The 55,882-nt window shown below is 71.3% G+C and carries 51 protein-coding genes and 5 pseudogenes (1 of these 56 cut by a window edge); 38 read left to right on the forward strand and 18 right to left on the reverse strand.

Going from position 1 to position 55,882, the window contains the following annotated elements; all coding sequences use genetic code 11:
- Positions 1–88 precede the first annotated feature (88 nt).
- Together ABFX55_RS49635 and ABFX55_RS02005 are read left to right on the forward strand one after the other, a co-directional pair.
- Positions 89–322: pseudogene (locus ABFX55_RS49635) on the forward strand (LacI family transcriptional regulator); the annotation flags it as partial.
- Positions 323–410: 88 nt separating this feature from the next.
- Positions 411–905 (forward strand): substrate-binding domain-containing protein, encoded by a 495-nt coding sequence (locus ABFX55_RS02005; protein ID WP_346118277.1) that lies wholly within the window; start codon positions 411–413, stop codon positions 903–905.
- Positions 906–1,276: 371 nt separating this feature from the next.
- On the opposite strand, the gene ABFX55_RS02010 is transcribed toward ABFX55_RS02005, so the two are convergent.
- Positions 1,277–1,693 (reverse strand): cupin domain-containing protein, encoded by a 417-nt coding sequence (locus tag ABFX55_RS02010; protein WP_346117013.1) that lies wholly within the window; start codon positions 1,691–1,693, stop codon positions 1,277–1,279.
- A 52-nt stretch (positions 1,694–1,745) separates the two neighbouring features.
- On the opposite strand from ABFX55_RS02010, the gene ABFX55_RS02015 reads away from it, so the two are divergent.
- Positions 1,746–2,705 carry a helix-turn-helix domain-containing protein gene (locus ABFX55_RS02015; RefSeq protein ID WP_346117015.1) on the forward strand — a complete coding sequence of 320 codons (960 nt, stop codon included), beginning with the start codon at positions 1,746–1,748 and terminating at the stop codon, positions 2,703–2,705.
- A 136-nt stretch (positions 2,706–2,841) separates the two neighbouring features.
- Here the strand turns inward: ABFX55_RS02015 and ABFX55_RS02020 are convergent, their stop codons facing one another.
- Positions 2,842–3,264 (reverse strand): DUF6223 family protein, encoded by a 423-nt coding sequence (locus ABFX55_RS02020; protein ID WP_346117017.1) that lies wholly within the window; start codon positions 3,262–3,264, stop codon positions 2,842–2,844.
- Positions 3,265–3,479: 215 nt separating this feature from the next.
- Between ABFX55_RS02020 and ABFX55_RS02025 the strand changes: the two genes are divergently transcribed.
- The 10 genes from ABFX55_RS02025 (at position 3,480) to ABFX55_RS02070 (ending at position 16,170) form a co-directional block, all read left to right on the forward strand.
- Positions 3,480–4,607 (forward strand): sensor histidine kinase, encoded by a 1,128-nt coding sequence (locus ABFX55_RS02025; protein ID WP_346117019.1) that lies wholly within the window; start codon positions 3,480–3,482, stop codon positions 4,605–4,607.
- Complete coding sequence (locus ABFX55_RS02030) at positions 4,604–5,266, forward strand: response regulator (RefSeq protein WP_346117021.1); 663 nt, start codon at positions 4,604–4,606, stop codon at positions 5,264–5,266. The genes ABFX55_RS02025 and ABFX55_RS02030 overlap by 4 nt, the downstream gene beginning before the upstream one ends.
- Before the next feature lie 176 nt (positions 5,267–5,442).
- Positions 5,443–7,872: a M9 family metallopeptidase gene (locus ABFX55_RS02035; RefSeq protein ID WP_346117023.1), complete on the forward strand. Its 2,430-nt coding sequence runs from the start codon at positions 5,443–5,445 to the stop codon at positions 7,870–7,872.
- A 110-nt stretch (positions 7,873–7,982) separates the two neighbouring features.
- Positions 7,983–9,110 carry an aminotransferase class V-fold PLP-dependent enzyme gene (locus ABFX55_RS02040; protein WP_346117025.1) on the forward strand — a complete coding sequence of 376 codons (1,128 nt, stop codon included), beginning with the start codon at positions 7,983–7,985 and terminating at the stop codon, positions 9,108–9,110.
- Between the two features lie 18 nt (positions 9,111–9,128).
- Positions 9,129–10,433 carry an ABC transporter substrate-binding protein gene (locus ABFX55_RS02045; protein ID WP_346117027.1) on the forward strand — a complete coding sequence of 435 codons (1,305 nt, stop codon included), beginning with the start codon at positions 9,129–9,131 and terminating at the stop codon, positions 10,431–10,433.
- Entirely contained in the window at positions 10,430–11,332 is a 903-nt protein-coding gene (locus ABFX55_RS02050; RefSeq protein WP_346117029.1) for a carbohydrate ABC transporter permease, read from the forward strand. Before ABFX55_RS02045 ends, ABFX55_RS02050 begins: the two co-directional genes overlap by 4 nt.
- Positions 11,329–12,138: a carbohydrate ABC transporter permease gene (locus ABFX55_RS02055; RefSeq protein ID WP_346117031.1), complete on the forward strand. Its 810-nt coding sequence runs from the start codon at positions 11,329–11,331 to the stop codon at positions 12,136–12,138. The genes ABFX55_RS02050 and ABFX55_RS02055 overlap by 4 nt, the downstream gene beginning before the upstream one ends.
- Before the next feature lie 2 nt (positions 12,139–12,140).
- Entirely contained in the window at positions 12,141–13,847 is a 1,707-nt protein-coding gene (locus ABFX55_RS02060; protein WP_346117033.1) for a glycoside hydrolase family 36 protein, read from the forward strand.
- Entirely contained in the window at positions 13,848–14,876 is a 1,029-nt protein-coding gene (locus ABFX55_RS02065; RefSeq protein WP_346117035.1) for a LacI family DNA-binding transcriptional regulator, read from the forward strand.
- Between the two features lie 13 nt (positions 14,877–14,889).
- Positions 14,890–16,170: a hypothetical protein gene (locus tag ABFX55_RS02070; RefSeq protein ID WP_346117037.1), complete on the forward strand. Its 1,281-nt coding sequence runs from the start codon at positions 14,890–14,892 to the stop codon at positions 16,168–16,170.
- A gap of 102 nt (positions 16,171–16,272) precedes the next feature.
- On the opposite strand, the gene ABFX55_RS02075 is transcribed toward ABFX55_RS02070, so the two are convergent.
- Positions 16,273–16,728, reverse strand: coding sequence for an Lrp/AsnC family transcriptional regulator (locus ABFX55_RS02075; protein WP_183644619.1), 456 nt, complete (start codon positions 16,726–16,728; stop codon positions 16,273–16,275).
- 105 nt (positions 16,729–16,833) lie between these two features.
- Between ABFX55_RS02075 and ABFX55_RS02080 the strand changes: the two genes are divergently transcribed.
- The 5 genes from ABFX55_RS02080 to ABFX55_RS02100 all read left to right on the forward strand — a co-directional run bounded on the left by ABFX55_RS02080 (position 16,834) and on the right by ABFX55_RS02100 (position 21,819).
- A complete protein-coding gene (locus tag ABFX55_RS02080; protein WP_346117039.1) occupies positions 16,834–17,676 on the forward strand; it encodes an LLM class flavin-dependent oxidoreductase in 843 nt (280 codons plus the stop codon).
- The gene (locus ABFX55_RS02085; protein WP_346117041.1) at positions 17,673–18,098 is read left to right on the forward strand and encodes a nucleoside deaminase; all 426 of its coding nucleotides are present in this window, start codon (positions 17,673–17,675) and stop codon (positions 18,096–18,098) included. Before ABFX55_RS02080 ends, ABFX55_RS02085 begins: the two co-directional genes overlap by 4 nt.
- 159 nt (positions 18,099–18,257) lie before the next feature.
- Entirely contained in the window at positions 18,258–18,758 is a 501-nt protein-coding gene (locus tag ABFX55_RS02090) for a (2Fe-2S)-binding protein (RefSeq protein ID WP_346117043.1), read from the forward strand.
- The gene (locus ABFX55_RS02095) at positions 18,755–19,735 is read left to right on the forward strand and encodes an FAD binding domain-containing protein (protein ID WP_346117045.1); all 981 of its coding nucleotides are present in this window, start codon (positions 18,755–18,757) and stop codon (positions 19,733–19,735) included. Before ABFX55_RS02090 ends, ABFX55_RS02095 begins: the two co-directional genes overlap by 4 nt.
- Positions 19,732–21,819, forward strand: coding sequence for a xanthine dehydrogenase family protein molybdopterin-binding subunit (locus ABFX55_RS02100; protein ID WP_346117047.1), 2,088 nt, complete (start codon positions 19,732–19,734; stop codon positions 21,817–21,819). The genes ABFX55_RS02095 and ABFX55_RS02100 overlap by 4 nt, the downstream gene beginning before the upstream one ends.
- A 60-nt stretch (positions 21,820–21,879) precedes the next feature.
- Here ABFX55_RS02100 and ABFX55_RS02105 read toward each other — a convergent pair whose 3' ends face one another.
- Together ABFX55_RS02105 and ABFX55_RS02110 are read right to left on the reverse strand one after the other, a co-directional pair.
- Positions 21,880–22,899, reverse strand: coding sequence for a fatty acid desaturase family protein (locus ABFX55_RS02105; RefSeq protein ID WP_346117049.1), 1,020 nt, complete (start codon positions 22,897–22,899; stop codon positions 21,880–21,882).
- Positions 22,900–23,028: 129 nt separating this feature from the next.
- Positions 23,029–23,946, reverse strand: coding sequence for a branched-chain amino acid transaminase (locus tag ABFX55_RS02110; protein WP_346117051.1), 918 nt, complete (start codon positions 23,944–23,946; stop codon positions 23,029–23,031).
- 124 nt (positions 23,947–24,070) lie between these two features.
- Here ABFX55_RS02110 and ABFX55_RS02115 point away from each other — a divergent pair, with 124 nt between their 5' ends.
- The 6 genes from ABFX55_RS02115 (at position 24,071) to ABFX55_RS02140 (ending at position 28,947) form a co-directional block, all read left to right on the forward strand.
- The gene (locus tag ABFX55_RS02115) at positions 24,071–24,655 is read left to right on the forward strand and encodes a CGNR zinc finger domain-containing protein (RefSeq protein WP_346117053.1); all 585 of its coding nucleotides are present in this window, start codon (positions 24,071–24,073) and stop codon (positions 24,653–24,655) included.
- Positions 24,652–25,098, forward strand: a complete 447-nt coding sequence (locus tag ABFX55_RS02120) for a phosphatase domain-containing protein (RefSeq protein WP_346117055.1) — start codon at positions 24,652–24,654, stop codon at positions 25,096–25,098. Before ABFX55_RS02115 ends, ABFX55_RS02120 begins: the two co-directional genes overlap by 4 nt.
- Positions 25,099–25,170: 72 nt before the next feature.
- Positions 25,171–26,481: an aminotransferase-like domain-containing protein gene (locus ABFX55_RS02125; protein WP_346117057.1), complete on the forward strand. Its 1,311-nt coding sequence runs from the start codon at positions 25,171–25,173 to the stop codon at positions 26,479–26,481.
- Positions 26,482–26,580: 99 nt separating this feature from the next.
- The gene (locus ABFX55_RS02130) at positions 26,581–28,035 is read left to right on the forward strand and encodes a serine hydrolase domain-containing protein (RefSeq protein WP_346117059.1); all 1,455 of its coding nucleotides are present in this window, start codon (positions 26,581–26,583) and stop codon (positions 28,033–28,035) included.
- Between the two features lie 49 nt (positions 28,036–28,084).
- The gene (locus ABFX55_RS02135; protein WP_346117061.1) at positions 28,085–28,447 is read left to right on the forward strand and encodes a metalloregulator ArsR/SmtB family transcription factor; all 363 of its coding nucleotides are present in this window, start codon (positions 28,085–28,087) and stop codon (positions 28,445–28,447) included.
- Positions 28,444–28,947 carry an SRPBCC family protein gene (locus tag ABFX55_RS02140; protein WP_346117063.1) on the forward strand — a complete coding sequence of 168 codons (504 nt, stop codon included), beginning with the start codon at positions 28,444–28,446 and terminating at the stop codon, positions 28,945–28,947. The genes ABFX55_RS02135 and ABFX55_RS02140 overlap by 4 nt, the downstream gene beginning before the upstream one ends.
- 221 nt (positions 28,948–29,168) lie before the next feature.
- On the opposite strand, the pseudogene ABFX55_RS49640 reads toward ABFX55_RS02140, so the two are convergent.
- The 4 genes and pseudogenes from ABFX55_RS49640 to ABFX55_RS02150 all read right to left on the reverse strand — a co-directional run.
- Positions 29,169–29,358: pseudogene (locus ABFX55_RS49640) on the reverse strand (DUF4111 domain-containing protein); the annotation flags it as partial.
- Between the two features lie 115 nt (positions 29,359–29,473).
- A pseudogene (locus ABFX55_RS49645) lies at positions 29,474–29,650 on the reverse strand (nucleotidyltransferase domain-containing protein); the annotation flags it as partial.
- 75 nt (positions 29,651–29,725) lie between these two features.
- A complete protein-coding gene (locus ABFX55_RS02145; RefSeq protein WP_346117065.1) occupies positions 29,726–30,304 on the reverse strand; it encodes a TetR/AcrR family transcriptional regulator in 579 nt (192 codons plus the stop codon).
- Positions 30,301–31,095: an SDR family NAD(P)-dependent oxidoreductase gene (locus ABFX55_RS02150; protein WP_346117067.1), complete on the reverse strand. Its 795-nt coding sequence runs from the start codon at positions 31,093–31,095 to the stop codon at positions 30,301–30,303. Before ABFX55_RS02150 ends, ABFX55_RS02145 begins: the two co-directional genes overlap by 4 nt.
- Before the next feature lie 115 nt (positions 31,096–31,210).
- On the opposite strand from ABFX55_RS02150, the gene ABFX55_RS02155 reads away from it, so the two are divergent.
- The 7 genes and pseudogenes from ABFX55_RS02155 to plsX all read left to right on the forward strand — a co-directional run bounded on the left by ABFX55_RS02155 (position 31,211) and on the right by plsX (position 39,052).
- Complete coding sequence (locus ABFX55_RS02155) at positions 31,211–31,759, forward strand: TetR/AcrR family transcriptional regulator (RefSeq protein ID WP_346117069.1); 549 nt, start codon at positions 31,211–31,213, stop codon at positions 31,757–31,759.
- A 25-nt stretch (positions 31,760–31,784) separates the two neighbouring features.
- Positions 31,785–33,947, forward strand: coding sequence for an MMPL family transporter (locus tag ABFX55_RS02160; protein WP_346117071.1), 2,163 nt, complete (start codon positions 31,785–31,787; stop codon positions 33,945–33,947).
- Between the two features lie 304 nt (positions 33,948–34,251).
- Positions 34,252–34,575: pseudogene (locus tag ABFX55_RS02165) on the forward strand (DUF2382 domain-containing protein); the annotation flags it as partial.
- Positions 34,576–34,756: 181 nt separating this feature from the next.
- Positions 34,757–35,803 (forward strand): polyprenyl synthetase family protein, encoded by a 1,047-nt coding sequence (locus ABFX55_RS02170; RefSeq protein ID WP_346117073.1) that lies wholly within the window; start codon positions 34,757–34,759, stop codon positions 35,801–35,803.
- A complete protein-coding gene (locus ABFX55_RS02175; protein WP_346117074.1) occupies positions 35,803–37,215 on the forward strand; it encodes a phytoene desaturase family protein in 1,413 nt (470 codons plus the stop codon). The genes ABFX55_RS02170 and ABFX55_RS02175 overlap by 1 nt, the downstream gene beginning before the upstream one ends.
- Positions 37,212–38,114: a phytoene/squalene synthase family protein gene (locus ABFX55_RS02180; protein ID WP_346117076.1), complete on the forward strand. Its 903-nt coding sequence runs from the start codon at positions 37,212–37,214 to the stop codon at positions 38,112–38,114. The genes ABFX55_RS02175 and ABFX55_RS02180 overlap by 4 nt, the downstream gene beginning before the upstream one ends.
- Positions 38,111–39,052, forward strand: a complete 942-nt coding sequence (gene plsX, locus ABFX55_RS02185) for a phosphate acyltransferase PlsX (protein ID WP_346117078.1) — start codon at positions 38,111–38,113, stop codon at positions 39,050–39,052. Before ABFX55_RS02180 ends, plsX begins: the two co-directional genes overlap by 4 nt.
- A 5-nt stretch (positions 39,053–39,057) precedes the next feature.
- On the opposite strand, the gene ABFX55_RS02190 is transcribed toward plsX, so the two are convergent.
- Entirely contained in the window at positions 39,058–39,690 is a 633-nt protein-coding gene (locus ABFX55_RS02190; protein WP_346117079.1) for a spheroidene monooxygenase, read from the reverse strand.
- Between the two features lie 49 nt (positions 39,691–39,739).
- On the opposite strand from ABFX55_RS02190, the gene ABFX55_RS02195 reads away from it, so the two are divergent.
- Positions 39,740–40,315, forward strand: a complete 576-nt coding sequence (locus ABFX55_RS02195; RefSeq protein WP_346117081.1) for a glycerol-3-phosphate acyltransferase — start codon at positions 39,740–39,742, stop codon at positions 40,313–40,315.
- Here ABFX55_RS02195 and ABFX55_RS02200 read toward each other — a convergent pair.
- The 3 genes from ABFX55_RS02200 to ABFX55_RS02210 are packed head-to-tail and all read right to left on the reverse strand — an operon-like array spanning position 40,266 to position 43,560.
- Positions 40,266–41,390: a glycosyltransferase family 2 protein gene (locus ABFX55_RS02200; RefSeq protein WP_346117083.1), complete on the reverse strand. Its 1,125-nt coding sequence runs from the start codon at positions 41,388–41,390 to the stop codon at positions 40,266–40,268. The two genes, ABFX55_RS02195 and ABFX55_RS02200, sit on opposite strands and share 50 nt — an antisense overlap.
- A complete protein-coding gene (locus ABFX55_RS02205; RefSeq protein WP_346117085.1) occupies positions 41,387–42,832 on the reverse strand; it encodes a phytoene desaturase family protein in 1,446 nt (481 codons plus the stop codon). Before ABFX55_RS02205 ends, ABFX55_RS02200 begins: the two co-directional genes overlap by 4 nt.
- Positions 42,820–43,560: a carotenoid biosynthesis protein gene (locus ABFX55_RS02210; protein WP_346117087.1), complete on the reverse strand. Its 741-nt coding sequence runs from the start codon at positions 43,558–43,560 to the stop codon at positions 42,820–42,822. The genes ABFX55_RS02205 and ABFX55_RS02210 overlap by 13 nt, the downstream gene beginning before the upstream one ends.
- Before the next feature lie 221 nt (positions 43,561–43,781).
- On the opposite strand from ABFX55_RS02210, the gene ABFX55_RS02215 reads away from it, so the two are divergent.
- The 4 genes from ABFX55_RS02215 (at position 43,782) to ABFX55_RS02230 (ending at position 47,986) form a co-directional block, all read left to right on the forward strand.
- Entirely contained in the window at positions 43,782–44,333 is a 552-nt protein-coding gene (locus tag ABFX55_RS02215; protein WP_346117088.1) for a hypothetical protein, read from the forward strand.
- Positions 44,330–46,018 carry a cytochrome bc1 complex cytochrome b subunit gene (gene qcrB, locus ABFX55_RS02220; RefSeq protein ID WP_346117090.1) on the forward strand — a complete coding sequence of 563 codons (1,689 nt, stop codon included), beginning with the start codon at positions 44,330–44,332 and terminating at the stop codon, positions 46,016–46,018. The genes ABFX55_RS02215 and qcrB overlap by 4 nt, the downstream gene beginning before the upstream one ends.
- 50 nt (positions 46,019–46,068) lie before the next feature.
- Positions 46,069–46,881, forward strand: coding sequence for an SDR family oxidoreductase (locus ABFX55_RS02225; protein ID WP_346117092.1), 813 nt, complete (start codon positions 46,069–46,071; stop codon positions 46,879–46,881).
- A gap of 130 nt (positions 46,882–47,011) precedes the next feature.
- Positions 47,012–47,986: an NAD(P)-dependent oxidoreductase gene (locus tag ABFX55_RS02230; RefSeq protein WP_346117094.1), complete on the forward strand. Its 975-nt coding sequence runs from the start codon at positions 47,012–47,014 to the stop codon at positions 47,984–47,986.
- 219 nt (positions 47,987–48,205) lie between these two features.
- On the opposite strand, the gene ABFX55_RS02235 is transcribed toward ABFX55_RS02230, so the two are convergent.
- Together ABFX55_RS02235 and ABFX55_RS02240 are read right to left on the reverse strand one after the other, a co-directional pair.
- Entirely contained in the window at positions 48,206–49,321 is a 1,116-nt protein-coding gene (locus tag ABFX55_RS02235) for a sensor histidine kinase (protein WP_346117096.1), read from the reverse strand.
- Positions 49,318–49,980 (reverse strand): response regulator transcription factor, encoded by a 663-nt coding sequence (locus ABFX55_RS02240; RefSeq protein ID WP_346117098.1) that lies wholly within the window; start codon positions 49,978–49,980, stop codon positions 49,318–49,320. The genes ABFX55_RS02235 and ABFX55_RS02240 overlap by 4 nt, the downstream gene beginning before the upstream one ends.
- A gap of 1,110 nt (positions 49,981–51,090) precedes the next feature.
- Between ABFX55_RS02240 and ABFX55_RS02245 the strand changes: the two are divergent.
- A pseudogene (locus ABFX55_RS02245) lies at positions 51,091–51,243 on the forward strand (transposase); the annotation flags it as partial.
- 126 nt (positions 51,244–51,369) lie between these two features.
- Here ABFX55_RS02245 and ABFX55_RS02250 read toward each other — a convergent pair.
- The 3 genes from ABFX55_RS02250 to ABFX55_RS02260 all read right to left on the reverse strand — a co-directional run bounded on the left by ABFX55_RS02250 (position 51,370) and on the right by ABFX55_RS02260 (position 54,951).
- A complete protein-coding gene (locus tag ABFX55_RS02250) occupies positions 51,370–51,663 on the reverse strand; it encodes a hypothetical protein (protein WP_346118311.1) in 294 nt (97 codons plus the stop codon).
- Between the two features lie 749 nt (positions 51,664–52,412).
- Positions 52,413–53,717, reverse strand: coding sequence for an MFS transporter (locus ABFX55_RS02255; RefSeq protein ID WP_346117100.1), 1,305 nt, complete (start codon positions 53,715–53,717; stop codon positions 52,413–52,415).
- The gene (locus tag ABFX55_RS02260) at positions 53,704–54,951 is read right to left on the reverse strand and encodes an aminotransferase class V-fold PLP-dependent enzyme (RefSeq protein ID WP_346117102.1); all 1,248 of its coding nucleotides are present in this window, start codon (positions 54,949–54,951) and stop codon (positions 53,704–53,706) included. Before ABFX55_RS02260 ends, ABFX55_RS02255 begins: the two co-directional genes overlap by 14 nt.
- Between ABFX55_RS02260 and ABFX55_RS02265 the strand changes: the two genes are divergently transcribed.
- Positions 54,950–55,882, forward strand: the 5' portion of a protein-coding gene (locus ABFX55_RS02265) for an aminotransferase-like domain-containing protein (RefSeq protein WP_346117103.1). 480 nt of this gene lie beyond the right edge of the window; 933 of the gene's 1,413 nt are visible here — the first part of the coding sequence; it begins with the start codon at positions 54,950–54,952; its stop codon lies beyond the right edge, outside the window. The two genes, ABFX55_RS02260 and ABFX55_RS02265, sit on opposite strands and share 2 nt — an antisense overlap.

A 55,882-nucleotide genomic window follows, 5' to 3' on the forward strand; every position in this document is an offset into this window, starting at 1 on the left:
CCCGAAGGCCGCGCAGACGAGGTATCTGACGAACGTCGGCAACGACGCGGCGCGGCGGCTGCGCGTCGGCCACAGCCTCGCGCTCGGGCTGCTCGTCTCCAGCGCGGGCAACCCCGTCTACGCGGAGATCGCGGCGGGCGCGGAGGCGGAGGCCGCCGCGCACGGCCGCTTCATCCTGGTCGCCAACAGCGACGAGAGCCCCGAGCGCGAGCGCGCCTACATCAACTTCTTCGAGTCCCAGCAGGTGAGCGGCGTCGTGGCCGCTCCGGTGGGCGACGTTCCCGCGGAGTTGCTCGGGCTGAGCAGGCGGGGGACACCGTTCGTCCTGGTCGGCATCGCCCCGGGCCCGCCACAGCTATCCGGCCATCTCGGGCGACAACGAGCGGGGCGGCTACCTCGCCGCCTCCCACCTGCTCGCCCAGGGCAGGCGGCGCCTGCTGTTCGTGGGCGGCACGCACCCCCACATCGACCTGCGCCTGGCAGGGGCCAGGCGAGCGGTCGCCGAGTCCATGGCACCGGCCTCGCTCGAGGTCGTCCGCGTGCAGGTCCAGACCGCGAAGGTCGGCGAGACGGTCGCGCGGACGCTGCTCGAGCGCCCGAGGTCCGGCCTCCCCGACGGAATCCTGGCGGGCAACGACCTGCTCGCGCTCGGGCTCCTGCACGGCCTCATCGTGGCGGGGGTCCGGGTGCCGGAGGATCTCTCGCTCGTCGGCTACGACGACATAGAGTTCGCCGACTTCGCGATCGTGCCGCTCACGTCCATCCGGCACCCCTCCGCGGCGCTCGGCGCCAGCGCGGTCCGGATCCTGCTCGGCATCGAAGGCGAAGAGGACACGCGGGGTCGTTTCGACCCGCAGCTCGTGGTTCGAGCGACCTCGCTCCCCGTGGGGGACGGGCACGCGTAGCAACGCCCCGGGCCGGGCGCCCGTGGCCGCCGAGCCGTCCTGGGGACGGCCGCGCGCGCATCGCGGGCCGCCGGGTCGCCTGGCGGCCACGCATACCGACGACGCTCCGGGTCGAACTGCGGGACACCGAGATCAAGGCCTTCGTCGGCGGGGAGGCGACGCCGCGGGTCACCGTCACCTACCCGAAGCCGATCACTGGACCAGGATCGGTGCAGTCGGTCACGGGCCGGGCCGCCGTCGACTTCGACGACCTCCGCGTGGGCGTCCCGCTCGGCTGATTGCTGCCGCGCTTCCCCGCGACAGTGGCTCGGCTCGCGGACCGGGCCGCCGTCGCGGGGGATGCCTTCGCCGGTCGCCCTTCGGAGAGGTCCTCACCTGGCAGGGGCGGATCCGGTGAGGGCATGGCCGGTGGTGGCGTCGACGTGGGAGGGCACGGCCTCGTGGCGATCGCCCACGCTCAGGGTGCCGGTCGGCTCGAACATCAGGATCGAGGCCCCCGCGGGCGAGGACGGCTTGTGCTCGATCCCGCGCGGGACGACGAAGACGGCGCCCTTGGGCAGGGTGACGGTCCGTTCCGTTCTCGAGTCGTCGTCGCGCAGCGCGATGGCCAGCTCGCCGTCCAGCACCAGGAAGAACTCGTCGGTGTCGTCGTGGGCGTGCCAGAGGTGCTCGCCCTCGACCTTGGCGATCCTGACGTCGTAGTCGTTCACCCGTGCGACGATCCGCGGGCTCCAGAGTGCGGTGAAGGAGGCCAGCGCGGCCTGCAGGTCGATCGGTTGGTTGCTCATGCCGACACTCTGGCGGTTGGCCTGGCGGGGCAGTGAGTGCTAGGAATCGCACATGCCGCAAGAATCCTCGCATCGGGTCGTGATGATCGTCGACGACGGCTCGAACCCCTTCGAGCTGGGGGTGGCCACCGAGCTGTTCGGCCTGCGCCGTCCCGAGCTGGGCAGGCCGTGGTACGACTTCACGCTCTGCGCCCCCGGCGAGGTCGTCATGCACGAGGGGATGTTCAGGATGTCGGGCATCGCGGGCCTGGAGGCGGTGGAGCACGCGGACACCGTCATCGCGCCCAACAGGCCCGATCCGGAGACGCCGCCCGCCCCTGCGGTGCTGGAGGCCATCAGACGCGCCGCCGGCCGCGGCGCCCGCCTGGTCAGCTTCTGCACCGGCGCGTTCACCCTGGCCGCGGCGGGCGTGCTCGACGGCCGCAGGGCGACCACCCACTGGCGCTGGGCGGAGCTGTTCCGCATCAGCTTCCCGTCCGTACGGCTCCAGCCCGACGTGCTGTTCGTGGACGACGGAGACGTGCTGACCGCCGCGGGCAGCGCCGCGGCTCTCGACCTCGGCCTGCATCTCATCCGCCGCGACCACGGCGCCGAGGTCGCGAACGCGGTGAGCCGCCGCCTGGTGTTCGCCGTGCACCGCGACGGCGGTCAGCGCCAGTTCGTCGAACGGCCCGTGCCCGAGATCAGGAACACCTCGATGGCGCCGGTGCTGGCCTGGGCCCAGGAGCGCCTGGACCGCCCGTTGACCGTCGCCGACCTGGCCGCCCGCGCCGCCGTCAGCCCCGCGACCCTGCACCGGCGCTTCCAGACGGAGGTCGGCACCACCCCGCTCGCCTGGCTCACGAGCGAGCGCGTCGCGCTGGCCTGCAGGCTCATCGAACGCGGCGAGCCCAGGCTGGACGTGGTCGCCAGGGCCACCGGACTCGGCACCACCGCCAACCTGCGGACGCAGCTGCGCCGCCGGACCGGCCTCAGCCCCTCGGCCTACCGCGAGCGGTTCGCGCTGCCCTGATGCTCAGACGACCCGCCCTCTCCAGGTCGGCTGCCACCCGGTGACCTCGACCCGAGCGGTGGGGGAGCCCGGCTGCCCTGCCGGGGCGCCGCCGAGCCGTTCGAGACCGCCCCCTTGTGGTCAGCCCGCATCCGGGTCAGCCGGTGCGGCGGGCGCGGGTCAGAGCCAGCCCGCCGAGAGCCATGGCGATCACCCCTACCGCCAGGGCCAGGTAGCCCCCGACTATTCCGTAGCCGGTGCCGGGACCACCCTCGGCTGCGGCGACGACCAGCCCGCCGACGACCGCGCCGGCCAGCCCCGCCACCAGCGCCATCATGGCCCCGCCTCGCCCGGTGCCGGTGCCGATACGGCTGGCGGGGCGGGCCAGAGCCAGCCCGCCGATGACCGCGCCGGCCAGCCCCAGCAGCGCGGCCACCAGGGACCAGAGGCGCCCGGAGGTCATGGTGTAAGCGCCGGCGGGGTCCGCCTGGACCAAGACGTGCGCGGCCGCCGGTGCGGCGAGCCCGAAACCACCGATCAGGGCGGCTCCGGCCACGACGAGCAAGAATCGAACTGGCATGAGGTGCTTCCTCTCCTACGACTGGGCGTCGTCTGATCATGTCCGCAGGACCGCCCGCCGGTCGTCCAGCGGACGCAGGCGATGTGCGCTGACGCCGATGCCGCAGCCGGCTACCGCGGACGCCGCAGGAGCCGCGAAAGTACCGCGTGTGCGGTAGCCGGCCGATCATCCGCGCGCAGGAGTCACCCGCGCGGACGTCCCGCTACAGTGCGCGCATGCGCATAGGACGGTCCGGTGTCAGGGTCTGGGTCACAGACTGGACGATCGCCATCTGCGTGGCGGCGGCGCTGCTGGTCACCGGGCTGTCCGGGCAGCACTCCGCCACGACCCTCGACCTGTTCGGCTACGCGCTGCTGGCGGCTGGCGGCCTGGCGCTGGTCGCGCGCCGCCGGGCCCCGGTTCTCGTCCTGGCCGTCACCGGGCTGTGCGCGGTGGGTCATCACGCGGCCGGTTTCGACGTGCCTGCCGTCGCCTACCTGTTCGCGGTGTACGCCGCCGTGCGGGCGGGACACCGCATGATCACGGTGGCGGCGAGCGTGACCGTGCTGGCCCTCCTCCCTCTCGCGGCCCTGGCCTCGGGCCTGCACGACACGGGTGAGGCGTTCGCGCAGGCCCGAGGCGCGCTGGAGCTGGCCTGGCTGGTCGCGGCCGGTGCCGCGGGTGAAGCGGTGCGGCAGGCCGAGCGGCGGGCGGAGGAAGCCGAGCGCACCAGGGAGGAGATCGCGCAGCACCGCGCCGACGAGGAGCGGCTGCACATCGCGCGGGAGCTGCACGATTCGCTCACCCACCAGATCTCGATCATCAAGGTGCAGGCCGAAGTCGCCGTCCACGTGGCCCGCAGGCGTGGTGAACAGGTGCCTGAGTCCCTGCTGGCGATCCAGGAGGCCGGACGTGAGGCGGCGCGGGAACTGCGCGCGACCCTGCAGGCGCTGCGCGATGACGACACGACCCCGCCGCGTGGGCTCGACGACGTCCCTGAGCTGGTGGAACGGGCCCGCAGCATCGGTTTGGACGCGACGCTGACGATCGAAGGGCAACGACATGACGTGCCGGCCGCGGTGAGCAGGACCGTCTACCGGATCGTGCAGGAGTCGCTCACCAACATCGCCCGGCATGCGGCCGCCGCTTCCGCGTCGGTCCGGATCGACTGCCGTCCGGACGGCCTCGCGATACGCATCGATGACGACGGCAGGGCCACACCGGACGCCGCCCCTGTGCCCGGCGTCGGGCTGCTCGGGATGCGCGAACGAGTCACGGCACTCGGCGGTCGACTGAGCGCCGAGCCGCGCAGCGAGGGCGGTTTCACCGTCCAGGCCGAACTGCCTGTGGGCCGGACGTCATGATCCGTGTCCTGCTGGTGGACGACCAGCCACTCATCCGCAGCGGATTTCGCGCGCTCCTCGACCTGGAAGACGACATCGAGGTGGTGGCCGAGGCCGGCGACGGTGTGGAGGGGTGGGCTCTGGCGAGGGAGCATCTGCCCGACGTCGCTCTCATCGACATCCAGATGCCGGTCGCCGACGGCATCGAGGCGACCCGGCGCATCGCCGCCGACCCGGCCCTGGCCGGGGTGCACGTCGTCATCCTGACCAACTACGGCTTCGACGAATACGTCTTCCACGCGCTGCGCGCCGGCGCGGCCGGATTCCTCGTCAAGGACATCGTGCCCGAAGACCTCCTTCACGCCGTGCGCGTCGCCGCGCGCGGTGACGCGCTGCTCGCCCCGTCGATCACCCGCAAGCTCATCAACAGGTACATCAACCAGCCGCTCATCACCGGCGCCGGCACGGGGCTGAAAGACCTGACCAGCCGCGAACGCGAGGCCGTCGCCCTGGTCGCGCACGGCCTGTCCAACGACCAGATCGCGGACCGCATGGTGATCAGCCCGATGACCGCGAAAACCCACATCAACCGAGCCATGGCCAAGCTCCACGCCCGCGACCGCGCTCAGCTCGTCGTCCTCGCCTACGAATCCGGCCTGGTGGCCCCGGGCACATCCTGATACCTCCTCCTCGACACCCCCGTGACGGCATGAGGGCAGTGCACTATGAACGTTCATAAAATTCGGTCTTGATTCCACCTGAACGGTGTGACATGTTACGCATCACGTAGCCCATCGCGGCCGGCCGGATGTTCGGGGGCCTGGCCCTACCGCGCTCCATCCCCCCAGGAGTGGCGATGAGAATCGCGCAATCCATGCTGAAGGCGGCCGTGGTCGCCCTGACGCTCGGCCTGGGAGCGGGCGGCCTCGCCCCCGCCTCCCACGCCGACTCCCTCGAGTTATCCGCGGCGGCCCCGCCCTCCGCGGTCGCCGCGCACGCCGAAGCCTCCGGGGCCGCCCGGCGCGCCGAAGACTCCGCAGCCGCCGCGCACGCCGAAGCCCCTGCGGTCGCCGGGCGCGCCGAAGGCCCCGCGCTCGCCGGGCGCGCGGAGGCCGCCGCGACGACACCAGGGGTGGCGTCCCCGGCGGGCGCCGAGCCGCCGCCCGCCGGGGACGCCTCGGCCGCCACCCCTCACCGGCAGGCCGAGCCGCTGCCCGCCACCGAGCTGCCGCCGCTCGCCGAGCCCCGCAAGGAGAGCAGGCGCGACTACGACGACCCCGCCGCGCAGCCGACCCGCCCGCGTCCCTCCGCCCGCTCCGCCAAGGCGGCGGCCTGCGACGTCACCGTCTTCACCACCAGGACGGGCGACGCGCTCGTGGCCGCGATCAAGGCGGCGCAGGTCTCGTGCGTCAACACGCTGTTCGCGCTGACCGGCGACGACGCCCGTGGCGCCTTCCGCGAAGCGCAGATGATCACCGTGGCGAACGCCCTCCGGAGCGCAGCCCCCTCCTATCCCGGCGACAACTCCACCTCTGTGGAACAGCTCCTGCTCTACCTGCGCGCCGGCTACTACGTGCAGTGGTACAACCGGGACGCGGTCGGGCCGTACACCGAGAGCCTGCAGGTGGCGGTGCGGGCGGGGCTCGACGCGTTCTTCGCCGCGCCCGCCTCCAGGACGGTCTCCGACGCCAACGGAGAGGTGCTCACCGAGGCGGTCATCCTGACCGCGAGCTCCGGAGAGAACGCCCGCTACATCCCGGTCATGAAGCGCCTGCTCGACTCCTACGACAGCGCCCACAACGCCTCGTGGTGGATGCGCAACGCCGTCTACGAGGCCTTCAACACGATCTTCCGCGGCCACTGGAGGCCCGACTTCGTCGCCGCCGTCGCCGCCGACCACGGCCTGCTCCACTCCCTGAAGGCCTTCGCCGAGAACCATCTTGATCTGCTCGGCACCGACTCCGCGTTCATGACCGTCAACGCCGGGCGGGAGCTGGCCAGGTTCCTGAGCCACGCCGAACTGGTCCCAACCGTCAAACCCATGGTGAAGGCCATGTTGGAGGAGTTCTCGATCACCGGCAGGACCGCTCCGCTCTGGATCGGCATCGCGGACGTGACCTTCGACAGCGTCCCCGCCGACTGCGCGTACTACGACGTGTGCGACCTGCCGGTCAGGCTGAAGGCCGTAGCCCTGCCGTTGACCCATACCTGTGGCCCGGCCCTGCGCATCCTGGCCCAGGACATGACCGCGGCGCAGTTCGCGACCACCTGCGCGAGCCTGGCGAACCAGGACGCCTTCTTCCACGGCCTGGTCGCCTCCGGCGGCAGGCCCGTCGCCGAGGACGGCAACGCCACGCTGGAGGTGGTCGTCTTCGACTCCAGCGCCGACTACCGGACCTACGCGGGCCCGATCTACGGCATCGACACCAACAACGGCGGCATGTACCTGGAAGGCGACCCCGCCGCGGCGGGCAACCAGGCGCGCTTCATCGCCTACGAGGCGACGTGGGAGCGGCCCGACTTCGCGGTGTGGAATCTCAACCACGAGTACACGCACTACCTCGACGGCCGCTTCGACCTGTACGGAAACTTCGGCTCCCCGACCACGCCCGTCGTGTGGTGGAGCGAGGGCCTGGCCGAGTACGTCTCGTGGTCCTACCGCGGCCTGCCCAACACCACCGCCCACACGGAGGCCGCCAAGCACAGCCACACGCTGCGCGAACTCTTCGACACCGCCTACGGCCAGGGCCAGAACCGCATCTACGTCTGGGGCTATCTCGCCGTCCGGTACATGTTCGAGCGTCAGCGTGCCGAGGTCGCCACGCTGCTCGGCCACTACAGGACGGGAGACTGGAGCGCCGCGGGCGGCCTGCTGCGCTCACTCGACCACGAGGCCGACTGGCGGACCTGGCTGACCGCGTGCGCGGCGGGCGCCTGCGCCGAGCCGCCCGCCCTTCCCGACTGCCCCGGCGATGACCCGCGCCTCATGGGCGAGGACTGCAGGCGCACCGGGATCGGGCACACCAACCGGAACCATGCCTACTTCTACCTGTGGATCCCGCCGGGCGTGACCAGGCTCAAGGTCACCTCCTCCGGCGGCACGGGCAACGCCGACCTGTACGTCAGGAGGGCGGGATGGGCGACCGTCACCTCCCATGACACCCGGTCCACGGGTCCTGGCACCGCGGAGAGCCTGGTGGCCGATGTCCAGCCGAACAGCTGGAACTACGTCAGCCTGTACGGCGTGACCGACTTCGGCGGCGTCACGCTGACCACCGAATACTGATCCGCACGAACGGGCGCGCCCGGGGTCTTCCCGGCGCGCCCGGTCTGCCCTATATTGAACGTTCATATCCCCCCTCTCTGGTCTGGAGTCCCATGCAGCGCCCTGTTGATATGAACGTTCAACTCGTGCGCTACCTGCAGCGATTCGATGACCTCCCCGGCTATCTGGACTTCGCCAGGGTGGGCCCCATCTCGCACGACGTGGCCAAGACGCTCGTCGAGGCGACGCGGCTGAGCATGGGCGAGCAGGCGGTGGACGTGCTGGCGGCGCGGGCCGAGGAGGTCCGCGCGGGCGCGGCCCTGTTCCTGCGGGCCGCGCGGCACGAGGTCACCTTCGCCACCTCCACCAGCCACGCCCTGTTCGCGGCCGCCGCCGCCCTCGGCCGCGGCGCCACGGACGAGGGGGTGGTGCTGGTGCGGCGCGGCGAGTTCCCCTCGAACGTCTACCCGTGGCTGCGGTTCCAGGATCGCGGAGGCCCAAGGGTGCGGTGGATCGACGCTCCTCGGGTGACCCCCGAGGTCGTGGCCGCGCACCTGACCCCCGACGTCAGGGCGCTCACGGTGAGCGCGGTGGACGCGCTGACCGGCCACAGGGCGCCACTGGGCGCGCTCAAGGAGCTCCTCGGACCGGACCGGGTCCTGATCGTGGACGCGATCCAGGGCCTCGGCGCGGTCCCGCTGGAGGTCGAGGCGGCCGACGTGCTCGCCTCCGGTGGCCAGAAGTGGCTCAGGGCGGGGTGGGGCGCGGCCCTCCTCGTGGTCCGCGACCGTGTCGCCCACCACCTCTCGCCGGGCCTCGGCGGCTGGTCAGGCGTCCACGACCCGCTGGCATCGGAGGGTCACCCCCGCGAGCCACTGCCGGGGGCGGCCGCGCACACCTTGACCAACCCCGACTACCCGGCCGTCTCCGCACTCGGCGCCGCCCTCGATCTCGTCGGCGCCGTGGGTGTCCAGGCCATCGCCACCAGAGTCGCCGACACCCTCGGCGCCCTCCTCGACACCGCCAGAGCCGCCGGCGCGGAGATCCCGCACGACGGTCTTCCTCCCGGCGAGCGCGGCGGCATCGCCTGCCTCCGCCTCCCAGGAAACGACCCGGAGGACGTCCACGCCGCCCTCACAAGAGCGGGGCTCACCACCACGCTGCGCGGCCGCTGGATCCGGCTGTCCCCCCACGCCACCACCCCGAGCCAGGCCGTGGATCGCCTGGCCGAGGGACTGCGTACCGCACGCAGGCCCTGACCCCCCGAAAGGAACGAAATGATCGACCGTCGCGCGGCCCTCGCCGTCCTCCTCACCGGTGCGCTCACCGCAGCCTGCGGTGCCGCCGAGGAACCCGGGCAGGCAGGCCCCGTCAAGATCACTGTCTGGTCGTGGAAGCCCGCCTCCGACGGCCTGGCCGCCGTCGCGAAGGACTTCGAGAAGGCCAACCCGAACATCAAGGTCACCGTCCAGGCCGTCGGCAACCCCGCCATCTGGGACAAGATCACCATCGGCATGGCCGCGGGTGGCAAGGGCCTGGGCGACGTGCTGCACATCGGCATCGACTACCTGCCCGGCTACATGGACAAGTTCCCCGGCGGCCTGGCCGACCTGCGCAAGCTGGGCGCCGACTCGCACAAGGACGCCTTCGCCAAGGGCCTGTGGCCGACCGTGACGGGCAAGGACGGCGGCGTCTACGCGATGCCGTGGGAGGTCAACCCGGTCGGCTTCTTCTACCGCAAGGACCTGTTCGACAAGGCGGGCGTCGACATGGAGAAGATCACCACCTGGGACGAGGCGATCGAGGCCGGCAAGAAGCTCAAGGAGAAGACCGGCGCCTTCCTCGTCGGCCTGAACAAGCCCGCGGCGGGCAGCGTCGACATGGACCTCTACCAGTCGCTGCTCCAGCAGCAGGGCGCGTTCTACTTCAACGGGCAGGGCGAGGTGACGCTGAGCTCGGCGCCCGCCGTCCAGGCCATGACGCTGCTCAAGAAGATGAACGACGCGGGCATCGTCGCCGACACCTCCGGCGAGGGCACGGCCAAGCAGCTCATCAGCAGCGGCAAGCTGGCCGTGCTGCCGTGGGCGGCGTGGGCGGTCAGCTACATCCCCGACATGCGCCCGGAGCAGAAGGGCCTGTGGCGCGTGATGCAGCCGCCCGCCGTGACGCCCGGCGGCAAGCGCACCGCGATCGTCAACTCCACGCACCTGGCGGTGTCGGGCACCAGCCCGCACCAGAAGGAGGCGTACAAGTTCGTCGAGTACGCGCTGACCAAGCCCGAAGTGATCAACAAGGTCTTCAAGGAGGGCGGCGTCTTCCCCGCGTTGACCGCGGCCTACGCCGACCCGAGGTTCACCGAGCCCCAGCCGTACTTCGGCGACCAGCCCGCCCTCAAGACGTTCGTCGACGCGCTCACCGAGGGCGCCGACGCGACCTACTACTCGGGCGACTACGCGAGGGCGCTGAAGATCGCCAGTGACGCGCAGACGAAGGTGCTGCTCAAGGGCGCCGACCCGGCCGCCGCGCTGACCGAGGCCGCCACGCTGCTGGCCCAGCAGACGAACAGGAAGCTCGCCGGATGACGCTCACGCTGTCCAGGCCGCGGGAGCGGGCGCGGACCAGGCGGTCGTACGTGACCAGGCGGAACATCCCCTACCTGCTGATCATGCCCGCGCTGCTCGGCTTCCTGGTCTTCAAGGCCTATCCGATCCTCGCCGCGATGTACATCAGCCTGACCACCGGCGCGGGCGGGGCCCGCAGCTTCGTCGGGCTCGACAACTACGTCCGGCTGGTGAACGACCCGCTGTTCTGGACCTCCCTCTGGAACACCGGACTGATCCTGGTCGTCCAGGTGCCGATCATGCTGCTGTTCGCGCTGCTGCTGGCGCTCGGGCTCAACTCCCCCCTCGTACGGCTGCGCGGCCTGTGGCGGCTCGGGGTGTTCATGCCGAGCCTGACGGGTCTGGTCGCCTACGGCGTGATGTTCTCGGTGATCCTGCGCAAGGACGCTGGCCTGCTCAACTGGCTGCTCGGCTTCTTCGGCGTGACGCCGATCGACTGGCTGGGCAGCCCGTTCTGGGCCCGCATCTCCATCGTCATCGCGCTGACCTGGCACTACACCGGCTACAACGCGGTCATCTACCTGGCCGGCCTCCAGAGCATCCCCAAGGAGCTGTACGAGGCGGCGATGGTGGACGGCGCGGGCGCGGCCCGCAGGTTCTGGTCGATCACGGTGCCCCAGCTGCGGCCGATCCTGGCGCTGACGGTGGTGCTGTCGACGATCGGGACGCTGCAGCTGTTCGACGAGCCGTTCGTGCTGACCGGCGGCGGCCCTGACAACTCCACGCTGACGATCTCGCTCTACCTGTACCAGAACGGCTTCCGCTACTTCGACTTCGGTTACGCGGCGGCGATCGCCTACGCCCTGACGTTGATCGTGGCCGTGTTCGGCATCGCACAGATGAGGTTGCAGAAGAAATGAAGGGCTGGACGCTCACTTTCACGCTGGCCGTGGTGTTCGGGCTGTGTGTCGGCCCGTTCTACTGGCTGGCCATGGCCGCCACGCACAGCACGGCCGACATCTTCTCCTGGCCGCCGAAGTTCTACCCCGGCGACCAGCTTGCCGCGAACACGGCCCAGCTGGAGGAGTCGATCGGTCTCATGCGGGTGCTGGGCAACACGCTGTACGTCGCGGTCGTGCAGACCGCGGGGGCGATCGTGGTGTCGCTGCTGGCGGGCTACGCCTTCGCCAAGTTCTCCTTCAAGGGCCGCAACCTGTTCTTCGTGCTGCTGCTGTCGACGCTCGTCATCCCCGGCGGCGTGACCATCATCCCGATCTTCGAGATGATGAACGACCTCGGGCTGATCGACAGCTATCCGGCGCTGATCCTGCCGAGCCTGTCGGTGCCGTTCGGCATCTTCCTGATGCGGCAGTCGCTGCTGGCCATACCCGACGAGCTGCTGGACGCGGCGCGGGTGGACGGCGCGGGTGAGCTGCGGGTGCTGTGGCGGGTGGTGGTCCCGGTGATGCGGCCCGTGCTGGCGGCGCTGGCGGTCTTTCTCTTCCTCGGCGCGTGGAACGACTTCCTGTGGCCGCTGATCGCGCTGCGCACGCCCGAGATGTACACCCTGCCCGTCGCGCTGGCCACCCTGCAGGGGCTGGCCAGGACCGACTTCGGCCAGGTCATGGTGGGCACGGCGATCTCCTCGCTGCCCATGATGATCCTCTTCCTCGTTCTCCAGCGACAGTTCATCTCCGGCCTGCTGGCCGGTGCCACGAAGGGATAGACATGCAGATCTGGGAGCCGCACGCGCTCGGCGAGACGACCGTGGTCCACGCGGGCGGGGTCGAGGTGGCGGTCGCGGGGACCACCGGCGTCACGGTGACGCCGGTCGCCGAGGGCGTCTGGCTGATCGACGCCCCCGAGGCGACGGGGGTGCAGTGGAAGGTGCCGTGCGTGAACACCGCCGCCTTCTGGACGCCGGGCAGCGGCACCCGCTGGGTGCCGCCGATCTGGAACGCGCCGATGTCGGCCAGGCTGACCATGGGCGCGCCGGTGGTGAGCCTGGTCGGTACGGCGGGCGCCAACGTGTGCACGGCGGCGCTGGCGGAGTCGGTGGCGCCGGTGAGCTTCACCGGTGGGCTGATCGAGGAGACCGGCGAGTTCGTCTTCACCCTGCAGGGCGACGGGCTGCGCGTCAGGATCGACCTGTCGGACCGGCTGTACTCCGCGGCCCTGGCCGGCGTGGCGGAGTGGTGGCAGCAGGGCCGCCACCTGCCGCCGACGCCGCGTCAGGCCAGGCTGCCGGTCTACTCCACCTGGTACAGCATGCACCAGGAGGTCACCGAGGAGGCGGTGGAGCTGCAGGCGAGGCTGTCGAAGGGGCTCGGCTGCGAGACGATCATCGTGGACGACGGCTGGCAGACCGCCGACCGGGCCCGCGGCTACGCCTTCTGCGGCGACTGGGAACCCAACAAGGAGGCGTTCCCCGACATCGCGAGCCACGTGCGCAGGGTCCAGAGCAACGGCATGGCCTACCTGCTGTGGTACGCGCTGCCGTTCGTCGGCAAGCACAACGCGGCCTTCGAGCGCTTCGAGGGCAGGTTCCTGCGCTACCTCGACCACATGGACGCGGCGGTGCTCGACCCGCGCCACCCCGAGGTGCGCGAGTTCCTCGTCGGCAGGCTCGCCCAGGCGGTCGAGCTCTGGGGCATGGACGGCCTGAAGATCGACTTCGTGGACCGGTTCGCCACGCCCGGCGGCGACCCCGCGCCCGCCGACGGCGCCGACTGCGCGGAGGTCGACGAGGGGGTGCGGCGGCTGCTGCACGACCTCGACGCACGGCTGCGCCGTACCAGGCCGGAGGTGCTGATCGAGCACCGCCAGCCGTACACGAGCCCCGGGCTGTGGCCGTACGCGAACATGGTGCGGGCGACCGACTGCCCGCTCAGCCCGCAGGAGAACCGGCAGCGCACGATCGACCTGCGGCTGACCGCCGGCCCGGTCGCCGTGCACTCGGACATGATCCTCTGGCACCCGGACGAGCCCGCCGAGCAGGTGGCGGTGCACCTGATCAACGCGCTGTTCTCGGTGCCGCAGCTGTCGGTCGACCTGGCGGCGCAGCGGCCCGACCAGCTCGCCGCCGTCGGGTTCTGGCTGGGGATCTTCCGCCGCCACCTCGACGCGCTGCAGCTGGGCGTGCTGGAGCCGGCGCAGCCTGAACACGGCTACCCGCTCGTGCGGGCCTACGATGGGGAGACCACGATCATCGCCCGTTACGCTCCCCTCGCCGTGGACGTTCCGGGCACGGGCGAGGTGCTCGTCGCCAACGCCGACCCCGACCCCCGCGTGGTCCTCTACGGCGAGGGCGAGGCGCGAGCCGAGGTCTTCGACTGCGGAGGGTCGCTCGTCAGGGCCGACAGGTTGCGGTTCGACGCGGGAGCGTGCCTGGTCGAGGTGCCCATGGGCGGCCTGCTCAAGCTGAGGAGAGACTAGGTGACGACACGTCGGCCACGCGAGCGCGGGGTCACCATCGAGGACGTCGCGCGCGCGGCCGGCGTGTCACGTCAGACGATCTCCAACGCGCTCAACGCCCCGCACCGGCTGAGGGCCGAGACGCTGGAGCGGGTGACGGCGCTGATCGAGGAGCTCGGCTACCGGCCCGACCAGTCGGCGCGCGCCCTGAAGTCCGGTACCAGGCGGATCATCGCCTACCCGACGCCGGTGGACGATCCGGCCAACCCCAACCCGCTGATGGGCGGTTTCCTCGAGGCGGTCGTGTCCGCGGCGGGCGAGGCCGGCTACCGGATCCTGCTGGTGAGGCCGCGCCCTGGGCAGAGCCAGGAGCAGGCGCTCGACGAGCTGATCGCCGGGCGCACGGTGGACGGCTTCCTGCTGTCCGACATACTGCGTGACGACCCCCGTGTGGCCCATCTGGCCGCGGAGGGCTTCCCCTTCGCCGCCTTCGGCCGCACCGAGCCTGGGCACCCGCAGTCGTGGGTGGACATCGACAGCGTCCAGGCGGTGATCGAGCTGGTAGGCCTGCTGGCGGCCAGAGGGCACCGCAAGGTGGCCTTCCTCGGCTCCTCCTCCGGGCAGCCGTGGATGGACGACCGGCGCGACGGGTTCCTCGCGGGTGTGCGCCGCCATGGCATGGCGGGGCAGGAGTTCTCCGTGCCGGGCGACGACCCCGGCGAGATCGTCGCGGCCACCCGTGAGCTGCTCGCGGGCCGCGCCCGCCCGACCGCGATCGTGGCCGGGGGCGACTGGCTCGCCCTCGGCGTCTACGCCGCCGCCAGGGCCGAGGGCGTGGAGATCGGCGCCGACCTGGCCCTGGTCGCCTTCGACGACCTGCCCGTCACCGCGTTCCTGCAACCCGCCCTGACCACCGTACGGCTGCCGCTCCGCCGTATCGCCGAGGCGCTGGTCAGCAGGCTGCTGCAGATCGTCGAGGACGGCGTCACCCCCCAGGCCGGCCTCCTGCTCCCAGGCGAGCTGGTGGTCCGCCCGAGTCTCGGCCCCTGATCGGAAGGTTCTCATGCGTATCGACTCCTCCAACGAGGAGCTGGTGGCGATGTTCGAGTGGGCGTGCGACAGGGCGCTGCGCTGGGCGCACCCCGCAGGGTCGCGCGGCCCTCTCGACGTCGACGAGCGGCAGCCGTCCGGCACGGGCGAGGGCGTCTACCTGCCCTCGTACTGGGCGGGGTACGCGCACCGCAGCGGCTTCTACCTGCGCGACTTCGTCCACCAGCTCCCCGGCGCCCACCTGCTCGGCCTCGACGAGGCCAACCTGGCGATGCTGCGCTGCTTCGCCGCCTCCGCCACCGAGGAACACGGTCACCGCCCCGTGTGGGCGTTCAACTTCGACGGCTCCTACCTGGCGATCGACTACCGCGGTCCCGGCGCGTTCGTCAGGGAGGCGCCCGCGGTGTACGAGCTGGTGGAGGCCGGCGCCGTCGCCTACCGGTGGACCGGCGACCGCGCCTACGTCGACGACCCCGTGCTGTGGGACTACTACCGGCGGGCCGTCGAGCTGCCCCCGACCGCCATGGGGGCGGGCATCTTCGACGGCACCGCCACCTACAACGAGCAGGACGGCGAGCCTCTGGCGGTGGCCGGTGACGGCGTCGCCGCGCGGTACGCCGCCTTCCTGGCGATGGCCGAGCTGTCCAGGGCTCGCGGCCTGGACGGCGACGACTACGAGCGGCGAGCTCTCGACCTGCGCCGCCACTACGCGTCCGAGTGGAAGGGCGTGCGCGGCTTCACCCGGGACGGCACGCCCGTCACGGGCTGGGGCATGGAGAGCAGCTGGTTCCCCGCGCTGAAGCGGCTCACCGCCGACGACGACCTGCTGGACCACATCGACGCCCAGACCGGCGGTCCCGGCAGGCCGCACAACGTGGAGGCGTGGACGTACCTGCCCGACACGTTCTTCCGGCACGGCAGACCGGAGGCGGCCTGGCGGTGGATGAGGGAGATCTACGCCTCCCGCGAAGGCGAGCACGTGGCGGGCGGGCGCAACGGCGACTATCCGGAGGTGTCGTTCACGCTGGTCAGCCAGGTGGTCGAGGGCCTGCTGGGGGTGCGGCCGCACGGCGGCGCGATCGCCACGGAGCCCTCACTGCCCGCCGGCGTCGACTGGCTGGCCGTCTCAGGCATCCCGGTCGGCGGCGGCAGCGTGGCGGTCCGCCACGAGGGCGATACGACCACGCTCACCAACCTGTCGGAGCACCTCACCTACACCTGGACGGCCTGCGGGCTCACCCGGCGCGTGCCGCCCGGCGCCACGCTCACGGCGCGTCGGACAGGAACCGCCTGAGCCTGGGGCTGAAGGCGGTGAGCCCAGGGGCGTAGCCCGGTTGCCAGGGGCCGGGCGCACCGAGCCCGGCCCCGGTTCGCCGTCGCGGAACGCGTGACCTGGTCATGCGGGGGTGACCCGCTGGGGGCCTCGGTAGGGCAGGGTCTGGTTGTAGACGATGCTGGTGGTGGTGCTGCCGAACTGCGCCAGCTCGTCCACGAGCCGCTCCAGATGTCTCATGGTGGTGGCGGCGATCTTGAGCGTGTAGCAGTCCTCGCCGGTGACGCGCAGGCACTCCAGGATCTCTGAGCGCTCTTCGAGCAGCCGGTGCAGCGGCTCGTGACGGCTGCCGGGGTACTTCAGCCGCACCACCGCCAGGACGGCGAAGCCCGCCTTCGTCAGGTCCACCTCGGCCCGGTAACCGGTGATGACGCCTTCGGCCTCCAGCCGTCTGACCCGCTCCGTCGCGGCCGAGGAGCTGAGGTTGACCCGCCGGCCCAGTTCGGTGAGCGGAAGGCGGCCGTCGCGCTGGAGCTCGGCCAGGATCGACCAGTCGGTGCTATCGAGACTCTCGGCCATCGCGCCAGATTACCGGCAGATTCCCGGCAAGAGCCGCCTTGTGCCGGTATGTCGCACTTCCGGCGTCCCGGACGTCGGCAATAGCCTGGTCAGGTGCTTCTGGGAGTGAACGTACCTAACTTCGGGCCAGGGACCGACCCCGCCGTCCTGCGCCGATGGGCGCAGAACGTGGAGGGGCTCGGCTACGACCTGCTGCTGCTGTCCGACCATCTCGTGGTGACGCCCGACGTGGCCGAGCAGTACCCCGCGCCCTTCTACGAGCCCTTCACCACGCTGTCCTGGCTGGCCGGTGTGGTGCCCAGGATCCGGCTCGGCACCACCGTGCTGATCATGCCGTACCGTCATCCGCTGCTGGTCGCCCGCATGGCGGCCAACCTCAACCAGCTCAGTGGCGGGCGGCTGGTCCTGGGCGTCGGCATCGGGTGGGCGCGGCAGGAGTTCGAGGCGCTCGGCGTCGACTTCCACCGGCGCGGCGCGCTGACCGACGAGTACGTGCGGACCCTCCGTACGGCATGGGCCGACGAGGAGGACTACGGCCCCGGCCGGATCCCGATCTGGATCGGCGGCAACAGCGACCAGGGCATGCGCAGGGCGATACGCCTCGCTGAGCCATGGCACCCCCTGCGCAACACCCTCGGCTGGCTGCGCGAGGCGGCGCCGCGGCTGCGGGACCTCGCCGACGAGCAGGGACGGCCCAGCCCCGGCATGGTCCCGCGCATCGCTTTGAGGCTCACCGAGAAGCCGGTCACCGGAGCGGACAGGCTCGCCGGAGAGGGCACGATCGACCAGATCCTCGGCGACCTCGACGAACTGAGCCGCCTCGGCGCCGACACCGTCGTGCTCGACCCCTTCAACGGCGACCCCCGTGAGACCTGCCACCCCGAGACGGCCTGGCAGGCCCTCGCCGCGCTCGCCGCCCACCGACCCCGATCCACGGAGCAGCCATGACGAACGCCGACGAACTCTTCCTGCGCAGGGCCATCGAGCTCGCGGCCGAGGCGCGCGAGGGCGGCAACCCGCCGTTCGGCTCGCTCCTGGTCGGAGCGGACGGCGAGGTGCTCGTCGAGGAGCGCAACAGCAGCCTCTCCGACGCCGACATCACCGCGCATCCGGAGCTGAAACTGGCTCGATGGGCAGGCCGCGAGCTGGATGCCGAGAGCGCCGCGCGCACCACGATGTACACCAGCTGCCAGCCCTGCGGCATGTGCGCGGGCGCCATCGAGCGGTCGGGGCTGGGCAGGGTGGTCTTCGCCCTGTCGACCGAGCAACTCGGCACCCTCAAGCCGCCCGCCGCCGTCGCGGGCGCGCGGCTCGAGGGGCCCGCCCTGTTCGAGGAGGCCCGCCTGCCGGTCGAGGGCTACTACGTCTGAGCCCGCCGCCCTCCACGAGATCGCCTCGCGGAGGGCGTTGTCTCACCCGCGGGCCATGAATGGGTCCGCTCCGTGGAAATCGTCGGCGAGTCAGGATGCGCGCCGAGGACGGGCGGGTAGGAAGCGCCCGTGATTGTTTCAGGGCCCGACGTTCCAGTCATGACGGACATGCTGCTGTCGATCAACGGCGACGAGTACCCGGTGGTCGTGGACACCCGCGAGACGTTGCTGGACACGCTCAGGGAACGCCTCGATCTGACCGGCGCGAAGAAAGGCTGCGACCACGGTCAGTGCGGCGCGTGCACGGTGCTGGTGGACGGCAGGCGCGTCAAGTCGTGCCTGACGCTCACGGTGACCCTGGACGATCGGGAGATCACCACGGTCGAGGGGCTGGCCGACGGGGACACGCCGCACCCGCTCCAGGCCGCTTTCATCGCGCACGACGCCTTCCAGTGCGGCTACTGCACGCCCGGGCAGCTGTGCTCGGCGGTCGGCATGCTGGCCGAGGCCGCCGCGGGCTGGCCGAGCGTGGTCACGGAGGACGTGCGCGCCGAGCCCGTCCTCGACGAGGAGGAGATCCGCGAGCGGATGAGCGGGAACCTGTGCCGCTGCGGCGCCTACGTCAACATCGTCGCCGCGATAGGGGAGGTGGCACGGTGAAACCCTTCGACTACCAGCGGGCGGCCGACGCGCGGTCGGCGGTCGCCGCGCTGAGCAGGCAGCCCGAGGCCGTGTACCTCGGCGGTGGCACGAACCTGGTGGATCTGATGCGGCTGGGCGTGGCCACGCCCGCCGTGCTGGTGGACGTCACCCGAGCCACGTCCGACGCCATCGAGGAGAGCTCGGGCGGCGGCCTGATGATCGGCGCGGCGGCGCGCAACAGCGACCTCGCCGCCCATCCCGTGGTGCGCCGCCGCTACCCGATGCTCGCGCAGGCGGTGCTGGCGGGCGCCTCCGGCCAGATCCGCAACATGGCCACCGTCGGCGGCAACCTCCTGCAGCGCACCCGCTGCTCCTACTTCCAGGACATCGCCAAGCCGTGCAACAAGCACCGGCCTGGCTCGGGCTGCCCCGCCCGCGAGGGCGACCACCGCAACCTGGCGATCATCGGGCACTCCAGCAGCTGCGTGGCCACCCATCCTTCGGACATGGCCGTCGCCCTGGCCGCGCTCGGGGCCAGTGTGCACGTCGAGGGCGTCGAAGGGACGCGTACCGTGCCGATGCCAGGGCTTCACCGGCTGCCGGGCGACGAGCCCGAGCGCGACACCGTGCTGGAACAAGGTGACCTGATCACCGCGGTCGAGCTGCCCGCGTTGCCGTACGCCGCCCGCTCGCGCTACCGGAAGGTGCGCGACCGGGCGTCGTTCGCGTTCGCCGTGGTGTCGGTCGCGGTGGCGCTCGACCTGGCCGACGGGGTCGTCCGCGACTGCCGCATCGCGCTGGGCGGGGTCGCCCACGTGCCGTGGCGGGCCACGCTGGCCGAGTCGGCGCTGCGCGGCGCGCCCGCCACCGCCGAGGAGTTCACCAGAGCGGCCGACCTCGAGCTGGCCGGCGCCCGCCCGCTGCCGGACAACGCCTTCAAGGTGCCGCTCGCCCGCAACGTCCTCGTCCGCGTCCTCAGCGAGCTGGCGTCATGACCACCACGACCAGGCCGTACGTCGGCACGGCGCTCGACAGGGTCGAGGGCATGGAGAAGGTGACGGGCCGCGCCCGCTACGCCTACGAGTACTCTCCCGACGAGCTGGCCTACGCGGTGCCCGTGCAGGCGTCCATAGCCCGCGGCGAGGTGCGCTCGATAGACGTCCAGGCGGCGCTCACCATCCCCGGTGTGATCGCGATCATCTGGCACCGCAACGCGCCCAGGCTGGCGCCCGCCGACAACGCCGAGCTGTCCGTGCTGCAGTCCGCGCGGGTCGCCTACCGGGGTCAGTACATCGCCGTCGCGGTGGCCGAGACCCTGGAGGCGGCGGGGGAGGCGGCCAGGTCGCTGTCGGTCGACTACGCGGACGAACCGCACGACACCGAGCTGCGCGCCGACCATCCGGGGCTGTACCGGCCGGAGAAGGTCAACGCCGGCTACCCCACCGACAGCGAGCACGGCGATCCCGACGCGGCCATGGAGGCGGCGCCGATCCGGGTCGACGCGACCTACAGCACGCCCGCCGAGCACAACAACCCGATGGAACCGCACGCCACCGTCGCCAGGTGGGACGCCGACGGGCTGACCTTGTACGACTCCACCCAGGGGGCGTCGGCGGTACGCGCCACGCTGGCGGCGCTGTTCACCATGCCGCCGGCGAACGTCAGGGTCATCGCCTCCCACGTGGGAGGCGGGTTCGGGTCCAAGGGGCTGCCCCTTGCCCCCGTGGTGCTCGCGGCGCTGGCCGCCAAGCACGTCACCCGCCCGGTCAAGCTCGCCGTACCCCGCCAGCAGATGTTCGCGGTGACCGGCTACCGCACCCCGACGATCCAGCGCGTACGGCTCGGCGCCGACGCGGACGGCCGGCTGACCGCGATCGTGCACGAGGCGATCGAGCAGTGCTCCACCATCCGCGAGTTCGTCGAGCAGACCACCACGCCCACCAGGATCATGTACGCCGCGCCCAACCGGAGGACCACCCACAGGGTGGTCAAGCTCGACGTCCCCACCCCGAGCTGGATGCGGGCGCCGGGAGAGGCCCCCGGCATGTTCGCGCTGGAGTCGGCCATGGACGAGCTGGCGATCGCCTGCGGGATCGACCCCGTCGAGCTGCGCGTCCGCAACGAGCCCGACGCCGATCCGGAGAGCGGCGAGCCGTTCAGCTCCAGGAACCTGGTGGCCTGCCTGCGCGAGGGGGCGCGGAGGTTCGGCTGGGCGGACCGCGATCCCACGCCGGGCGCCAGGCTCGTGGGGCGGACCCTGATCGGGACCGGGGTGGCCGCCTCCACCTACCCGGCCTATCGCAGCCCCTCCCAGGCGAGCGCCCGGTTGGAGCCCGACGGCCGCTACACCGTCAGGATCGCCGCCACGGACATCGGCACGGGCGCCCGCACGGTGCTCACCCAGATCGCCGCCGACGCCCTGCGCACCTCACCCGACAGGGTCACGGTGGAGATCGGCGACAGCGCGCTGCCCCCCGCCACTCTCGCGGGCGGGTCGATGGGCACCGCCTCCTGGGGCACGGCCGTCGTACGGGCCTGTGAGGCGCTGCGGGAACAGGTCTCCAGGAGCGGCGATCTGCCCTCGGCCGGTCTGGAGGCCGCCGCCGACACCAAGGAGGAGGTCGGCGCGCAGGAGCGCTTCTCCCGGCACGCGTTCGGCGCCCAGTTCGCCGAGGTCGGTGTCGACGTCGACACGGGGGAGGCCAGGGTCCTGCGGCTGCTCGGCGTGTTCGCCGCGGGAAGGATCGTCAACCCGAAGACCGCGCGCTCACAGTTCATCGGCGGCATGACGATGGGCCTGTCGACGGCGTTGTTCGAGGAGAGCCTCATGGACAGGGAGTTCGGCGACTATCTCAACCGCGACCTCGCCCAGTACCACGTGGCGGCGTGCGCGGACGTGCGCGACATCGAGGCGGTCTGGGTCGAGGAGGACGATCCGCACCTCAACCCGATGGGCACCAAGGGCATCGGCGAGATCGGCATCGTCGGCACCGCGGCGGCCATCGCCAACGCGGTGCATCACGCCACCGGCATCCGCATCCGCGACCTGCCCATCCGTCTCGACAAGCTGCTGCGCTGAGCGCCCTCCTCCCCAGGGACTGGGCGGAGGGGGCGTCAGCGTCCATCGGTGATCGCGTGCTCAGGCGCGGAGGGGCGCGCCCACCGCGTGCAGGTGCCTGAGCATCTGCCGGTACGACTCGATCAGTCCCGTCTCGTAGTAGGGCACGTCGATCTCGGCGCAGTGCTCCCGGACGATGGACTGGGCGTGGCGCAGGTGCGGCGTCGGCATGTTCGGGAACAGGTGGTGCTCGATCTGGTAGTTGAGCCCGCCCATGGCGGCGTCGACGAACCAGCCGCCGCGCACCCCGCGCGTGGTCAGGACCTGCTTGCGCAGGAAGTCCAGCTTCTCGCCCGGCTTCAGCGTGGGCATGCCCTTGTGTCCAGGCGCGAACACCGAGCCCATGTACAGGCCCCAGAGGCCCTGGTGGACGGCGAAGAAGACCAGCGCCTTGCCGGGCGACAGCACCAGGAACAGCGCGGCGAGGTAGCCGGCGACGTGGACGCTCAGCAGCGTCCCCTCCACCAGGCGGTGCTTCGTCCTCGGGTCGCGCAGCGACCGGAAGCCCGAGAGGTGCAGGTTGAGGCCTTCGAGCAGGAGCAGCGGGTAGAACAGCGCCGCCTGCCGCCGGCCGATGAATCTCGGCAGGCCCCTGCTCGCCCTGGCCTGGTCGGTCGACCAGATCAGGACGTCGGGGGCGACGTCGGGATCGAGCTCCTCGTGGTTGGGGTTGGCGTGGTGGCGGGTGTGCTTGTCCATCCACCACCCGTAGCCCATGCCCACGAGCAGGTTGCCGGCGAACCATCCTGCGACCCTGCTCGGCCGCTCGGTGCGGAAGATCTGACGGTGCGCGATGTCGTGCCCCATGAGCGCCACCTGGGCGAACACGACCGCGAAGAACGCCGCGACCAGCAGCTGCCACCAGGAGTCGCCCAGCGCGAGGAAGGCGGCGAGCCCACCGGCGTACAGGCCGCCGACCACGGCCGTTCTGGCCACGTAGTAACCGGGCCTGCGCCGCATCAGTCCAGCTGCCGTGACGCGCTGGAGGAGCCTGGCGTAGTCGCTGCCGGTGGCCGGCCGCACGGTCTGGTCAATCGTCATGGAAGGAGTCTGTTGGAGCCGCCCTCCACCGGAAATCCAGCTGGCACCCACGACGGCTGGGGGGTGGACCCTACTGCGCGGACGGCGGACGGCACGCTAGGGTCGCCGCACCCGCAGGGCCGCCACGTCTCATCGGGTCGCGCGGGAGGCCGCCGCCACAGGGGTCAGCCAGTGGCGGTAGCGCTCGTCCCTGCCGTGGACGGCGGCCTCGTAGGCGGCTGTGAGCTTGGCGGTCACCGGCCCCGCCGCGCCGAGTTCGCGGTTGTCGACCGACTGCACGGGCACGATGCCCGCCGCCGTCCCGCACACGAACATCTCGTCGGCGGTGTACAGATCGGTACGCAGCAGATCGCGTCGCCGCACCGGCACCCCGAGGTCGGCGGCCAGCTGCTCCACCGTGTCCTGCGTGATGCCCTCCAGCGCGCCCGCGCTGGAGGGCGGGGTGGACAGCGTCCCGTCGCTGACCACGAAGACGTTGGCGCCCGTGCACTCACTGACGTAGCCCGCCGCGTTGAGCAGCACCGCCTCGTCGTAGCCCGCGTCGAGAGCCTCGGCCTTGGCGATCACCGAGTTGAGGTACGGACCGGTGGCCTTGGCGGCGGTCGGCACGACGGCAGGGTCGTTCCGCCGCCATGAGCTGGTCATCAGCCGCAGCCCCTCCTCGCCCAGCAGCGCACCCCACTCCCAGGCGGCGACGGTGACCACGGTCGGGCAGGTGCGGGCGGCGATGCCGAGCTCGCCGTAGCCGCGGTGCACCAGGTGCCGGATGTAGCAGGAGGTCAGGCCGTTGGCCGCGACGGTCTCCAGAGTGGCGGCGCGCAGCTGGGCAGGCGAGTAGGGGATCGCCAATCCGATGATCTTGGCGCTTCTGAAGAGCCGCTCGAGATGCTCGTCGAGGCGGAAGACCGCGGAGCCCTCGGGCGTGCCGTACGCCCTGGTGCCTTCGAGCACGGCGGTGCCGTAGTGCAGCGCGTGCGAGAGCACGTGCACCCGCGCCTCGCTCCACGGCACGTGCTCGCCGTCCATCCAGATGGTCTCCGCCTGCATCGATGCCTCCAAGTGGCTTTGTGTCCATGAATAGTGGAGCCACTTTAGCGATAAGTGGCTCCACGCGGCGTGCCATAGTAAGGGTTATAGTTGCGTTTAATCGGTTACGGACTGAGGGGGAGGCGTGCGGATTTCCGTCAGCGACTACACGGTGGGGGCAGCGGTGGCCGGCGACCTGGTCAACACCTCGCCCACCGTGCGCTCCACCATGGGCGAGGCCCTGCCCGACCCGGAAGCGCTCGCGGGCTTCCTGGCCGACCGCGGTCTCCGGCTCGACGCGCTCGCGGAGCGGCCGCCGACCGGCGACGACCTCCGCCAGGTGCATCTGTTTCGCAGGGAGGTCCGGGGCGTCCTGGAGACCGCCACGGAGGAGCACGCCGTCGCGGGAGGGACCGTGCTGGCCATGCGCGCGGGTCTCAGCCCTGTCCTGCAGCGTGAGCCCGACGGCCGGTGGCAGTGGTACGTCCCGACCGCGCGGGGCGCGTCGCTCGCCGACGAGCTGGCGGCGCTCGTCGGCATCGGACTGCTCGGCGTCGTCAGGGCGCTCGGTCACGAGCGCTTCCGCCCCTGCGACGCTCCCGGGTGCCGCGGCGTGTTCGTCGACACCAGCAGGCCCGGCCGCCGCCGCTACTGCGGCGACCTGTGCGGCAACCGCCTCAACGTCGCCAACCACCGCGCCAGGCGGCGGCTGGGGAGCGTGGCGCCATGAGCGGGCCTTCGCTCGTGGGCGCCATCCGGCTGCCGGACGGCCTCTGGGTTCGCGGTCGTGGCCTGCGCCGTCCGCTGCCCGAGGGTCCCGCGCCCGACTTCGGCCTCTACCTCGGATCCGAGCGGCTCCGCCGTCGCCACGAAGGGGATCTGCGCTGGCCGCGCGAGTGGATCGAGTGGCCGGACTTCCTGCTGCCGCGCGGCCATGACGTGGCGGTCCTGCGTATCCGCGCGCTGCACGAGCGGGCCAGGGCGGGCGCGGCGGTCGAGGTCGCCTGCGGTGGCGGTGTCGGAAGGACGGGCACCGTCATCGCCTGCCTGGCCGTCCTTTCAGGGGTCGATCCGGCCGACGCCGTCGCCTGGACCCGCGAGCACCATCACCACCGGGCCGTCGAGACGCCATGGCAACGTCGCTGGATCGCGAGGTTCGCGGCCGAGCGCTGAGCCGCGCTGCGAGCGCCGCGGCGCTGGCCAAGAGCGCGGCGGCGTGGACGGCTGCTGCGGGATAATGACCAGGTGGCAAGCCAAGATCTGGATCGACTGGCCGTCCTCGTCCGCGACCGGCTCAGGCAACGCCGGGGCAGGCAGAGCCCCAGCCGCAGGCTCGCGGGAGCGCTGACCGATCTGGCCGAGACCGGCGCGCTGACCCCGGGCGCCAGACTGCCGTCGGAGCGCGAGCTCGCCCAGGCCGTCGGGCTCAGCCGCGGCACGGTCGCCGCCGCCCTCAACCAGCTGTGCGAGGAGGGCCGCTGCGAGCGCCGTCACGGCAGCGGCACCTACCTGCTCGACATGCCCTCCGTCTCCGGCATCCTCCATGCCGGTCCTGTCATGGCCGATCTGTCCACCTCCGTCGTGCCCGACCCTTCGCACCTGGTCCTCCCGACGCTGGACCCTGCCGACCTCATGCGCACCTCCAGCGGCCACGGCTACGACGCCAAGGGCGATCCCCGGCTGCGGGCGCTGCTGGGCGGCGACGTCCTGATCACCGGCGGCGCCCAGCAGGGCATCGACCTGGCCGCCAGGGTCCTGCTGCGCCCCGGCGACAGGGTCCTGGTCGAGGACCCGACCTACGTGGGCGCGCTCACGGCGTTCAGGCGGGCGGGAGCGCTCGCCGTACCGGTCGACCTGGCCGACCCCGACGCGGTGACCGCCGCGATCGCCCGCCACCGGCCCGCGTTCGTCTACGTCGTCAGCGTGAACAACCCCACAGGCGCCGTGGCGGAGCTGTCACACGTCGCCGAACTGGCCAGGGCCGCCGAGGTGGCGATCGTCGAGGACAGGACCCTCGCCGACCTGGTCTTCGACGGCACCGCCCCGGTGCCTCTGGCGGGCGGGCATCCGTACGGCACGGTCACGGTCGGGTCGCTGTCGAAGGTGCTGTGGGGCGGACTGCGGCTGGGCTGGCTCGCGGCGGCCGAGCCGCTGCTCGCCCGGCTGGCCGAGGTCAAGGAGGGCAGCGACCTGGCCACCAGCGCCGTCTCCCAGCGACTGGCCGTCGAACTGCTCGAAAGCAACCCCGTCGCCGCCTGGCGCGCGGAGCTGGCCCGCCGCCGCGACCACTTCACCGCGGCCCTGGCTGACCGCCTCCCGGAGTGGAGCTGGAAGCAGCCTGCCGGAGGACTATCCCTGTGGGCCCACCTCCCCGGCGCCGACACCGACCGCTTCGCGACACTCACCCGCAGGTACGGCGTGGCCGTCGCCCCCGGCTCCCTCTTCTCCCCGGACGGCCGCCACCGCGACCGCCTGCGTCTCAGCTTCGCCCTTCCCCCCGAACTGCTCGACCAGGCCGTCACCGGCCTGGCGGGCGCGTGGGCCGAGCGCGACTGACCACCCCACACCCGCAGCTTGCGTACACGCTACCTATCTGCGTACAGTGTTCGCATAGTGAGGACGCCGTACGCGATGTGGGAAGGGCTGGGAGACATCATGACGAAGCTGAACGGGGACACCGCGGGCAACCGGAAGGCCGCAGGGGACTGGAGATCACTGGACGCCCAGGAGCGCGGCTTCTCCGGCGAGCGCTGGCAGGCCAGGCTCGACGAGTTGCGCGCCGCCCACCACGTGCCGGGGGCGACGCTGGCCGTGCTGGTCGACGGCGAGATCCACGAGCTGGCCAGCGGGATGCTGAGCACCGAGACCGGGGTGGAGGCGACGACCGACTCGGTGTTCCTGTCCGGGTCGATCGCCAAGGTCTACACCGCCACGCTCATCATGCGGCTGGCCGACTCAGGCAAGCTCGATCTCGACGCGCCGGTCGTGAGCGTGCTGCCCGAGTTCGCCACCCCCGACGCCGGGGCCACCGCCTCGATCACGGTGCGGCAGCTGCTCAGCCACACCGGTGGGGTGACCAACGACTTCACCTTCGACTCGGGCCGCGGCGACGACTGCCTGGCCGCCTACGTCGAGGCCGCCAAGGGGGTGGCGCTCGACTGCCCGCCTGGCACGGCGGTCTCCTACGGCAGCCTCGGCTACGTCGTGCTGGGGCGCATCGTCGAGGTGCTGACCGGTGCCACCTGGGACCAGGCGCTGAAGGACCTGCTGTTCACGCCGCTCGGCCTCGAGCGCTCGATGACGTTGCCCGAGGAGGCGCTGCGCCACCGGGTGGCGATGAGCCACCTGGGCGAGCCCGGCCGGCGCCCCGGCCCCGCCCCCGCCTGGGACCTGATGCCGCGCTCGGCGGGGCCGTACGGCAGGGTCATCGTCTCGGCGGGCGACGTCGCCCGCTTCGCCCGGATGCACCTGGACGGCGGGCTGGCCCCCGACGGCACCCGCCTCATGTCGGCCGAAGCCGTCGCGGCCATGCAGCGGCGCGAGGTCGAGGTCCCCGACAAGTGGACCGTCAGCGCCGACGCCTGGGGACTGGGCTGGACGCTCTACGACTGGAACGGCATCGCCGGCTACGGCCACGACGGCGCGGCCATCGGCCAGTACGGCTACCTGAGGGTCGTCCCGCACGCGGGCGTGGCCGTCGTCCTGCTGACCAACGGCGGCGGCGCCCGCCAGCTGTACGCCGACCTGTTCAGAGAGCTGCTGGAGGAGTTGGCGGGGGTGCGCATGCCGGAGGCCTTCGGGCCCGCGGCCGAGCCGCCCGTGGTGGACATGTCCCAGCTGGTAGGCACCTACAGGCGCGAGGGCGTCATCATCACCGTCACCCAGGGGGAGGACGGCGGCGCCCGCATGCTGTACGAATTCGTCGACGGGATGAAGGACCTCTCGCCGCCGCTGGACATGGAGCTGACCCCGGTGTCGGAGACGGTGTTCGCCGCCTCGGGCGCCGGCCCCTCCTTCAGCGAGGACTACATGCCCGTGGTCTTCTCCACCCTGACCGACGGCTCCCAGGTCTGCTACGTCGGCATGCGGGCCACGCCCAAGGTCGGCTGAGCATCCGAACCTCTACCAGAAGCGTAACTTGTAGGTTACGCTTTCGGGTGTGGACGAGGTGGCAGGCGCGATCGCCGATCCCGTACGACGGGCCATCCTGACGATGCTGCGCGACTCGCGGCTCTCCGCAGGGGAGATCGCCGACCGCTTCCAGATCAGCAGGCCCGCCGTGAGCCGCCACCTGCGCGTCCTCAGGGAGAGCGGGCTGGTGCGCGACGAGCTCGTCGGCAGAAGGCGGTTTTACGTGCTCGCCCCCGAGCGGTTCGCCGAACTCGTCGAATGGCTCACCCCCTTCCTTCAGCCCTCCGGCCTGGAACACCGTCTCGACGCGCTGGAGACAGAGGTCTACCGCACCCGCCGCGAACGCCGCACGCGCGGACCGGCGGCCCGAGCACAGGAGAACACCGCATGAGTCCCAGACCCACAGGCCGCCTCTCCCGCACCGGCGAGGGAAGCGATCTGGTCCTCACCCGCACCTTCCGCGCCCCCGCCGAGGACGTGTGGGCCAGCCTCACCGAGCCCGAACGCACCGCCCGCTGGTTCGGGCCGTGGGAGGGCGACGCGGGGCCCGGCCGGACGATCAAGGTGCAGATGGTGTTCGAGGAGCAGGCTCCGTGGATGGACCTGCTCGTCGAGGAGTGCGACCCGCCACGGCGGCTGGCCGTGTCGACGACCGAGGAGTGGGGGACGTGGCGGGTCGAGCTGCTGCTGTCCGAGACCGACGGTTCGACGGAGCTGCGCTTCGTGCACCATCTCGACAGCGAGGACGGCCTCGGCGAGGTGGGGCCAGGGTGGGAGTACTACCTCGACCTGCTCGTGGCCGCCCGCGACGGCTCGCCCACGCCGGACTTCGACGACTACTACCCGGCGATGAAGCCCTACTTCGTCGATCTGGCCGCCGGGACGGCTTAGGGCTCGCGACGAAGGTCGGTCCACGGCTCCACGGGTGCCCGGTCCCGGCCGGGAGCCGAGGTGACCCCGCCCGCGAACGGGTGGACGGCCCGGCCGAACGCCGGGGCGTCGCTCCGCCGGGTCCGCTGGTCCGCCGGGCGCGGTCAGGCGCTCGATCGCGCCCGCGACGTGGTCGGCGTGTGGTCGCAGGCGCGGCAGGAGGTCGTCCCAGCGCGCGTCCTCGGCTCCGAGGTAGACGGCTCGCGCGCGGGCGAGCACGGGCCGATGCTCGGCGGGCAGCCGGGCGAGCGCCCAGTCCGCCGCCGCGTCCTTCGACCTGATGACCCCGGTCGCGACGGTCGTCCAGATGCGGGCGAGTGTGAGAAGGACGTTGCGCGTGTCCGACTCGAGCTCCTCCAGGAGCACGGGCATCCCCGCGACGATCCCGCGGACGAGGTCCTCGGGCGGGACGCGGTCGAGCCCTCTCACCGGAGATCTCGAGCAGCTGGCCGACGAGCGCCCGGCGCTCGCCCGGCGTCGGGGGCCTTCGCACCACGACGAGCACGTCGACATCGCTCCTCGGCCGCAGACCGCCGAGCACGGCCGACCCGTGCAGGTAGGCCCCGACGACATCCGCGCCGAACACCTCCCGAACCAGGCGCGCGATGTCCTCGGCCTGCGTCACCGGCCCCCACCCCGCGCCACCCCACCGCAGCTTGATCACGAATGCGCCTCAGCGCGTACCAGGCGCGATCCCGACTCATCTCTCCGAGTAGGAGACCCCCGACCGGCTGACGGGTCACCCGCGCAGCGACTGCCAGATCCGCTCCGGCAGCACCCGTGCGGACTCGGCCAGGTCGATCTCCGGAGCGCCTGCCAGCCATCGTCTGGTCACCTCGGCGACCGGCCCGATCAGGAGCATCTCCACCTGCGCCATCGGCAGGCTCGCGACCGTGCCCTCGTCCATGTGCGGCCGGATCCAGGCGGTCAGCCGCTCCATGCGCGGCGCCTTGTCCGCCGCGATCCGCTCGGCGTGCGGGCCGAGGTCGATGGCGTACGGCGCCGCGTGGATGAAGCGGGCCTTGTCCGTGTGGTCGGCGGTGAAACCGAGATAGGCGACCACCGCCCGCCGTACACCGTCACGCGCGCTCGGGGCGTCCTCGACGGCGGCGAGAAGGGCGTCGAGGAGGTCGCCCATGCACCGGCTGTAGAGCGTCGCCGCCAGTCCCTCGAGGCTGCCGAAGTGGTGGTACAGGCTGCCCATGCTGACGCCGCTGCGTGTGGTCATGGCCCGCAGGGTGAAATCGCCGGGGTGGACCTCGAGGGCGGTGTCGAGCAGCCGCCTCATGGTCTCCTCGCTGCGTTTGTGCCTGGTCACCTGGCCGACGTTAGCGCCTCGGCCTCCTTCCATACGCGCCCGGCCAACTCGCCGTCCAGCGCGGGTCCCTGCAGGGGGACCTCCTCGGTCAGGTGGAAGTACCTGCCCGTGCCCGTCTCGTCGTGGACCAGCCCCACGATGGGGCCCGCGCCCTCCTCGGGCGCGGCCCACTTGCGCTTGACTAGCTTGAGCAGCCACCCGACGGGCCCGCTGCGATCGCCGAGGCCGGTGCGGATCACGCCGGGGTGCACGGCGTCGATCGTGATGCCCGAGGCCCGCCATCGCTCGGCGAACAGCGGCACGGTCAGCAGGTTGCACAGCTTGGTATCCGCATATGTCCGCATCTGGTGGAAGTTTGCGCCCACGGCGGTCCTGCCCACCTCGGCCCTGCCCTTGACGTAGAGCCCGGCGCTGACCTGCACGACGCGGCCGAGCCTGTCCTCGAGCAGATGGTTGAGCAGGAACGGAGCCAGATGGTTGACGGCGAAGGACTCCTCCAGACCGTCCTCGGTCAGGGTGCGGCGGCCTGGCCACAGCCCCGCGTTGTGCACCAGCACGTCCACGCGAGGGCATCTGTCGCGCAGCTCGCCGGCCAGCCGCCTGACGGCCGCGATCGTGCTGAGGTCGCCGGTCACGAGCTCCACGTCGCCCCTGATGCCCGCCGCCGCCCGGGCACCACCCTCGGGATCCCTCGCGACCAGCAGCACCTTGAACCCCTCGCCGGCCAGCCGCTCGCACACCGCGTACCCGATGCCCCTGTTGCCGCCGGTCACTACCGCTGTGGATGCCATAGTAGAGCATGTTTCTAGAGAATTGATCTAATAACAAGCCCAGGCGCCTGGCCGGCTCGCGCTCAAGTCCTGTCCGATCGGTCAGACTGACCGATCGGACAGCTATTGTGGGGGTATGGCACGTCCTCCCTCCGCGCTACGTGGCCACATCCTTGACTCCGCCCTGCAGCTGTTCGCCACGCAGGGCTACAAGGGCGCGTCGCTGCACGACATCGCCCAGGTGGCGGGCTGCTCGAAGGCGTCCTTGCTGTACCACTTCGTCAGCAAGGAGGCGATCCTCGCCGAACTACTGACCCCCGCGGGCGAAGGGCTGGCCGCGCTCGACGCCCGGCTGTCGGGTCTGGAAGGCGAGGAGGCGGCCGAAGCGGCCGTCACCGGCTTCGTCGATCTGGCCATGCGCTTCCGGCGCGAGGTCAAAGTGCTGTTCCAGGACATCCCCGTGCTGGCCGGCCACCCGGCGCTGGGCGCCGTGCCCGCCATCGTGGCTCGCCTGATGGCCGCGATGGTGGAGGGTTCGACCGAACCGAAGGCCCTGGTCACCGCGTACATGGTCGTCGGCGCCGTCGCCGTCACCTGCGCGGCGGACGTGCCGGTGGAGGACGACGACCTGCGTGCCGAGCTGATCCAAGGCGCTCTGCGCACGCTCGGCCGCCAACCCCGCTGAACTTCTAAGAAAGACGTCCACTTTCATGGCTTCTGTGCTTTACCGGCTCGGCCGGTTCTCCTTCCGCCGCCGGGGGCGCGTGCTCGCCGTCTGGCTGCTCGCGCTCGCCCTGCTGGGTGCGGCGGCGGCCGTCTTCATGGGCCCCACCAGCGACAACTTCACGATGCCCGGCACGGAGTCCCAGCGGGCGCTCGACTCCCTGCGCGAGAAGTTCCCGCAGGCGGGTGGTGCGACGGGCACCATCGTCGTGGCCGCGCCCGAGGGCGGGAAGCTCGACAAGGCCGCGGTCGCGGCCGTCGTGGGGGAGGCGGGCCGGGTTCCGGGCGTGATCGCCGCCATCGACCCCTTCATAGCAGGCTCGGTCACGCCGGACGGCCGCTACGCGCTGGTCCAGGTCCAGTTCGCCACCGCCGCCGACGAGGTCACCGCCGCCCAGCGCACGGCGTACGAGCAGGTCGGCGCCTCCGCGCGGGGCCTTCGGGTGGAGCACGGCGGTGAGGTCATGAGGGCCGAGGTGGAGATCGGCTCCACCGAGGCGCTCGGCGTCCTGGTCGCCGCCGTGGTGCTCGTCGTCACCTTCGGCTCCCTGGTCGCCGCAGGCATGACGCTGCTCAACGCGCTGATCGGCGTCGCGGCTGGAATGGCGGGGCTGTTCGCCCTCAGCGGCGTGCTGGAGCTGACCGGCACCGCGCCCATCCTCGCGTTGATGCTCGGACTGGCCGTCGGCATCGACTACTCGCTGTTCATCACCTCCCGCTACCGCCAGTACCTCACGGAAGGCATGGCGCAGGAGGAGGCCGCGGGGCGCGCGACAGGCACCGCGGGCTCGGCCGTCGTCTTCGCCGGCGCCACCGTCGTCATCGCCCTGGCCGGCCTCTTCGTGGTCGGCGTTCCCTTCCTGACCGTGATGGGCCTGGCCGCGGCCGGCACCGTCGCGCTGGCCGTGCTGGTCGCCCTCACCCTGCTCCCCGCCATGCTGGGCTTCGCGGGCTCCCGCGTCCTGCCCCGCAGGCAGCGCGACGGGCAGGCGCACAGCCGGGGTCACGAGGGATTCGGCTTCCGCTGGGGCAGGGTCGTCACCCGTCTGCGCGTCCCGATCCTGCTGGCCGGTGTCGTGGGGCTCGGCGCGCTGACCCTGCCCGCCCAGGACATGCGCCTGGCACTGCCCGACGCGGGCACCGCCGCCCCTGGCTCGGCGGCCCGCGAGGCCTACGACCTGATCAGCGAGTGCTTCGGGCCGGGCTTCAACGGACGGCTGATCGCCGTCGTCACCGGCGACACCGCCGCGGCCACCGGCGCGGCCGCCACGCAGGCCGCGCAGCTGATCGACGCCACGGACGGGGTGCTGCACGTCTCCCGGCCGCAGCCGAACCCGCAGGGCACCACCGTGCTGATGACCGTCATCCCCGAGGCCGGTCCCGCCGACGCCGCCACCGAGCAGGCCGTCCACGCCATCAGGGAGCGCGTGGCGGGCATCGGGGGCGCCGACATCGCCCTGACCGGCGCCACCGCCATCGGCATCGACGTGTCGGCGAAACTCGCCGAGGCGATGCCCGTCTACCTGGTGCTCGTCGCCGGGCTGTCGATCCTGCTGCTCATGCTGGTCTTCCGCTCCCTGCTAGTGCCGATCAAGGCGGCGCTGGGCTTCCTGCTCACCGTCGGCGCCACGTTCGGCATCACGGTGACCATCTTCCAGCAGGGCCATCTGGCCGGCCTGTTCGGCGTCGACGTGCCGGGACCGCTGGTGAGCTTCCTGCCGATCCTGCTCATCGGCATCCTGTTCGGCCTCGCCATGGACTACGAGGTCTTTCTCGTCTCCCGCATGCGCGAGGACTTCGTCCACGGCGACAGCCCGCAGCAGGCCACCGTCAACGGCCTGGGCCACAACGCCCGCGTCGTCACCGCCGCCGCGCTGATCATGACGGCGGTCTTCGGAGGGTTCGTGTTCATGGACGACCCGATCATCAAGTCCATCGGCTTCGCGCTGGCCGTCGGCGTGCTCGTCGACGCGTTCGTCGTCCGGCTGACCCTGGTGCCGGCCGTGATGTCCTTCCTCGGCCGCGCGGCCTGGTGGCTGCCCCGCCCCGTCGACCGCATCCTGCCCGATCTCGACATCGAGGGAGAGAGCCTGACCAGGAACCTGAGCGCCGACCGGCTCGACGACGCCAGGGACCCCCTCAAGGTCTGAGCATCGGCCGTGCGCCGGTGCGACCTCGCCGGGGTGGCCGCGAAACGGAGCGGCGCGTCGAAGCGTGAGGGGACGTAAACAACCGGCACAGAGTCCGCCTGTCCGGGCGCGGCGATCCTTTGCCGCCGTCGCCGCCGCTCCAAGCTCGCCCTCGGCGAGGTACGCATTGTGTCCACACTCCGGCAAACCGCGATAACCGCCTGACGGGCGCGGGCAGTTCCCTCGGAGAGCCACACAAGGGGGAGTTGTACGTGATCACGCAGGAGCAGATCCAGACGGTCATCGGGCAGACGGTCTACGACCGCGACGGGCCAAGGTGACCGAGACCGAGCAGGTGACCGTACCGGTCACCCGCGAGGCGGTACGGCTGGAGCGGGGGCCGATCACCGACGCCAACAGGGACGCCGCGATGCGCGGGGAGGACATCTCCGAGGCCGAGTACGACGAGACCCTCTACGAGGAGCGGGTTGTCGTGGACACCGAGGCCGTCCCCGTCGAGCGGGTGCGGCTGGCCAAGGAGCAGGTGGCCGACCAGGAGACCGTCTCGGGCCAGGTGCGCAAGGAACGCGTGGAGACCGACGGCGACGTGCGTGACGAGCGCGACCGCCGACGCCGCCGCGACCGCTGACGGCGACGCCGCCGAGAGGGTGCCCCGGCCGCGGCGGCCGGGGCGCTCGACGGTCCGACTCAGGCCGGCCACGCGACGGCACGCGAGGCGAGGCGCGGTGCCTGAGGCAACCGGCGCGCCCCGGATGCATCCGACAGCCCTTCGGCTCGCGAATGCACCTGTAACGAGCGAAGGGGCTTTCGTGACCGTAACCGCAGTGACCGGCTCCGTGCGGGAGCTGGTCGATCAACGCCTGATCGCGATCGTCGAACGGGAGATGGGCAGGCTCGGCTTCCTGGGCGGGCAGGAACGCGAAGCGGTACGGCGCCTGCTGGCCCGCTTCGTCATCGACGGGGGCAAGCGGCTGCGCCCGTCGTTCGTGTTCTGGGGCCACAGCGCCGCCGGAGGCTCCGCGGGGGAACTGGACACCGTGCTGTCGGCGGGCTGCGCGGTGGAGCTCGTGCACAGCTGCGCCCTGATCCTCGACGACATCATGGACGAGTCCGACACCAGGCGAGGACGGACCACCGCCCATCTGGCCCTTCTCGACGAGCATCGGCGGGAGGGGTGGCGGGGCGACCCGCGGCGTTACGGGGAGTCGGTGGCCACCCTGCTCGGCCTGCTCGCCTACACCTGGGCCGACACCGCCATGGTGGCGACGGGCTCGGCGCGCGCGTGGGAGGTCTTCACCCAGCTTCGCGTGGAGCTGATCGGCGGCCAATACATGGACCTGGCCCACGCCGCCCGTGGCGCGGGCACGAGGAGCCAGGCGCTGCTCACCGGCGCGTACAAGTCGGGCAAGTACACCGTCGAGGGCCCGTTGCTCCTCGGGCACGCCCTCGCACGGGGCCTTCCCGGAGTGCGCGCGGCGCTGAGCGCCTACGCCCTTCCGCTGGGCGAGGCGTTCCAGCTGCGTGACGACGTGCTCGGCGTGTTCGGCGATCCCGCGCTCACCGGCAAGCCCGCCGGTGCCGACCTGTTCCTCGGCAAGCAGACCTACCTGCTGGCCGAGGCGAGGCGGCGCACAGGGGGGCACGGCCACACGCCGGTGGACGACGTGCGTGACGAGGCCGATGTCGCGGCGGCGCGCGAGCTGATCGTCGCGTGCGGCGCCCTGGAGGCCGTGGAGCGGCGCATCGACCTGCTGACCAGGAAGGCGACGGCGGCGCTGGAGAGGGCGGGACTGCCGGAGGAGGCCTCGGCGGCGCTGGTGGAGCTGGCCCGCCAGGTCACGGACAGGAGAGTTTGATGGATGTGGTGATCGGGGCGGGGCTGGCCGGCCTGTCCGCGGCGGTTCACCTGGCCGCGGCCGGACGCGAGGTGACCGTGATCGAGGCGCGGAAGGAGCCCGGCGGCTGCTGCGGCACGGCGGAGCTCGGACCTCACCGTTTCGACACCGGGCCCTCGGTGCTGACCATGCCCGGGGTCCTGGCCGAGATCTTCGGCGCCGCGGGGGAGGAGCTGGAGGCCTGGCTGCCGCTGCGGCGGCTGGACCCCGCCTATCGCCTGTTGTTTCCCGACGGCTCCCGCCTTGATGTGAAGCCCGAGGCCGAGGCGATGGTCAGGCAGGTGCGCGAGCTGTGCGGTCCGGCCGAGGCCGAGCGGTACCGCCGCTTCCGCGCGCTGCTGGGCCGGATGTTCGAGGCGGAGTGGCCCGCGTTCATCGACGCCGACATGACCCGCCTGCGCGCCATGGCCAGGCCACTGGCGCTGGCCCGGCTCGCGGCGATGGGCGGCTTCCGCCGTCTCGACCGGCTGGTGGCCGCCCACCTGACCGACGATCGGCTCATCAGGGCGCACACCTTCCAGGCGCTCTACGCGGGCCTGTCGCCGCGGCGGGCGCTGGGCATCTACGCGGTGATCTCGCACATGGACACCGTGGGCGGCGTCTACTTCCCCCGCGCAGGAGGGATGCACGCGATCCCCCTCGCCCTGGCCGCGCTGGCTGAGAAGCTCGGGACCACCTTCAGGTACGGCACGCGAGCCACCCGGGTGCGGACCGACTCCGACGGTGTCACCGCGGTGCTCCTGGACAGCGGCGAACGGCTCGCCGCCCGCACCGTCGTGGTCGCCTGCGACCTGGTGAGCGCGCATGCCGGGCTGCTTCCCAAGGCCGCCGCCGACTGGCGGCTGCGCCGTCCGCGCTTCTCACCCTCGTGCGTCGTGCTGCACATCGGGCTGGAGCGACCTCTCGCCGGGCAGGCACACCACACGCTGCACTTCGGGAAGCAGTGGGCGTCCATCTTCACCGCCCTGGAAGCGGGCAGGCCCCAGCCGGACCCCAGCATCCTGGTCACCCACCCCACGCCTGACACCCTCACCGTGCTGGAACCCGCGCCCAACCTGCTCGGTCACGGCTGGGACGGGCTGGCGAACCGCATGCTGGCCCGCCTGACCGATCTGGGCTACGGCGATCTGTCGACACGGCCGCGACTGACCTGGGACCCGCGCCGATGGGCGGCGGAGGGACACTCCGCGGGCACCCCGTTCGCGCTGGACCACCGCTTCACCCAGACCGCGTGGTTGCGTCCCTCGGGCGTGGCCCGCCGCATCCCCGGGCTGCACTTCGCGGGGATGCACACCGCGCCGGGCGTCGGCGTCCCACCCGTGCTGATCTCCGGGCGGCTGGCCGCCCTGCGCATCCTGGAGGCCGCCCGATGAGCAGCCTGACCGCGAGCTACGAACGGTGCCGCCGGCTGCACGCCCGATACGGCCGCTCGTACTACCTCGCGACGCTGCTGCTGCCCTCGTGGAAGCGGCGCCACGTCCACGCCCTGTACGGTTTCGCCCGCTACGCCGACGAGATCGTCGACTCCTTCGAGATGCGCTCGGACAGGGCGGAGGCGCTCGACGCCCTGTCGGCCCGTCTGAGCGCGGCCCTGTCGGGCGCGCCCGTCGAGGATCCGGTGCTGCCCGCCCTGGCCCACACCGTGCGCTCGTTCGGCATCGACCAGCGTGAGCTGGCCGCCTTCCTGCGTTCGATGCGCGCGGACCTCACCGTGACCCGCTACGCCACCTACGACGAGCTGCTGGAGTACATGGAGGGATCGGCGGCGGTCATCGGCACCATGATGCTGCCGATCCTGGAGCCGCTGCCCGGCGCCGAGGCGGCGGCCAGGGAGCCGGCGCGCCAGCTCGGCCTCGCCTTCCAGCTCACCAACTTCCTTCGCGACGTCACCGAGGACCTCGACAGAGGGCGCATTTACCTGCCGACGGCCGACCTGTCGGCGTTCGGTGTCAACGAGGAGGACCTGCGCGGGCACACGGTCACCCCTGCCGTACGGCGGCTGCTGGCCTTCGAGGCCGAACGCGCCCACCGCCACTACCGCCTGGCCCTGGAGGGCGTCGACCTGCTCACGCCCTCGTCGCGGCCCTGCGTGAGGGCCGCCTACCACCTGTACGGCGGCATCCTCGCCGAGATCGAACGCGCCGGGTTCGAGGTGCTGGGACGGCGGGCACGGGTGCCTCGGCGGCGCAAGCTGGCCATCTTCACCCGCCACCTGCTGGCCGCGTCGAGCGCGGGCAGGCAGGAACGGCGCGTCAGCGTGGAGCTGCCATGAGCGCCGCTCCTGTCGTCCTCGACGCCATGGGCGGTGATCACGGCCCGACCGAGATCGTCAGGGGCGCGGTGGCCGCATGGCGGACGCACGGCGTGCCCGTCGTGCTGGTCGGCCGCGAGCGGGAGGTACGCGAGGAGCTGGAACGGCACGACGCCACCGAGATCCCCGTCGTCCACGCCGACGAGGCGGTTCCCATGTCCGAGCGCGGCGCGCCGGCCACGGCCGGCCCTTCGACGAGCCTGGCCGTGGGCTGCGAGCTGGTACGGCGCGGCGATGGCTCTGCGTTCGTCTCTTCGGGCTCCACCGGCGCGGTGGTCTCCTGCGCGGTCCGCCTGATCGGCAGGGCCGAGGGGGTGCTGCGTCCGGCGCTGGCGGTGGTGTTGCCGACGCTGCCAGGCGGTTCGACCGTCCTCGTCGACGCGGGCGCCACGGCCGATCCGACTCCGGAGATGGTCGCCCAGTTCGGCGTTCTCGGCACTTCCTACGCCCGCCTGGTGTTCGGCGTGCCCGATCCGCTGGTGGGACTGCTGTCGATCGGATCGGAGCCGGGCAAGGGCAACCGGCTGATCCGGGGCGCGGGCCGGCTGCTCCATGAGCTGCCGGTGCGCTTCCACGGCAACGTCGAGGGACACGACGTGCTCGCAGGGCGGGTCGACGTGATCGTCACCGACGGGTTCACCGGCAACATCGTGCTGAAGAGCGTCGAGGGATGCGTACGGACCGCCCTGTCGATGACGGCCGCGGCAGGGATCGCCGCGCCAGAGGACCTCGCGGTGGTGGCCCGCCGCTACGACCCCGAGACTCATGGCGGCGCCGCGCTGCTGGGCCTGCGGGGGACGCTGATCGTCGCGCACGGCTCCTCGGGAGCGGCGACGATCGCCCGTGCCTGCCAGGTGGCACGCGATCTGGCAGGCGGCCGGCCGAGGACGAGGCCGTGAACGGATCAGGCCAACGGGTCGGCGCCGTTCCAGCTGCCCTGGCTGGCATAGGGGATGAAGCGGGCGAACAGCTCCTCGGCGTACCAGTCCTCGGACCGTACCCGCTCGATCACCGTCCGGTGCGCGGCGTCCCCGTAGGCGAAGCCGTTCACCTCGTCCGCGCCGCGCCACAAGGAGAAGGTGGCCTGGCGTGCCAGTGGCCACTCGCCGACGCCGACGGAGGCCAGGCATCCGCGCTGCTCGGCCAGGAGGCGGTCCACCCTGGGGACCGAGCGGTAGAAGGCGGCCAGCCTGGACGGCCTGATCGACGCCCTGGTGAGCACGGCCAAGGGACCTTCGTGCGCTGCGCGCGGTGGCCCGGCCGTCCCTGCGAAGGGGTCCAGGCCGCCCCACCGCCCCCGCCAGGCCAGGGGCGCCAGCCGTACGTGCCAGGACTCCCGCGCCTGGCCGCGCCACCGCTCGGCGATCGGGGAGCGGCACAGGAACGCCTCCAGCGCGGCCTCCTCGCGCCACACCGCGAACAGCGCCCAGCGGCGCAGGTCCGCGCCGAGGCTCATGGACGCCGCCCGGCCCGTGCCGAGCAGGCGGTGGAACAGCAGACCGCTGGTCCGCCGCAGCAGCGGCCGGTCGAAGGCCATGTGGCGCATGGCGCTCAGGTCCGCATACCTGACAAGGTGGAATGAAGCGATGCATGCCTGGTTCGCCGCTGTCATCGGTGGTTACCTTCTCGGCTCGATCCCCGTCGCGGTCCTCGTGGCGCGCGCGCACGGCTTCGACCCGCGCGAGGTCGGCGACCGCAATCCCGGCTTCTGGAACATGAAGGAACAGCTGGGCTGGCGCGCCGCGGCGCCGGTGTTCGCAGGTGACGCGCTGAAGGGCACGCTGGCCGGGCTGGTCGGTGGGTGGGCGGGCGCTGCGTGGCCGGGCGGCGGCTGGGGTCCGGTGTACGCGGCGGTGGCGGCGGCGATGGCCGGCCACGCGTGGCCGGTGTTCGCGCGCATGGGCGGAGGACGCTCGATTCTCACGTTCGTGGGCGGGTTCGCGGTGATCTGCTGGCCCGCCTTCCTGCTCGGCGTGGCGGTGCTGGCCATCGTCGGGCTCCTGACCAGGTCGTTCGCTATGGGGGCGCGCGCGGGGGTCTTCGGCCTGCCCCTGCTGCAGCTGATCTTCACCCCGGTGGAGCAGGTGGCGGCCACGGGCGCGCTGATGTGCCTCATCGGCCTGCGCTTCGGTCAGGCGGCGCTGGCCGAGCGCCGGAGATGAGCCGCGGGTAGGTCCTGCCGCGCCAGGTCCGCACCGGCCGCAGGGTGCCCTGCGTCAGACGTACGGCGGTCGCGAGGTCGAGCAGGGGTGACAGCGCCAGCCCGGGGCCAGGACGGACGTAGCTGCCCCGCAACGCGCAGGTCAGCAGCAGACGTATCGCCAGCAGGCCCAGGTCCAGCCTGGTGGGGCGGCCGGTCAGCAGCCGCAGCGCGGGCAGCGCGGTCGTCAGCCACACCACGCTCAGGTCCGCCGCCTTCCACGCCGGGCCGGTCACGTCGGCCAGCGGAAGCGAACGGCCCCACTCCCGCCACACCTCGCCGAAAGACTCGTGCATGTCCACGTGGAGCAGGTCCCCCGCGTCGAGGAAGGTCGGCCGCCAGCCGTCGGCCGCCAGCGTCCTGGCCAGCGCGACGTCGTCGGTCATGTGGCCGCGCACGCGGCTGAAGGCGTCCGCCTCGAGCATCGGGGCCCGGCGGAAGGCCATGCACTGGCCGTTGGCCAGGGCCCGCCGGGGTGAGGGAGGGCAGGCCGGGCCGATCGGGCCGAAGCGGTAGACCAGCGTGGCCAGGAAGGAGGCGTGCAACGCCTGCTCGGCCGTACCTTCGCAGACGAACCTCGGCCCGGCCGAGACGAGATCGAACTCGTCCAGAGCCGCGACCAGCGCGCCGAACAGGCCGGGCCTGGGCCTGGCGTCGGCGTCCAGCGTGACTATGACCTGGCCGCCTGCCGCTGCCAGGCCCTGCCGCAGCGCCCATTGCTTGCCCACCCAGCCCGGGGGGAGCGGCTCTCCCCTGACGACCTTCGCGCCCAGCCCCGCCGCCACGCGTGCGGTCGCGTCGGTGGACTCGTCATCCACCACGATCACCTCGGCGACGGCCGGGTCGGCCAGCGCGACGCTCAGGCAGGGCGCGATGCGAAGCTCCTCGTTCCTCGCCGGCACGACGACCGAGACCGCGCCCGTGACGTGGTGCACGGGAGCAAGCGGCGGCCTGCGACGCCGTCCCCTGGCCAGCCTGGCGCCCACGGTGACGGCGGCGGCGGCCTGGGCGAGGCCGAGCGCGGTGGTCCACTTCACGAGGTGGCCTTTCCGAAGGGGAAGTCGCGGTTCACGAGGTCGGCGACGATCCTGCCGCCCATCGCGACCAGCGGCAGCCCGCCGCCAGGGTGGACCGAGCCGCCGACCAGGTACAGGCCGCGCCTCGGCCCTCTGTTGCCAGGGCGGCGGAAGGGAGCCAGCGGGCCGGAGTAGGCGCCGCCGTAGATGGCCCCGCCCCACGCGCCGTATCGCTCCCGCAGGTCGGCAGGGGTGAACAGGTCCACGAACCGGAGCCGGCCCGACAGGTCGTGGCCCCGCTCGGCCAGCCTCTCCAGCACCAGGTCTCGATAGGCCTGCGGCGAGAGCGGCCAGCGGGAGGGGTCACGGGCGGGAACGTTGACCAGCATCGTCCAGGCCTCCGCACCCTCAGGGGCCTGGGAGGGGTCGTCCACCGAGGCGCAGCCGACGTAGACGGTCGGGTCCCGCGGTGGCCTGCGGTGCTCGAAGAGGTCACCGAACTCGGCTCGGTAGTCCGCCGAGAACAGGATCGAGTGATGGGCGAGCCCTTCGGTGCGGCCCTCCACCCCGGCCAGCAGCAGGAAGGCCGACGACGACGGCCCGAGTGCGGCGATGTGCCGCAGCCTGCGCCGATCAGGGAGCAGGTGCCCGTACAGCTCGGCCGCGTCGGTGTTGGCGATCACCACGTCGCAGCCGACCTCGCCGCCGTCGGCGAGCCGTACCGCCCTGACCCGCCCCCCGCCGGCCACCACCTCGCAGACCCGTGCCGAGAGGCGCACCTCCACCCGGGCCTCCTCCAGCAGCCTGGCCAGGTCGTCGGCGAGGGTCGGCAGCCCGCCTGGGACGTACCAGCCGCCATGGTCGTGCTCGATGGCCGGGATGCAGCCGAGCGCGGCGGGCGCCTGGTAGGGGTTGGAGCCGGCGTAGGTGGCGTAGCGGGCGACGTACTGCCGCAGGCGGCGATCGGTGAAGGAGCGGCGCGCGAGCCCCGCCAGCGTACGGCCGGGCGCCACCGCCGTCAGGTCCGACAGGCGCGCCTCCGACGGCGGCCTGGTCAGCGGTCCCGCGAAGAAGGTGCGGGTCGATGCCTCCAGGCAGCCGCGCGCCCAGGCGTGGAAGGCCCGCCAGCGCGCGCCCTGGCCCGGCGCCAGCCGCTCGACCTCCGCCGCCATCCGCAGAGGATCGCGATGGGCGGTCAGCCGCGAGCCGTCGGCGAACCGGTAGTGGCAGAGCTCCCTCAACTCCACCAGCTCCCGCCGCACGCCCAGATCGCGGAAGACGCCGGGCAGGGTGAGGAGAGAAGGTCCGAGGGAGAAGGTGAAACCGTCGCGCCGGTGCTCGGCGAGCTTGCCCCCCAGCCGAGGCAGCTGCTCGAACAGCCGCACCTCATGGCCCGACCTGGCCAGGAGCAGGGCGCTCACCATGCCGCCCACCCCGCCGCCGATCACGCTCACCTCTGCCATCGACGCCTCCACGCCAGCACGGCGAACGCCCCCATGGCCACCCCTCCGCACGCCGCCACCAGCGGGTCGGGCGGCTGGAACACCAGCGCGAAGCCGAGAGTCTCCATGACCGCCATCACCGTGTACACCGTCACCAGCCCCGTGTCGCCTGCCGTGTCACGCGCGAGGGCGTGGATCAGCGCCATCATCAGGAACGAGACCACCAGCCAGCCCGCGAAGTTGGTGAGCGGGACACCGCGGTAGGGGCCGTCGTGCTCCCACGCCCACAGACCCAGCCTGATCATCTGCGGGTCCAGGAAGAGGTCCCACGCGGTCAGCGCCACCGCCCCGAGTCCGATGCGGGCCAGGCCGGTTCCTCGTGCGACCGCGTACGCGGCCAGCCCCATGCCCGCCCAGGCCAGCGGCACGATCACCGGCACCCCGAACAGCTGGGGCTGCAGGACGGCGGTGTAGGCGTAGTCGCCGAACGGCACGCCTGTGGTGACACCGAGCAGCTCGGACCCGTAGCCGAGCGCCGCGGCCGAGGCGAAGGCCGAGACCGCCCGCCGCAGGCCGCAGGCCGCCGCCGCGAAGGCGACCGACGACAGGGCGAGAAGGATGACGACCAGGCTGGTCAGGCCGATCGGCCTGGGCTGCAGCCCGGTGCCCACCTGGGCGGCGACCATCGCGGACAGCAGCAGCGCACCGGCGACGGAGCCGGTACGTCGTCGCGTGAGGACATCGGTCACAGCTGTTCCTTCGAGCGAAGACGTCGATCAGATGCATCCGTCTGGCTCAGGCCTCGTCCTGACGCTGCCGTGCTCCTTGCCGAGCGGAGAATCCAGCATGCGTCGCGAGGCCGCCGTGGTGGAAGCGGACGCGCGGGTCCCACCGGATCCCGCCGAGCGGGGGGCTGCCATGCAACCGCTTTTGTCCCTTATGCGAATATGCAGGAAGGGGGGAATGCGGTATGGGCCAGTCCGACAGGCGGCTGAACGAGTTTCTCGACGCGCTCGACGCGCGGCTGCCCTACGTGCGCTACCAGGTCCGCAGGTTCCCTGAGGGAGAGGACTTCCTCCAGCTCAACGTGCCAGGCACCGCGCGCGCGACGGTGTTCATCCAGGACGGCGAGTGGATCTGCCTCAGCGAGACAGCGTCGGATGTGACCCTGCAGCGCGCCCTGGGCTCGGTGGACGAGCAGCCGCAGGCCGTCGTCGAGCGCCTCTCCTTCCCCGCGCGCGCCTCGAAGCCGCGCTCCCGACGGGTGCGGGTCCTCCGCGCCGTGGGACTCGGCCTGGTCGCGGCGCTGGGAGCCGCCGTGCTCGCCGCCGTCGTGCTGGCGGTGCTCGTGCTCGGCAACGGCTACGGATACGGCTCGGACACGGTTCGCGTGGCGATCAACGCGCTGGCGGCCGTGTGCGGCGCGGCTGTGGGCGTCTGGGTCGTCCGGCGCTCGTGGCGCGCTTCGGCAGACGGGCAGACAGGGGACAGACCGGATGGAAAGGAAGAGGGCCAGGAATGAGCGACATGACGGCTGTTCCCAAGGCCATCGCGGGTCCTTCGAAGTTTCTGGACGACCGAATCGGCGCGGGGACCTTCCTCAAGCGGAACCTGCGCAAGATCTTTCCCGACCACTGGTCGTTCCTGCTGGGTGAGATCGCGCTCTACTCCTTCATCATCCTGCTGCTGAGCGGGACGTTCCTGACGTTCTTCTTCAAGCCCAGCATGATGCACGTGATCTACGACGGTCCTTACGACCCGCTCAAGGGCGTGATGATGTCCGAGGCCTACGCCTCGACTCTGGAGATCAGCTTCGAGGTGCGCGGTGGTCTGCTGATGCGGCAGATCCACCACTGGGCCGCGCTGCTGTTCGTGGCCGGCATGATGGTGCACATGCTCCGCGTGTTCTTCACGGGTGCATACCGCAAGCCGCGCGAGCTGAACTGGCTGATCGGCGTGCTGCTGCTGACGCTGGCGCTGGTCGAAGGCCTGACCGGCTACTCGCTGCCTGACGACCTGCTGTCGGGCGCGGGTCTGCGGATCACCGAGGGCGTGGCGATCTCGCTGCCGCTGGTGGGCACGTACATCACCTTCTTCCTGTTCGGCGGGGAGTATCCGGGTGAGGATGTGATCGCGAGGTTCTACTCGCTGCACATCCTGCTGATTCCTGGCATCCTGCTGGCGTTGATCTCGGCCCACCTGGTGCTGATGTGGGTGCAGAAGCACACGCAGATGCCGGGCAAGGGGCGCAACAACCACAACGTGGTCGGCGCGCCGTTCTTCCCGGCGTTCATGCTGAAGGCCGGCGCCTACTTCATGTTCACCTTCGCGGTGGTGGCGGGCCTGGCGACCTTCGCGCAGATCAACCCGATCTGGGCGTTCGGCCCCTACACGCCGGCCGACATCTCGGCGGGCTCGCAGCCCGACTTCTACATGGGCTTCCTGGAGGGCTCGCTGCGGCTGATGCCGGCCTGGGAGATCAACCTGTTCGGCACCAGCGAGTTCGGCACGCTGCCGCTGAGCGTCATCATCCCGGCTCTGGTGCCGATGGGCATCGTGATGACGGGCCTGGCGCTGTATCCGTTCGTGGAGCGGTGGGTGACCGGCGACAACCGCGAGCACCACATCGCCGACCGTCCCCGCAACAACCCGCACCGCACCTCGATCGGCATGGCGGCCATCACGTTCTACGGCGTGTTGTGGCTGCTGGGCGCCAACGACGAGATCTCGGCCTTCTTCCAGATCAGCCTGAACTGGACGACCTACATCGGCCGGGTGCTGGTGCTGGCGGGCCCCGTGATCGCCTACATCATCACCTACCGCATCTGTCTGGGTCTGCAGCGCTCCGACGCGGCGGTCATCGGGCACGGTGTGGAGTCGGGCGTGATCAAGCGGCTGCCGCATGGTGAGTTCATCGAGGTCCACACGCCTGCGGCGGAGGACATCGAGGCCCACGTGCGGGGCAAGGAGGCGATCCGGCAGGTGGAGATCGGTTCCGACGACGAGGGGATTCCGCCGAGGGGCATGCGCGGTCCGCTGGGCAAGCTGCGCGGGCGGATGTCGAAGGCGTACGGCGGGGAGAAGATCCCGCTGGACGACGGCCACGGACGCGGTCACGGCGAGGAACACGCCGAGGAGCACGCCGAGATCGGACCTGGAGAGGACGCCTCGCCACTCGCCTCCCGCAAGCCCGATCGCCCGAGCTAGGGCGCTTCCGGTCGAGCCCCCTGCTGGCCGACCTGAACTAGGGTCCTTGCGTGGCCGATCACCTTGCGCCTGCGACCGGTGAGCGCGCTGCGCGCGCCGCGAAGACGATCGTGATCACTGGCGGGACCCGCGGCCTCGGCTTCGGCCTGGCCAGGGCGCTGGTGGAGCAGGGCCATCGGGTGGCCGTCTGCGGCACCGACGCCGACCGGGTGAGCGCGGCCGCCGCCGCGCTGGGTGTCCTGGCGAGGGTGGCCGACGTCACCAGCCGTGACCAGCTACAAAGCCTGTGGGACGCGGCCGTCGACCGGTACGGCCGCGTCGACATCTGGATCAACAACGCGGGAGTCTCGCATGCCCGCGAGCCCGTCTGGCGACTGCCCGCCGAGCAGGCCCGAAGGGTCGTGGACGTCAACGTGCTCGGAGTGATCAACGGTTCCGCCGTCGCCATCGGCGGCATGGCCGCACAGGGCGGCGGTCACGTGTGGAACATGGAAGGACTCGGCAGCGACGGCCGTATCGTCAGGGGCCTCGGCGTGTACGGCGCGACCAAGCGAGCGAGCACCTACCTGACCGACGCCCTCGCCAAGGAGGTTCCAGGCGGAGTGACCGTCGGCCTGCTCAGCCCAGGACTGGTGGTCACCGACCTGCTCACCCACGGCTACTCCGCCGCCGAGCGCGAACGCGCGGCAAGGATGCTGTCGATCCTGGCCGATCGCGTGGAGACCGTCGCCCCATGGCTGGCCGACAAGGTGATCAGCAGAACGCGCAACGGCGCACACGTCCGCTGGCTGACTCCTGGCAAGATCGCCTTCCGGTTCGCCACCGCGCCCTTCGGCCGCCGCGGCGACGTCTTCGCTCCTTGACGGCGACCGGAAGCGCTCCCCGGCGCAGGCACCGGCGACCGCGGGTGCTGATTCCTCCCTATGCCGCGAGCGCGGCCCGGTGTACAACTCCCTCAGGGTGATCCCACGGAGAGGAGCGCCGATGATGCGGATGGCCGCCATCGCGTTGGCGGGCGGTGCTGCGATCGTCCTGACCTCCTCCTATCGGCATCACCCCCTGTGGATCGTGTGGGCGGCCCTCGCGCTCTCCCTCAGCGCCGCGGCCGGAGCCGTCTTCGCCTACGGCGTCGAACGGTGGAGGGAACTGGACGCCCTGCGCCCGACGCGGAGGCGCCACATCATCGCCCCGCTCGCCGCGCTGTTCGGGGTGAGCGTCCTCATGGCCGCGACCACCGTTGTCCTCGCCCCGCCCTCGGTCGCGTCAGTCGCACTGCGCGGGTGGGTCCTGCCCACGATCGCTTGCATCGGCGCCATCCCCGCCGTCGCTGCCATGTTCGGCATACGCCGCGCATGCTCTGCTTCGGAAATCGACGCCCCCGCGGAGCGCATCGCCCTGCTCATGGCGCTACGCCGGCTGCTCCAGCGCCTTCTGGTCGCGGTCGGCTCGCTCGTGGCGCTCTCGACGCTCGCGCTGAGCGTCGCTCCCGCCCAGCAAGGAGCGCCACCACAGATCGTTCTCGTCTTCGGCGCCGCGGGCTCTCTGCTCGTCGGCCTGACCTACGCCCCGGCCAGTACCGCGCTGCAGAACGCAGGCCGGCGCCTGTGCGAGGAAGTGCTGCCGCTGGAAGAGGCGACCGAGATCCATGCGATCCTCAGCCGACTGGACGAACGTCTCAAGCTGGAGCAGTTCCTGGGCCTCGCGCTGGTCGACCAGGAGGCGCTGACGGCCGAGTTGGTCAGCGGCCGGCTGTTCGCGGTGATCGACCACACCGAGCCGGAGGTCCTGCCGGCCGGTTCGCCGCTGTACGACCTGCCGCAGGTCCTGCTCACCCCACACATCGCAGGCTCGCTCGGCGGTGAGCTGGCCCGCATGGCGGACCTGGCTCTGGACGAGCTGACCCGCTACGCCCGCGGGCTGCCGTTCGCGCACGGCGTGGCGAGCGAGACGCTCGCGCGGATCGCCTGACCCACGCCGAGGCGGGTGGCGGACTGCTACGACCAGGATCACCACCGGATTCGACCCGAGAAGGCAGCCGTGACCGCCGTCCTACCGGCCATCCGGCTGCGAGCGCTGCGCGGTTTCCGGCTGTCCCATCCGGGCGGGTGTGAGGGCGAACCTGCCCCTTGTAGGGGTTGCCGTGTGCTCCGGCGTCGGCGCGAGCCCCTGCGTGGTCGTCCCCTGATGTCAGGGAAGGTTCGGATGGGATCCGTGCGCGAACCGCACGGTGATGGACAGGCCGCCTTCGGGGCGTGCGCTGGTGATGAGGGTGGCGTGGTGAGCCTGGGTGACGGCATTGACGATGGCGAGGCCGAGGCCGTAGCCGTCGTGGCGGCCGTGACGATCAGGCGCCAGTTTCTGGAAGGGTTGGAAGAGGCGCTGGATCTGGTTGTCGGGGATGGCCGGGCCGCTGTTGGCGACCGTAAGGGCCACCTGTGTGCCGGAGGTCTGCGTGGTGATCTGGACGTGCCCGTGTTCGTGGTTGTGGCGGATGGCGTTGTCGATGAGGTTGGCGACGAGGCTCTCGACCAGTCTCGGGTCCCCGGCTGTCACTGCGGGCTTCAGGTGTTCGGCGAGGTCGATGCCTCTCTCCGATGCTTGGTCGCGGCGGGAGGCGAGCACTTCTTCGACGACGTGGGCGAGGTCGAGGTCGTCCCAGCGGGTGACGCCGCGCTCGCTGGTGGCCAGGGCGAGCAGTGCCTGGACGAGCCGCTCCTGGTGTCCGCCGAGGGCGAGGGCCTCCTGGCAGGCCGAGCGCAGGGTGTCGGTGTCGGCATCGGTGTCGGCGAGGGTGACTTCAAGGAGGGTGCGCAGGCCGGCGAGAGGGGTGCGCAGCTCGTGGGAGGCGTTGGCGACGAAGTGGCGTTGGGCGTCGAAGGAGGCTTGCAGGCGGGTGAACAGGTCGTCGAGGGTGTGGCCGAGTTCGGTCAGCTCGTCCGTGGGCTCGCCGAGGTCGAGGCGCCGGTGGAGGTTTCCGGCGGAGATGCTTCTGGCGGTGGCGGTGATGGCGCGCAGCGGGTGCAGGAACCGGCCGGCGACGTACCAGCCGAGAGCCAGGGCGACGGGAACCAGAATGACCAGGGCGACGGCGGATCCCAGGAGGAGTTGGGGCAGGCTGATCCCGGGCCCGGTTTCGGCGATCCCGTTCGATGAGGGAGGGCCTGCGGGGGTGGCCGCGTGGATGGTGGCGAGCGGGACGTCGACGAATACCAGCACCAAGACTCCGGCGGCGTAGATGCCCGCCGCGTAGGCGAGCGCGAGCCGCGTCTGCAGGGACCTTCTGGCGAGCTGCCGGGAGGTCATGACGGTCCGAGGCGGTAGCCGCCTTCGCGGATGGTCTCGATCACGGGCGGTTCGCCGAGCTTGACCCGCAACCGGTGCATGGTGTGCTTGACGGCACTGCTGAAGGGGTCGGCGGCCTCGTCCCAGACACGTTCGAGCAGTTCCTCAGCGGAGATGACCAGGCCGGGTACGGCGAGCAGGCACTCGAGCAGGGCGAACTCCCTGGGGCTCAGCTCAAGGCGCCGGCCGGCCCTGAACGCGGTACGGCGGGCAGGATCGAGGGTGATGTCCCCGCATGCCAGGGTGGGAGGTAGCGGCGGGGTGGCGCGGCGGGCCAGGGCACGGACGCGGGCGACCAGTTCGGCGAAGGCGAACGGCTTGGGCAGGTAGTCGTCGGCGCCGAGGCTGAGCCCGTCGACGCGGTCCTCGATCGTGCCGGAGGCGGTGAGCATCAGCACGCGGGTCTCACAGCGGCCGTGGGCCAGTCGCCTGCAGATCTCGTCCCCGTGGACGCCGGGCAGGTCGCGGTCGAGGATCACCACGTCGTAGCGGGTGGCGGCCAGGCGGTCGAGGGCGGCGGTTCCATCCAGGACGACGTCGACGGCCATGCCCTCGCGGCGCAGCCCGGTCCCGACGGAGCGGGCGAGAACCTCGAAGTCCTCGACGACGAGGACCCTCACCGCCGCTCACCGCCGGTCGTCGTGCGGGCAGGGCGACCGAACCGGCCGCCGGGTCGAGGTGCCATGGGTCAACGATGGCAGATCCCGGGTTGCAGCCGGGTCGCAGCGGCTGCGACACGGCTGGAACCGGGTGCCGCGTACAACCGTCGGCATGAGTTCATCTACGCCGTACCGATCCAGCCGGCGGGTCGGGCGGGACGGCTTCCCCCAGCTGCTGCACGCGGAGTGGACCAGGTTCCGCACCGGGCGCGGCTGGGTGCTCCTCATGGTGGCCTCCGTGCTGGTCACCGTGTCGCTCGGACTGCTGATCGCCGGAGGCGCCCGCAGCACCTGCGTCACAGGGAAGGGCGAGGGCCCCTGTCCCGCGCCTCTACTGGGACCCGATGGCACGGCGGTGAACGACAGGTACTACTTCGTGCACCAGCCACTCAAGGGGAAGTGCCCATCGAGGGATCCAAGGTGTCTCGGTCCGCGCGGAATCCAGCCTGTGGGTGCCGAAAATGGTGTCACCCTAAGCGACGTGCGCATACTCATGGATCGGACCACTGAGGTGGTCTCGCGTACTAGCCGAGTGCGACCCGTCGGTGGGGTCGGATCGGATGCGAGTTGGGCTGGTCGCGCACGCCAGCACCGCTGGCGCGACCGTCGCTCTTGCCTGAGTTCTGGCCGGCCTGGGGCCTGCAAGATAGGTTTCCGGACCAAGTCGTCGTGACGTTCTCCACGCTCACGGGAGAGGACGTCACCACCGAAGTGTCGGGTTCGATCAGTGCCTACGGGATCCATGCTGGTGACGCCTTGGACATCGTCTATGACCCGGTTCATCCTGTGTATGTCATCCGCGCGGGGACTACGGACCTCGCTTACTTTCATGTACTAATCGCCCTCTCGATCCTTGCGATGATCGGGACAGCGGCATGGTCATGCATTCGCTCCTGGGCGCCATCCTCTCGGGCATGACCTCTCTTACCATGTCCGCCATTACAGGCGGCAATGACGCCGAATTCTGGTACCTGTGGGTGGTGTCGCCCTTGAAACGCCCAGGGCCTGTACGGAGTTGAGAGCAGAGGGATTCGCCTGCGCTTCGGCCTTCGATCCTGGTAGGCCGTCGCCATGGCGCGCGGCGACCCCACCGATGAGGAATGGTCCTTCATCGAGCCTCACCTGCCGCTGGGTGAGCGGGGCCCGATCCCGGACCTGCGGCAGCAGTTCAACGCGGTGATGTGGCGCTTTCGTACCGGCAGTTCGTGGCGGGATCTGCCCGCGAAGTACGGCGCGAGAGCCGAGCCTAGAAGACCCGGTCGGACTCTCATTGCCAGTTTCTGGCACCGGACAAGCCTGCACCATGACGCAAGAAGGTTCTCGCACGCCACAGCGCAGGTTGAGCTAGGACTAGCTCTTGTCTCGGATCACGTCGTAGTCGGAGAACTCGATCGGGCCGTCACACAGCTTGGTCATCTGTGCGTTGAACCGGTCGGTTTCAGGCAGCTTGCTGTTGCGCTGCGCCTCCTCATACGAGGAGAACTCGACGATCGCCACGTAGTGGTCCGGGCGGCTGTGGTGCTTCGCCACGACCTCACGTTTCACGGTGCGCGTGCTCTTCGTCTGCGTACGCCACTCGTTCATGAGCGACTCGACTTCGCCGGCTCGCTTGGTGTTGAATTCCAAAATCTGTACGAAGCTCATAGGAGCCTCCCTTTTTCTGGGGTTATATTCCCCATTGAATATCAAGCAAAAAAAAATAGCAAGAAAATTCCAAACAAATCATCGAATTCCACTCTCAGCATAAAGAGCAGAAGGTCGACGGAGCCACCTCCTGAGAGAATTTCGAAATCGGGGCAGCTGCCAAAAGACCCGAATGGGCAGGTCAAAGGGATTTAGCAGCCTCTCTTGAGAGATCTGGACTCATTCCAGCGTGAACCACCTGGACGAGAGCTGCCACGCTCTCGGCCGAGCGTCGGCGCATATCGATCGGCTGACGATTGCGGGAGCGGCTGCGCGCGCGCGGACATACGCGCACGAATCTGGATCAACAGCATCAGCTAGGGCGGGCGTCGACGACGAGGCGACGGCCGCGGGCGGGACTCGCCGAGTCGCTCTGCAGTCTTGTCGATCCGGATGCCATGGTTCCGCACGGTGTTCGGATTATCCAGCGAGCGAACGCATCGGCCGCCGCGATGACGGTGAGCGCCTTTCCGGCCGTTCCTCTCATCGGCAAGGCCACGAGATCAGCCACGTCCGCCCTCTTGCCGCAGATGACAGGGCCGCTTCGCGCACGTTCCGGCGACCGTTGCCGCAGGTGGCGATCATCCCTGCCACGGATACCAGGTCGTGACCTGGCTGGCGTCCCATCCCCGCGGGACACCAGCCGCACCCACCATGCGGACCCTGCCCGCTCACCCCGTCGTCAGTGCTTCGTCGGCGACAGGTCGTGCTCAGCCGTGTCCGGCGGGTTCTGGCGGCGCCGCCGGCAGGGTGTGAAGACGGCTCACCGGGGAGATGACGAGCCCGATCACCACGGCGGCCGAGCCGATGGCCGCCATGGTGAGCGCGCCCCTGGCGCCGACCGCACCCGTGAGGAGGCCGGCGGACAGACCGCCGAGCGCGCCGCCACCGAACAGCAAGGTGCGGAAGACCGCGGTCATGCGGCCCATCATCGCCTGCGGGGTGCTGGTCTGGCGCAGGCTGACGATGATGACATTGGCGACGCCGAGGCCCAGGTAGGTGGCGAAGAAGGACAGGACGAACATCCCCACCATCACCGGCCTCGGGCCGCCGGCCACGACGAGCAGTGTCGGGCCCAGCAGGAGAGCCGTCTGAGCCACGAGATAGACCAGCCCGAGCCGGAATCGCGCGATGATCTTCTGGGAGATCACCGCGCCGATCAAGCCGCCCACGGAGGCCGTCGCGAAGACGCCGCCCAGGGTCGTGGAGTCCAGCTGCAGGTCACGCGTGCCGTACAGCAGGAACATGGTCCAGACGGCGACCATGGAGAAGTTGCAGCAGAACCCGACGAGAGCCAGCGCCCGCAGGATCGGGTTGCCGAAGACCCAGCGCAGACCCTCGCGCAGCTCGGTCAGCAGGCGCCTGTTCGTGGCCGGTGGTTCGGGGCGTGGCTCACGCGTGCGGATCAGCAGCAGGGACGCCAGTGACACCAGGTAGGAGAACGCGTCGACGACCAGCGCCACCGGCGCCGTCAGCGCACTGATCAGGGCACCGGCGAGCCCGGGACCGGCCACGTCGGCCGCCGACGAGCTGATCCCCATCTTGGCGCCGGCCTCGACGTAGTGCTTGGGGTCCTTCACGAGGGTGGGCACGAAGGACATCCAGCTCACGTCGAACAGCACCGACGCCACCCCGATGACACAGGCGATGACCAGGAGCGGCACCATGCTGAGGACGTCCAGCCAGGACAGGACCGCGATCAGGGCGAGCAGGATCATCCTGGTGAGGTTGGCCCACACCATGACAGGCCGCCGCCTGACCCGGTCGACCCAGACCCCGAACAGCAGAGCGAGCCCGAGGTAGGGGGCGAGCTGCAGGAACCGCAGGAGACCGACCTGCTCGTCGGTGGCCTGGAAGGCGTAGATCGCGGTCAGCGGCAGCGCGAGGTTGGTGATCTGGGTGCCGAGCAGCGACAGGGTCTCGCCGAGCCAGAACTTCAGGAAGTCGTTGTTGTGCCACAATCCTTCCCTCGCGGAGGCGGCACCCGGCTCGGTGAGAGGTTCAGCGATCGTCACGGCTGCCGCCTGCGACGCTGAGGTCGGCGACCGCCGCGACGACCTGGTCCACTTCCTGTTCGGTGTTGTAGTAGTGCGGCGACAGGCGCAGGCACCAGTCGATGTCCTTGTCGCCGAAGTCGAACTGCGCGAAGTGGCGGTAGCTGAGCGCCGAATTGATACGGCGCGCGTCCATGGCGGCCTTGAACGGCTCCGGCTGCCAGCCGTCGATGGCGAAGGTGACCAGGGCGCCCAGTTGCCGGCCGTGGTCGAGCACGCGCACTCCGGGCAGATCGGCGAGCCTGTCGCGCAGGCCTGCGGCCAGGGCGGGGGCACGGCGGGCGATGGCGTCCATGCCGACCTGGCGGGCGTAGCGGGCGGCGGCGGCGCAGCCGAGGACGATGGCGTAGGGGAACTCCCAGTCCTCGAATCTGGCCGCCGTCTCGACGGGCTGGTAGCGGCCAGGCTCGACCCAGCGCGCGCCGTACATGTCGATGAACAGCGGCTCGTAGCCGGCGCGCAGGACGCGGTCGGACACGTACAGGAAACCGGAGCCGCGGGGGCCGCGCAGGAACTTGCGGCAGGTGGCGGTGAGCAGGTCGCAGCCGATCTCCGCGACGTCGATCGGGTACTGGCCGACCGACTGGCAGGCGTCGACCAGGTAGAGCAGGTCGAGCTCGCGGCAGTGCCGGCCGATCTCGGCCACCGGCTGGACCAGGCCGGAGTTGGTGGGGATGTGGGTGGCGGCCACCAGCCGCGGGCGGTGCTCCCTCATCAGTCTGGCCATCGCCTCCACGTCCACCCCGCCCTCCGGCAGGTCGGGCGCGTGCACGGTCCGCACGCCGAACCTCTTGCCCAGCGACAGGAAGGCGATCTGGTTGGAGATGAAGTCGTTGCGGGTCGTGAGGATCACGTCACCGGCCTCGAACGGGATCGCCGACAGGGCGGTGGAGAAGGCGTGGGTGGCGCTACCGGCGAACGCGATGTTCTCGGGAGCGCAGTTGATCAGGGCGGCGGTCTCGGCGTAGAACTCGCGGACCTGCTCGGCGCGGGCGGCCGAGGCCTCGTAGCCACCGATGCTCGCCTCCAGCCGCAGGTGGTCGACCATCGCGGCCAGCACGGGCGCGGCCAGCAGACCGCAACCGGCGTTGTTGAAGTGCACGACGTCGCCGGCGCCGGGGGTGTCCGCGCGCAGGGCCGCGACGTCCAGAAGCGATTCTGGGGAAATTCTGGAAGCGCTATTATCATTTCTCATGTCAGACAGTAGCAGTTCGGCGGAGTTGACGACCAGGATGCGCGCGATGATCGACCGGCTGTCACCGGGCGACCGCCTGCCCAGCAGCCGCGAGCTGATCCGGCGCTACCAGGTCGGCCCCGCCACCGTGTCGCAGGCGATCGCCACGCTCGCCGCCGAGGGCCTGGTGGTCACCCGTCCGGGCAGCGGCACGTACGTGGCGGCACGCGCCCAGCGGCGCGCCGAAGTGGCCGACACCGCCTGGCAGACCGTCACCCTCGCCGACCGGACCGTGGACACCCGCATCCTCACCGGAACCGTCGGTGCGCCACCCGCGGGTACGATCATGCTGGACGGCGGCTACCTGCATCGATCGCTCCAGCCCACCCAGATCCTGACCGCGGCGCTGGCCCGCGCCGCACGCCGCCCCGACGCATGGGACCGCGCCCCCGCCAGCGGCCTGACGGCCCTGCGCAGCGTGTTCGCCACCATGGCCGGCGGCGGCGTGAGCGCGGACGACATCCTGGTCACGGCCGGTGGGCAGAGCGCGCTGTCCATGGCGTTCCGGGCCATCGCGGCGCCGGGCGACCCCATCCTCATGGAGTCGCCCACCTATCCGGGAGCGATAGCCGCCGCCAGGGCGGCCGGCCTGCGCCCGGTACCGGTGCCGATGGACGCCGACGGCCTGCAACCCGACCTCCTGGCCGACGCCTTCGCCATGACCCGCGCACGCCTGCTGTACTGCCAGCCGGCCTGTCACAACCCCACCGGCACCGTGCTGGCGCCACAACGCCGCCGGCAGATCATCGATGCGGCCAGGGCTGCGGGCGCGTTCGTCATCGAGGACGACTTCGCGCGGTACCTCGGGCACGGCACGCCGGTGCCGCCGCCCCTGCTGGCCGACGATCGCGACGGCACCGTGGTCTACCTGACCTCGCTCACCAAACCGGCG

It is taken from the genome of Nonomuraea roseola, from assembly GCF_039535395.1.
In the GTDB taxonomy this organism is placed as follows: domain Bacteria; phylum Actinomycetota; class Actinomycetes; order Streptosporangiales; family Streptosporangiaceae; genus Nonomuraea; species Nonomuraea roseola.

Excerpts from the sequence above, each read along its gene's own strand:
- ABFX55_RS02045 (WP_346117027.1), top strand. The coding sequence starts at position 9,129 with ATGATCGACCGTCGCGCGGCCCTCGCCGTCCTCCTCACCGGTGCGCTC.
- ABFX55_RS02120 (WP_346117055.1), top strand. The coding sequence starts at position 24,652 with ATGAGCGGGCCTTCGCTCGTGGGCGCCATCCGGCTGCCGGACGGCCTC.
- ABFX55_RS02230 (WP_346117094.1), top strand. The coding sequence starts at position 47,012 with ATGGCCGCCATCGCGTTGGCGGGCGGTGCTGCGATCGTCCTGACCTCC.
- ABFX55_RS02020 (WP_346117017.1), bottom strand. The coding sequence starts at position 3,264 with ATGCCAGTTCGATTCTTGCTCGTCGTGGCCGGAGCCGCCCTGATCGGT.
- ABFX55_RS02160 (WP_346117071.1), top strand. The coding sequence starts at position 31,785 with ATGGCTTCTGTGCTTTACCGGCTCGGCCGGTTCTCCTTCCGCCGCCGG.
- ABFX55_RS02195 (WP_346117081.1), top strand. The coding sequence starts at position 39,740 with ATGCATGCCTGGTTCGCCGCTGTCATCGGTGGTTACCTTCTCGGCTCG.
- ABFX55_RS02040 (WP_346117025.1), top strand. The coding sequence starts at position 7,983 with ATGAACGTTCAACTCGTGCGCTACCTGCAGCGATTCGATGACCTCCCC.
- ABFX55_RS02055 (WP_346117031.1), top strand. The coding sequence starts at position 11,329 with ATGAAGGGCTGGACGCTCACTTTCACGCTGGCCGTGGTGTTCGGGCTG.
- ABFX55_RS02085 (WP_346117041.1), top strand. The coding sequence starts at position 17,673 with ATGACGAACGCCGACGAACTCTTCCTGCGCAGGGCCATCGAGCTCGCG.
- ABFX55_RS02190 (WP_346117079.1), bottom strand. The coding sequence starts at position 39,690 with ATGGCCTTCGACCGGCCGCTGCTGCGGCGGACCAGCGGTCTGCTGTTC.
- ABFX55_RS02150 (WP_346117067.1), bottom strand. The coding sequence starts at position 31,095 with ATGGCATCCACAGCGGTAGTGACCGGCGGCAACAGGGGCATCGGGTAC.
- qcrB (WP_346117090.1), top strand. The coding sequence starts at position 44,330 with ATGAGCGACATGACGGCTGTTCCCAAGGCCATCGCGGGTCCTTCGAAG.
- ABFX55_RS02075 (WP_183644619.1), bottom strand. The coding sequence starts at position 16,728 with ATGGCCGAGAGTCTCGATAGCACCGACTGGTCGATCCTGGCCGAGCTC.
- ABFX55_RS02015 (WP_346117015.1), top strand. The coding sequence starts at position 1,746 with ATGCCGCAAGAATCCTCGCATCGGGTCGTGATGATCGTCGACGACGGC.
- ABFX55_RS02070 (WP_346117037.1), top strand. The coding sequence starts at position 14,890 with ATGCGTATCGACTCCTCCAACGAGGAGCTGGTGGCGATGTTCGAGTGG.
- plsX (WP_346117078.1), top strand. The coding sequence starts at position 38,111 with ATGAGCGCCGCTCCTGTCGTCCTCGACGCCATGGGCGGTGATCACGGC.
- ABFX55_RS02180 (WP_346117076.1), top strand. The coding sequence starts at position 37,212 with ATGAGCAGCCTGACCGCGAGCTACGAACGGTGCCGCCGGCTGCACGCC.
- ABFX55_RS02235 (WP_346117096.1), bottom strand. The coding sequence starts at position 49,321 with ATGACCTCCCGGCAGCTCGCCAGAAGGTCCCTGCAGACGCGGCTCGCG.
- ABFX55_RS02035 (WP_346117023.1), top strand. The coding sequence starts at position 5,443 with ATGAGAATCGCGCAATCCATGCTGAAGGCGGCCGTGGTCGCCCTGACG.
- ABFX55_RS02090 (WP_346117043.1), top strand. The coding sequence starts at position 18,258 with ATGACGGACATGCTGCTGTCGATCAACGGCGACGAGTACCCGGTGGTC.
- ABFX55_RS02105 (WP_346117049.1), bottom strand. The coding sequence starts at position 22,899 with ATGACGATTGACCAGACCGTGCGGCCGGCCACCGGCAGCGACTACGCC.
- ABFX55_RS02010 (WP_346117013.1), bottom strand. The coding sequence starts at position 1,693 with ATGAGCAACCAACCGATCGACCTGCAGGCCGCGCTGGCCTCCTTCACC.
- ABFX55_RS02130 (WP_346117059.1), top strand. The coding sequence starts at position 26,581 with ATGACGAAGCTGAACGGGGACACCGCGGGCAACCGGAAGGCCGCAGGG.
- ABFX55_RS02250 (WP_346118311.1), bottom strand. The coding sequence starts at position 51,663 with ATGAGCTTCGTACAGATTTTGGAATTCAACACCAAGCGAGCCGGCGAA.
- ABFX55_RS02205 (WP_346117085.1), bottom strand. The coding sequence starts at position 42,832 with ATGGCAGAGGTGAGCGTGATCGGCGGCGGGGTGGGCGGCATGGTGAGC.
- ABFX55_RS02025 (WP_346117019.1), top strand. The coding sequence starts at position 3,480 with ATGCGCATAGGACGGTCCGGTGTCAGGGTCTGGGTCACAGACTGGACG.
- ABFX55_RS02140 (WP_346117063.1), top strand. The coding sequence starts at position 28,444 with ATGAGTCCCAGACCCACAGGCCGCCTCTCCCGCACCGGCGAGGGAAGC.
- ABFX55_RS02030 (WP_346117021.1), top strand. The coding sequence starts at position 4,604 with ATGATCCGTGTCCTGCTGGTGGACGACCAGCCACTCATCCGCAGCGGA.
- ABFX55_RS02175 (WP_346117074.1), top strand. The coding sequence starts at position 35,803 with ATGGATGTGGTGATCGGGGCGGGGCTGGCCGGCCTGTCCGCGGCGGTT.
- ABFX55_RS02100 (WP_346117047.1), top strand. The coding sequence starts at position 19,732 with ATGACCACCACGACCAGGCCGTACGTCGGCACGGCGCTCGACAGGGTC.
- ABFX55_RS02260 (WP_346117102.1), bottom strand. The coding sequence starts at position 54,951 with ATGAGAAATGATAATAGCGCTTCCAGAATTTCCCCAGAATCGCTTCTG.
- ABFX55_RS02215 (WP_346117088.1), top strand. The coding sequence starts at position 43,782 with ATGGGCCAGTCCGACAGGCGGCTGAACGAGTTTCTCGACGCGCTCGAC.
- ABFX55_RS02155 (WP_346117069.1), top strand. The coding sequence starts at position 31,211 with ATGGCACGTCCTCCCTCCGCGCTACGTGGCCACATCCTTGACTCCGCC.
- ABFX55_RS02050 (WP_346117029.1), top strand. The coding sequence starts at position 10,430 with ATGACGCTCACGCTGTCCAGGCCGCGGGAGCGGGCGCGGACCAGGCGG.
- ABFX55_RS02110 (WP_346117051.1), bottom strand. The coding sequence starts at position 23,946 with ATGCAGGCGGAGACCATCTGGATGGACGGCGAGCACGTGCCGTGGAGC.
- ABFX55_RS02060 (WP_346117033.1), top strand. The coding sequence starts at position 12,141 with ATGCAGATCTGGGAGCCGCACGCGCTCGGCGAGACGACCGTGGTCCAC.